Consider the following 54,621-nt stretch of genomic DNA (forward strand, 5'->3'; position numbering starts at 1 on the left):
GCGTGCGCGTACCGCAGCCATCGGCGCTCGCAGTGATAGCCCAGCAGCCCCGACAGCACCGCCAGTGTCACCAGTTCGGCATCACTCAACGTAGGCGCGAACCCCACTCGCGGCCGCCACGGAGCCAGCTCCGGCGCACTCTTCAGCAGATCATCGACCCTCACATAGAGTGCGGTTGCGAGGGTGTCCAGTTCGGTCGTCACAACCCGAGAGTGGACATCCTCGCCCTATCTCCGCAGCTATGCCTTGGACTCATTCATCTAGACGGCTCCCTGAAACTCGCGGACCTCGATGGGCAGCAGGGCCACGGCCCCGGCCAGCTTGCGGGCCCATTCCAGGGCCGCGTCCATGTCGGGCGCCTTGATGATCGTGAACCCGCCGATGTGCTCCTTGCCCTCCACGTAAGGGCCGTCGGTGGTGAGCGGCTCGCCGTCGCTGATCCGCACCACGCGGGCGTCGGAGGGTGACTGGAGCGCGCCCGAGAAGACCCAGACGCCCGCGTCCCGCATCTCCTGTTCGACGGCGCCGATGTCGCGCATGATCGGGTCCAGGACCTCGGGCGGGGGCGGGGGCCCGTCGGGCTGCTGCATGGTGAGCACGTACTGCTTCATGTGACTTTTCCTTTCCGTCACCTCTCACACGAACGCGGTGCGGCCGTATCGACATCCGGCGCCCAGAAATCTCACCGCAATCTCATCGCGTGCGTGTCGGCGTCCGGTCGAACACGATCTCCTGGAGCAGCCCGGCCTGGACCCGGTCGACGATGAACGCGCCGGTGGCGGGCCCGGGGTCGCCGGACTTCACCCTGGCCGACAGGCTCTCCCACCTGCGCCGATGGCGCGCGAACGTCCTGGGCGCGACCATCCGGCCCCTGGCCGCCTGCCCCGCCAGCGCCTCCTCCGGCGGCGCGTCGAGCAGGAGCAGGTGGAAGCTCGCCCGGTGCCTGCGGGCCAGCCAGGCGAAACCCCGCAGCACGTACGGCGCGCAGCCCCGGTTGTGGGCGATGATCGAGTGCCCCAGGACCAGGGCGCGGCGGATGCGGCTCAGGTGGGTGACGAAGACCACGGCGCGTCGTAACGGACCGGGGGCCCAGCCGAGCCGCTCGTGCCAGTGCCGCTTGGACTGGTAGGTGTCGATCACCACGACCGTGCCGACGGTGACGGGCAGGCTCTCCGCGCCGTGCAGTCCGTACAGGCGCCGCAGCAGCGTGGTCTTCCCCGCGCCCGGCAACCCCGTCAAGATGACCAGCGACCCCGGCGGAAACCGCAACCTCGCCGCCTGCACAGACCCACCCCCGCTTCTGTCGTGTTGCTTACAGCTTCTCCGAGGTTGGCCCCGGACGCGCACTTGGGATCGGCGGTTCTGTCACGGGCCATGGGAAACCCGGGATAGGGTAACGGGAACGCCTTGATCGGCCTCACATCGGGGAAGCCCGGAGTGGGGCCGATTTTCGTTGCTTCTAACCTCCGGGTCACATCCCGGCGATGTGTGGCGCATAGCGTGTCGGTGGGCGGGAAGTTTCGGGCCCCTTCGAGGCGTTATGTGGTGGTGTCGATCAGCCTCAGGACCCCCGAGATCTGGTGAAACCGGGCGTCCAGTAAAATCGGCCTGCTTCTATTGACATTTCTGGACTTGTCGCCGTATGTGGCGATATTGGAGGGTGTGGCATGACGACGTCTGCCCTGCAGACAGTGCTGACGGTTCCGGAGCGCTTCCGGGGCCCGGCGGGAGTCGCCAACGGCGGCTGGATCGCGGGCACCATGGCGGAGGCGCTGAACGGGGGCCGATCAGCGGTCGAGGTCACGTTGCATGCGCCGACCCCTTTGCGAACCGAGTTGCGCCTGGAGCACGTCGCCAACTCCGTCTCCCTCTACGACGGCGACAAGCTGCTGGTCGAGGCCATCCCCGTGGCCGAGGACCTGGAGGGCCCGGGGTTCGTGCCGTTCAACGACGCGGCCCGCGCCGAGGCGGGGTTCGTGGGACTGAAGGCGCACCCGTTCGCCGAGTGCTTCGCCTGCGGGCTGCGCGAGCCCGGTGACGGCCTGCGCATCTTCCCCGGCCCGGTGGAGGGCACGGACCTGGTGGCGGCCGGCTGGCGGGTGCCGTTCACGGTGACGGGCGAGGACGGCGTGCCCGCCTCGATCGTGGGCGCCGTGCTCGACTGCATCACCGGCTGGGCCCACTTCGGCCCGGGCGAGAGCGCGCTGCTCGGCCGCCTGGCCGTGCAGATCCACCGCCCGGTCCACCCCGGCGGCCGCTACTCCGTCGTGGCCCGCCCGACCGGCCGCGACGGCCGCAAGATGTACGGCCAGAGCGCCATCTACGAGGCGGACGGCACGCTGGTCGCCGCCGCCCGCGCCACCTGGATCGCTCCACGCTGACCTGCGGTCCCGGCGATCTCGGAGAACGGCCCCTGAGCACGGCTCGGGGGCCGTTCCGCGTTTTATCAGGCAGAGCCGGTGAGGTGGGTGACGACGGACGAGACGCAGCGGTCGTCGAACAGGATCGTGTAGTGGTTGCAGTCCGGGATCACCTCGTCCCGCAGCCCCGGGAGGCGGGCGGACCAGGGGCGGGCCAGTTCGTCGGGCAGCATGCCGACGTCCTGGTTGAGCAGGCCGCGCGGCGCCCTGAGCAGGGAGAGCGGTGACGTGATGGCGGTCAGGGCGGCGGCGATGGCCTCCGACTCCAGGCGCAGCCAGCGTCCGTCCTGCAGCACCGCCTCCGGGGCCACCCGCGACCTGAGCGCCCCGTCCGGGCCCGTCAGGTCATAGCGGACGTACGCGTCCACGTCGGCGTTCCAGTGGCCGGCGAAGGCCGGGTGCGCCTTGAAGAAGTCGACGTAGGCGTCCGCGGTGGGGAACGTCTGGCGCAGCCGGGCGAGCGCCGGCCCGAGCGTGGCCTCCATCGCCTCGTCGGCGTCCACCCCCTCGGGCAGCGGGGGGAAGGGCAGGCCGCCGTCCACCAGCACGACCCGCGCGAAGTCCCGCTCCGCGGCGGCCAGGGCGGCCACGTACGCGCCCATCGAGTGCCCCGTCAGCACCGCGTCTGGGCCCGCCCCCACGTGGTCGGCGACGCGCAGCACGTCCTCGGCGTGCCTCGGCAGCCCGTACGGCCCGGGCAGCGAGGCGCTGTGCCCGCGACCGCGCAGGTCCATGGCGACCATCGACCACTCCTCGGGCAGCCGCCGCGCCACCGCGCCCCAGGCCATCAGGGAGGCCGTGATCCCGTGGACCGCGATGATCGTGCGCGGTCCCGTGCCGAACCTGGCGATCCGCAGACCGCCGACATCGTCCAACTCGAAGCTCATGGTCGGAGCTTAGGCATCCGGGTGATCGGGCGGGCAGGGGGGCGGTGTGGGGAATTGTAGTGATATTCCGGATAATGCCCTGATATGCGTATCACCGTTGTTCAGCACGAGGACGAGGCCGGGCTCGGATACCTCGGTGACTGGCTGGGGCTGCCCTGCGACGTCGTCCGGCCGTACCTCGGCGAGGAGATCCCCGCGCGCCCGGCGGACGGGCTGATCGTGCTCGGCGGTGCGGCGGCCGCCTGGGAGGACGAGCGGAGCCCCTGGCAGCCCGCCACCCGCGACCTGCTGCGCCGGGCCGTGGAGGAGGGCACGCCCACGCTGGCCATCTGCCTGGGGGCGCAGTTATTGACCCTGGCCTGCGGCGGCACCGTCGAGCGGGGGACGAACGGGCTCGAAGTGGGCGCCTGCGAGGTGGTCGCGCTGCCCGCGGCCGCCGATGACCGGCTGCTGGCCGGGGTCGGGACGGCGGTGGCCGTCCAGTACCACCAGGACGCGATGACGCGGCTGCCCGACGGCGCGGTGCCGCTGATGACCGGGGTGCGGTACCCGAACCAGGCCTACCGGCTCGGGGAGGCCGCGTGGGCGATCCAGTTCCACCCCGAGGCCACGCCGGAGATCTTCACGTCCTGGACCGACGGGTCGGGGCTGGACGCGGCCGAGGAGCTCAACACCGCGGTCAAGACCGCCGAGAGCGCGCTCGTGGCCACCTGGCGGCCGGTGGCGGAGGCGTTCGCGGAGGTGGTCAGGACCGGCGGCCGCGCCTGAACCACCGCGTCCGCCCGGCCCCGGCCGTGTCCGGGCAACCGGCCCCATCCGGGCGGGCCCGGGTCAGGGCGTGGGCCGCGGCGTGCACGCCGGCCAGCACGACCGGGAGCGCGGCCAGGCCCGCCCAGCCCGCCGCCCCCGTCCGTACCGGCACCCCTTCGGCCCGCAGCCGCCGCCAGGCCCACACCGAGAACGGGATGACCACCACGGGCGCGGTCACCGCCCCCGGCGTGTACCCCCGCGTCACCGCGGCCTGCGCCAGGTGCATCACCCCGTGCGCCCCGAACCCCAGCAGCGCCGCCTGGAACACCGGGCTCCGCCCGCCCGTACGCGCCCCCAGCGCCGAGGCCCCCGCCATCACCCCGCCCATGAGGCCGATGGCCACGTTCACGTGCCGCTGCGAGACCTCCAGCCGCTCCCACGGCACCCACGGCAGCCGCTCCTCCAGCCGGGGCCGGGCCGAACGCGTCCAGCCCGCCATGGTCGCCAGCTCCTCCACGTCGTGCACCGCCCACGCGGCCAGCAGGCCCCACGTGACGGCAGAGGGAACCATCGCCGATCGCCTCCAAGAATGCAACGCAACGTTGCGTTTCTATGTTACGGCCGAAGTCCTGTCAAGATGGAGGGGTGCCCAGGATCGAATCCACCGCCGCGCGGCTGGCCAGGCTCGGCTTCGCCGATGGCGCCAGGGCCGCCCAGCTCGTCCGGCAGGCCGGAGCCGAAGTGGACGACCTCCTGGAGTTCCTGGTGGACGTGGCCGACCCCGACGAGGCGCTGGTCTCGCTGACCCGCCTGGCCGAGCGCGATCCCGCCGTGCTCGACGTCCTGCGCCGCGACGAGGGGCTGCGTACGAGGCTGCTGGCCGTTCTGGGCGTCAGCGCCGCGCTCGGCGACCATCTGGTGCGCCACCCCGGCCAGGTAGCGCTCCTGGCCGCGCCGCTGCCGGGCGACGCGCGGGCTGAGCTGCTCAAGGCGGTCGGCGCGCGGCCGGGGGAGGCCGCCACCGCCGAGCGGCCGCTGGAGGCGCTGCGCGTGGCCTACCGGGGCCGGCTGCTGCACCTGGCCGCCCGCGACCTCACGGGAGAGGCCACGCTGGCCGAGGTCATGGCGGAGCTGTCCGACCTCGCGGGCGCCGCGCTGGAGGCCGCGCTGGCCATCGCCCGGGCCGAGGTCGACGACGGCGAGGTACGCCTGGCGGTCATCGGCATGGGCAAATGCGGCGCCAGGGAGCTCAACTACATCAGCGACGTCGATGTGATCTTCGTGGCCGAGCCGCGCGAGGGCGCCGACGAGACCAAGGCGCTGCGCACCGCGACCCGGCTGGCCCAGGCCATGATGCGGGCCTGCTCCGCCACCACGTCCGAGGGCTCCCTGTGGGAGGTGGACGCGGGCCTGCGGCCGGAGGGCAGGTCGGGCCCGCTGGTGCGCACGCTCGGCAGCCACCTGGCCTACTACCGGCGCTGGGCCAAGACGTGGGAGTTCCAGGCGCTGCTCAAGGCCCGGCCGGTCGCGGGCGACATGGAGCTCGGCTCGGCCTACGTCGAGGCGGTCAACGACCTCGTGTGGACGGCGGCCACGCGCGAGCACTTCGTCGAGGACGTGCAGGCCATGCGGCGCCGGGTCGAGGCTCACGTGCGCGCCGAGGGCGACCGCCAGCTCAAGCTGGGGCCGGGCGGGCTGCGCGACATCGAGTTCGCGGTGCAGCTGCTCCAGCTCGTCCACGGCAGGCTCGATCCGCTGCTGCGCCGCAGGGCCACGCTGCCCGCGCTGGCGGCGCTGTCCAGGGGCGGCTACGTCGGCCGCGACGACTCGCGCGGGCTGGCGGAGGCGTACTCGTACCTTCGCCAGATCGAGCACCTCCTGCAGCTCCACCGGCTGCGGCGCACCCACATCGTGCCCACGGACGAGTCCGACCTGCGCAGGCTGGGCCGCTCGCTCGGCATGCAGACCGACCCGGTGGGGGAGTTCACGGCGCGGTGGCGGCGGCACGCCATGGAGGCGCGGCGGCTGCACGAGAAGCTGTTCTACCGGCCGCTGCTCCAGGCGGTGTCGCGGCTGCAGGAGTCGGAGGCGCGGCTGTCGACCACGGCGGCCATGGCCAGGCTCGAAGCGCTCGGCTACGTCGATCCCACCGGCGCGCTGCACCACATCGCCGCCCTCAGCGCGGGCGTGTCCAGGCGGGCGGCCATCCAGCGCACGCTGCTGCCCGTCATGCTGGGGTGGTTCGCCGACACGCCCGACCCGGACGCGGCGCTGCTCGGGTTCCGGCAGGTCAGCGACAAGCTGGGCAGCACCCCCTGGTATCTGCGGCTGCTGCGCGACGAGACCGCGGTGGCCTCCAGGATGTCGCGCGTGCTCGGCACCAGCCGCTACGCGACCGGCCTGATCATGAACGCGCCCGAGGCGGTCGCGATGCTGGGCTCGGACGACGAGCTCCCCGTGCGCTCCCGGGAGTCGCTGGCCGGCGAGGCCTCGGCGGCGGTCTCCAGGCACCAGGGCGACCCCGAGCCGGCCGTCGCGGCCGTGCGGGCGCTGCGGAGAAAAGAGCTGTTCCGGACGGCCGTGGCCGACATCTTCCGGCTCATCGACATCGAGACGGTCGGCGGCGCCCTGTCGTCCCTGACCGACGTGACCCTCCAGGCCACCCTCGACGTCGCCCTCGCCAAGGTTCCCCGCGTCACGAGGTTCGCCATCATCGCGATGGGCCGGCTCGGCGGCATGGAGAGCTCCTACGCGAGCGACGCCGACGTCATGTTCGTGCACTCGCCGCTGCCCGGCGTGGCGGAGCGCGAGGCCACCGACGCCGCCTTCGCCGTGGCCAACGAGGTGCGCCGGCTGCTCTCGCTGCCCGCCCCCGACCCGCCCCTGATCATCGACCCCGACCTGCGTCCCGAGGGGCGCCAGGGCCCGCTGGTGCGGACGATGGCCTCCTACCGCGCCTATTACGCGCGCTGGTCGTCGCCGTGGGAGTCGCAGGCGCTGCTGCGGGCCAGGTTCTCGGCGGGCGACGCGGAGCTGGGGCGGGAGTTCACCTCGATGGTCGACGAGCTGCGCTATCCGAAGGGCGGCCTGCACGACGACGCGGTCAGGGAGATCAGGCGGCTCAAGGCCCGCATGGAGGCCGAGCGCCTGCCGCGCGGCGCCGATCCCGGCCTGCACACCAAGCTGGGCCCCGGCGGGCTGTCCGACGTGGAGTGGGTGGCCCAGCTCCTGCAACTGCGGTACGCGGGCACGCTGGGGTCGCTGCGCACCACCCGCACGCTCGACGCCCTGCGCGCGGCCGTGACCGAGGGTCTGCTCGCCCCGGCCGACGAGGCCGTGCTGGTCGAGGCGTGGCGCTTCGCCTCCCGCATCCGCGACGCGATCATGCTGGTCAAGGGCCGCCCGGGCGACAGCGTCCCGCGCGACTCGGGCGAGCGGAAGCTGATCGCCCAGACGCTCGGCTACCCGCCGGACGGCTCGGAGGACTTCCTCGACGACTACCGCCGCGTCACCCGTCGCGCACGACAAGTGATGGACCGAGTTTTCTACGGGGCTTGATCGGCGGCGCGTACGGGTGTATCAAAGCCCGCGTGTTATCCGTTTACGTGGATTTGGCCCTGGGCCTGGTGGTGTCGTTCCTGCTGCTGTCGCTGCTGGTGAGCGGGCTCAACGAGGCGTTCGTGCGGATGCTCGCCATCCGCAGCAAGTTCCTGTGGGCCTACCTCAGGGACACCATGGACGGTTCCGACGCGCAGGGCAGGTCGTGGCTGCCCGCCAAGGTGCGTGACGTCTTCGCGGCGCTGCCCTTCGTGCGCGACCCCCGTCCCAAGCACAGCGACCAGCCCTCGCCCCCCGAGCCGGGGGCGCTGCCGGCGCAGGAGACCAAGGCCGAGGACGCCATGGTCAACCTGCTCTACCAGCGGGTCCAGGAGATCGACCATCCGAAGAAGGGCCGTACCAGCATCTCCAACATCCCTCCCGCGCGCTTCGCGGTGGCCCTGATGGAGCTGGCCGCGGGGGAGCCGGACGGGGTCGAGGGGTTCCTGGAGAAGCTCAAGGCCATGCGCAGCCCGCTCTACGGCCACCTCAAGGGCGTGTGGGAGACCGCGCAGCGCGACCTCGACCGGTTCCGGCAGGGGGTGGAGAGCTGGTTCGACGGGGAGATGCAGCGGCTGTCCATGCTCTACAAGCGCTACGTCAAGTGGGTCGTGGCCGTGCTCGGCGTGGTCGTGACGCTGGTGTTCACGATGGACGGGCTGGAGTACGCCAAGACGCTGCTGCGCGACAACGCCTTCCGCGCCTCGGTGACGGCCGTGGCGGGGTCGGGGCAGGACGCGTACAACGAGCTCAAGGCGCGCTGTACGGGCGGCGACCCGGTGCCGTGCGTCACCGAGACGCTGAGCCAGCCCGCGCTGGTCAAGATGCTCGACCATGCGCTGGTCAGCGTGTCGATCCCGGCGGAGGGCGACCCGTCCGTGCACTGGAACGGCGGCCTGTGGTGGCAGCGGATCACCACGCCAAGCCACTGGCCCGGCTTCCTGCTGACGTACGTGGCGCTGCTGTTCGGGGCCTCGTTCTGGTGGGACGTGCTGCGCCGCCTGACCGGGATCAAGAGCCGCCGCTGAGCCCGCCCCTGGCCGCCAGGGTGATCACGTCGGCCAGGGCCGCCAGCTCGCCGGGGTCGTCGGTGAGCCGGGCGGTGGCCAGGCGCAGGTGGTGCGTGGTCGGGGGGCCGATCACGTACCGGCTGCCGGCCGCCACGGAGATGCCGTGCGCGGCCAGCGTGACCAGCGCCGCCGACTCCTCGCGCACCGGCACCCACAGGACCAGCCCGTCGCCGCCGCCGGTGGGCACGCCGCGCTCGGCCAGCTCCGACTTCAGCCGCGCCCGCCGCCCGGCGTAGACCGTGCGGGCGTGCGCCACGCGCTCGCGCACCTCGTCGTCCCCGAGCAGGTGGGCCAGCGTGTCCTGCAGGATCCTGCTGGTCCAGCCGATGCCGAAGCTCCGCAGCACGCGCACCCGCTCGACCGCGTCCGCCGCCCCGCCGATGATCGCGATGCGCAGGTCGGGGCCGTGCGACTTGGAGTACGAGCGCACCAGCACGGTGCGGTCGGGGAAGCGCGTCCCCATGCTCACCATCGGCGAGATCGACAGCTCGCCGATCCCGTCGTCCTCCACGATGAGCGTCGAGGTCGGCTCCAGCAGCGCGGCCAGCTCGGCCGAGCGCTCGGCGGTCACGGCGTGGCCGCAGGGCGACTGGCCGCGCGGCTGGTACACGAACGCCACCGGCCTGGCCCGCAGCGCCTTGGCCAGCGACTCGGGGATGGGCCCCTGCTCGTCGCAGGCCACCGGCACGATCTGGACGCCGATCGTCTCCAGGATGTCCAGTAGCCGGGCGGCGGTCGGCTCCTCGATCGCGATCCGGTCGCCGGGCAGCGCGGTCGTCTGGCAGAGCAGCTGCACCCCCTCGTACCCGCCGCCGACCGCGAGCCAGCCCTGCGCGGGGAACGGCCAGTCCGGCTCCACGGCGGCGCGCAGCCGCGGCGTGATCGTCTCGCGGGCGTAGTCGTTGAGCCCCTCCGCGCCGGCCGCGGCGATCAGCGCGGCCTCCAGCGGCGGCAGCAGCGCCGGGTCGGGGGAGGCGATGGCCAGGTCGATCGCCAGCCGGTCACCCCAGTGGCCGATGCGCTCGTAACGGATGGGACGGGGCACGTCGGGCGGCCCGAGCACCACCGTGCCGCGGCGGCGATCGGTGTGGATCATCCCGTGCCGCCGCAGCTCCGACCAGGCCTCCGCGACGGTCCCCGAGCTCACGCCCAGCTCCCTGGCCAGGCTGCGCACGGTCGGCAGGCGCGTCTGCGCGGTGACCGTGCCCTGCCTGATCAGGTCGGTCAGGGCGGCGGCGATCCCGCGTGCGGTCGGCTCGCCGATGCGCTGCGCCAGCCAGGCGGATTCCACATGACCTCCTGTAAATCTTTGTTCAGCAACAAAGATCGTCTTGTGTGGGGCGTTGCCTGAACATAAGGTTTCCAGCAATTCAAAGCAAGGGAACTTTGGGGTGTTTGTGCATATTCGGTTGGGTCTGCGGGATTGGGACCATCTCGTACCGGTGGCGACGGGGGAGGTGCGGCCCGAGGGGTTCGAGCTGGACCTCGAGTCCCGCGCCGTCACCCCGGACGTCCTGAGCGAGCCGGGCCTGGACGGCGGTGAGACGTCCTTCAGCAGGTACGTGCTCGGCCGCGCCGCGGGCGACGACCGCCTGGTGGGCCTGCCGGTGTTCGTGATGCGCGGCTTCCGGCACCGGTGCGTCCTGGTCCGCCGCGACAGCGAGCTGACCTCGCTGGAAGAGCTCAAGGGCGCCCGCATCGGTCTGACCGGCTGGCCGGACTCCGGCAACACCTGGACGCGCGCCCTGCTCAGGGCCGCCGGCGTGGACATCAGGGGCATCGAGTGGACGGTCGGCCCGCTGGTCGCCGGGGAGACCGGCAAGGACCGCGTCGGCCCCGTACCGTTCCCCGACAACGTCTCGCTGACCGGCGACGGCCTCACCGAAGGGCTCGCCGAGGGCCGTTACGACGCGATCATGACCCCGTTCATGCCCGACGAGTTCTTCACCCCGGACAGCCGCTTCCGCCACCTGCTCGCCGACCACCGCGCCGCCGAGCTGGCCTACTACCGGGAGACCGGCTTCGTGCCCGGCATCCACCTCGTCACGCTGAAGCGCGAGGCCGTCGAGCGCGACCCGGGGCTGCCGCGGGCCGTTCAGGACCTGCTCGAACGCTCCAAGCGGCACTGGCTGGCCCGGCGGCGGCTGCTCACCGACACCACGCCCTGGCTGCTCGCCGACCTGACGGAGACGGCGCGGACCTTCGGCCCCGACTGGATGCCGTACGGCGTCGGGTCCAACGCCGCCATGGTCGCCGCCTTCTGCGAGGAACTGCACGCCCAGGGCATCTCGAACCGCCGCATCCGACCCGAGGAGGTCTTCGACATATGAGAATCGCCGTTGGACAGTTCGCGTCCTCGGAGGACTGGACGGACAACCTCAAGACCTGCCAGGACCTGATCGACCGGGCCACCGAGGGCGGCGCCGACCTGCTGGTCCTGCCCGAGGGCGCGATGGCCCTGTTCGTCGACGAGCCGACGCGCATCCGCGAGGCCGCCCAGCCGCTGGACGGGCCGTTCGTCAGCGGGCTGGTCGAGCGCACGCGCGGCTCGTCCACCACCGTGATCGTCGGCGTGCACACCCCGTCGGGCGACGGCCGCGTGTTCAACGTCCTGGTGGCCGCCAGGGACGGCGAGATCGTCGGGACGTACACCAAGCTGCACCTGTACGACGCCTTCGGACGGCGCGAGTCCGACAACGTCGTGCCCGGCACGAACGCGCCCGTGGTGATCGACGTGGCCGGCTGGAAGGTCGGCATGATGACCTGCTACGACGTGCGCTTCCCCGAGCTGGCCAGGCTCCTGGCCGACCAGGGCGCCCAGGTGATCGCGCTGCCCACCGCGTGGGTGCGCGGCCCGGCCAAGGAATGGCACTGGGAGGTCATGGTGACCGCCCGCGCCCTGGAGAACACCGTGTACCTGGCCGCCTCCGGCGAGTGCGGCCGCCGCAACATCGGCGCCAGCATGGTCGTCGACCCGCTCGGCATCACCCGGGCCCGCCTCGGCGACGCGCCGGGCCTGCTCTGGGCCGACGCCTCCATGGAAGAGCTCGAGCGAGCCCGCCTCAGCCTCCCCGTCCTCGAGAACCGGCGCTTCGCCGTCGACCCCCGATTGGAGCGACATGTCTAAGTACGCGACGGCTGCCCTGCTCGGCGCCGCCCTCCTAGTGGCCGGCTGCGGCGCGAACCCGGAGGAGGCCCAGGGCGCGTTGAGCTCCCAGTCCGCCCCCTCCGGCACCGTGGCCGCCCAGGGCAAGGACCAGGCCCTGTACGACAGGCTGCCCGACAAGGTGAAGACCGCCGGCAAGCTGGTCTCGGTGAACAACGGCTCGTTCCCCCCGTACGAGATCGCCGGGGCGGACGGCAAGTCCATGACCGGCGCCGCGGCCGACCTGTCGGAGGCCCTCGGCCAGGTGCTCGGCGTCAAGATCGAGCACGTCACCGTGGACGGCCTGCCCAGCCAGCTCACCGGCATCGCGTCGGGCCGCTACGACCTGGCCATCGGCCCGGTGGGCGACTTCCCCGACCGGCAGAAGTCCAACGACTTCGTGGACTGGGTCAAGGAGTTCGTGGTCTTCGCCGTGCCGAAGGGGAACCCCAAGAAGATCAACTCGGTGGCCGACACGTGCGGGCTGAAGATCTCGGTCATGGCCGGCGGCTCCGCCGAGGCCGTGATCAAGAACCAGTCCGAGACCTGCGCCAAGGACGGCAAGCCGAAGATCACCGTACAGTCGTACAAGGACCAGCCCACCTCGGTGCTGGCGGTCAGCTCGGGCCGGGCCGACGCGTTCTTCTCCTCGCAGGCGCCGCTCACGTACTTCGTGTCGCAGTCCGGCGGCAAGCTGGAGCTGGCGGGCAAGGGGCAGAGCAACGGCTTCGACGACCTCTTCCAGGGGGCCGTCGTCGGCAAGGACTCGCCGCTGCGTGACGTGGTCAAGGACGGCATCCAGAAGCTGATCGACAACGGCGCCTACGCCAAGATCATGGACAAGTGGGGCACCTCCGACAACAAGCTGGACAAGGCCGGCGTCAACCTGGCGGGGTCATGAGCGGACTGCCGGACGTCGACGTCGCGGGCGCGTCCCGCACGCGCCATCCGCTGCGCTGGGTGGCCTCGATCATCCTGCTGGTGCTGGCCGCCCAGCTCGTGAGCCTGCTGGTCACCAACCCCAACTTCCAGTGGGACGTGGTCTTCAAGTACGTCAACGCGCAGGTCATCGGCCAGGGCGTCTTCACCACGCTGCTGCTCACCGTGATCGCGATGTTCGTGGGCGTGGTGCTCGGGGTGCTGCTGGCCATCGGCCGGCTCTCCGAGAACCCCGTCGCCCGGGCGGCCTGCGGGCTCTACGTGTGGTTCTTCCGCGGCACGCCGGTGCTGGTGCAGCTCGTGCTCTGGTACAACCTGTCGTACCTGCTGCCCAAGATCTCCCTCGGCGTCCCGTTCGGGCCGGAGTTCATCAGCGCCGACACGAACCTGGTCATCACCCCGCTGCTCGCGGCCATCCTCGGGCTCGGGTTGAACGAGGGCGCGTACATGGCGGAGATCATCCGCGGCGGCCTCATGTCGGTGGACCCCGGGCAGACCGAGGCCGCCTCGGCGCTCGGCATGAGCAACGCGCGCACCTTCCGCAGGATCGTGCTGCCGCAGGCCATGCGGTTCATCATCCCGCCCACCGGCAGCCAGGTGATCAGCATGCTGAAGGCCACGTCGCTGGTGAGCGTCATCGCCCTGGCCGACCTGCTGTACACGGTGCAGTCGATCTACAACCGCACCTTCCAGACCATCCCGCTGCTGATCGTCGCCTGCGTCTGGTACCTGGTCATCACCTCGATCCTGTACGTCGGCCAGTCGTTCATCGAGCGGCACTACGCCCGCGGGGCCACCAGGCACGCGCCGCAGAGCTTCTGGGCCTTCCTGACCTTCCGCCGGCGCCGTCCCTCGGAGGTGACGTCATGACCGTCCCCATGGTCCACGCCCACGCCGTACGCAAGCACTTCGGCCACCTCGAGGTCCTCAAGGGCATCGACCTGGACGTCCAGGCGGGGGAGGTCGTGGTGATCCTCGGCCCCTCCGGGTCGGGCAAGTCGACGTTCCTGCGCTGCGTGAACCACCTGGAGACCATCGACGGCGGCTCCATCTTCGTGGACGGGGAGCTGATCGGGTTCCAGGCGTCCGGCGGCAAGGTGCGGCACCTGCGCAAGCGCGAGATCACCCGCCAGCGGCGGGAGATCGGCATGGTCTTCCAGCAGTTCAACCTGTTCCCGCACTTCACGGTGTTGCAGAACGTCATGGAGGCGCCGGTCGGCGTCCGCCGCGAGTCGCGCGAGCAGGCCAGGGAACGGGCGTCCGGCCTGCTGCGCCGCGTGGGGCTGGAGGACAAGGCGGGCAGCTATCCCAGGCAGCTGTCCGGCGGGCAGCAGCAGCGGGTGGCGATCGCCAGGGCGCTGGCGATGCGGCCCAAGCTGATGCTGTTCGACGAGCCGACCAGCGCGCTGGACCCGGAGCTGGTGGGTGAGGTGCTGGCCACCATGAAGAGCCTCGCGGAGGACGGGCTGACCATGATCGTGGTGACCCACGAGATCGGGTTCGCGCGGGAGGTGGCCGATCGGGTGGTGTTCATGGACGGTGGCGTCGTGGTCGAGTCGGGCACGCCGAAGGAGGTCCTCGACAACCCCACCAGCCCCCGCACCAAGGCCTTCCTCAGCCGCGTCCTGTAGCCCCCACGCCTCCTTGGCCCCTGGCCCTCGGTCCGCCACGACCGTCCCCCCTCGGACCGAAGGACAGAAGGGACGTTCCGTCCTCCCCGAGGGACGGATGAGACGTCGGTGGGGAAGGCGCGGGCGGGCCTATCGTGGGTGGGATGGAGACCCAGCGTTTGATCATGCGCAGATGGCGCGAAGAAGATCGGGAACCATTCGCCGCGATGAACGCCGACCTCGAGGTGATGGAGCACTTCCCCGCCCCGCTCACCCGCCCGGAGAGCGACCACTTCGTCGACAGGATCGAGGAGGAGTTCGACAAGCACGGCTACGGGCTGTGGGCGCTGGAGGTGCGCGGGAGCGGCGAGTTCATCGGCTTCGCCGGCCTGATCTGGCAGACGTTCGACGCGCCGTTCCTGCCCGCGTGGGAGATCGGATGGCGGCTGGCACGCCCCGCCTGGGGCCACGGGTACGCCACCGAGGCGGCCAGGGAGGTGCTCGGGCACGCGTTCGAGCAGGCCGGCCTGGACGAGATCGTCTCCATGACGGCCAAGAGCAACACTCGCTCCCAGGCCGTGATGAAGCGCCTGGGCATGACCCACCTGACCGACTTCGGCTACCCGCGGCTGGCGCCGGACCACCCCCTGTTCCCGCACGTGGCGTACCACATCAAGCGTTCGTAGGGGCGCTCATGGCGTAGAGGACGTCGCGCAGAGCGGGTTCACGGCCGCGTAGCCAGACCAGCCGCAGCGCCAGCGCGGGAGCCTCGAAGCCGAGCCGCACCAACGCGCCGGAGGCCAGGTCCGGCTCCAGCGCGAAGTCAGGCAGCAGCGCGCTGCCGAGCCCCTGCCTGGCCCATTCGCGGGCGGTGGCGATGCTGGTCAGCTCCCTGCGCGGCACCTCCGCGCCGAACGCCCGGTCGGCGGCCAGCCGGATCGAGCAGCCCGGCGGGCTGACCAGCAGCGGCTCCCGATCCCCGTCCGGCGCCGCGACCAGCGCCAGCCCGACCTCACCCACGTCCAGGAAGTCCAGATCGGGCGCCACCGGCCCGGAGCCGGGGTCGTGCGGCACGGTGAACCCGAGCCCGCCGATCCGCAGGCCCGTGTCCAGCAGGAGGACCGCGTCCAGCTCGCCGCCCGCCACCCCGGCCAGCAGCGACTGCCTGGTGTGCGAGCGCACGTCCACGTCCAGGTCGGGGCGGCGTTCCGACAGACGGCGGATCACGGCGGGCATCCTGGCTGCGGCGAGCATCTCCAGCGCGCCGATCCGCACCTTGCGCCGCTGCCCGGTGACGGCGCGGCGCACCTCGTCGGCGTGGTCGAGCAGGCCCTGCGCCCGCGCCAGCAGCGTGGCGCCCTGTTCGGTCAGCCGCATCCCCTGGGGCGTGCGGTCGAAGAGCGCGACGCCGAGGCTCCGCTCCAGCCGGCGCACCTGCTCCGACACCGACGCGGGGGCGAGGCCGAGGCTGTTCGCCGCCCCGGTGACGGTGCCGGTCCCCGCCACCGCGACGAACCCCCGCAACTGCCGCAAGTCCATGGCCGCCAGCATACGGTTTTCCCGAACGCCCCCTGAGGCCGCGCCTGTTGAGGGTGGAAGTGGCGTTTCAGCAGGCTGAGGCGCATGATGTTCGGATTCTCCCTCGCCTACTTCCTCGTGATCCTCGACACGACCGTGCTGACGATCGCGCTGCCCGATCTGCGGGCCTCGCTCGGCGGCTCGCTGGCCGGGCAGCAGTGGGCGGTGAACGCGTACACGGTCGCCTTCGCCGCCTCGCTGCTCGTCGGGGGAGCGGTGGCCGACCGGTACGGCGCGGCCCGGATCTTCAAGGCCGGCGTGGTGGCGTTCGGCGCGATCTCGCTGCTGAGCGCCGCGGCGCCGCACCTGGGCGTGCTGGTCGGGCTGCGGGCCCTGCTCGGTGTGGCGGGCGCGCTCTGCACGGGCGGCTCGCTCGGCCTGCTTCCGCAGCTCTTCCCCGACCCGGCCGCCCGCGCCCGCGCCACCGGCCTGTGGGCGGCCATCACCGGCACCGCGCTCGCCGCCGGCCCGCTGCTCGGCGGTCTCCTGGTGGACCTGTACGGCTGGCGCGCGGTCTTCCTGCTCAACCCGCCCCTCGCCCTGATCAGCCTGCTGGCCATGCGCCGGGTGAGCTCGCCGCGCGGCCACCGCGGGATCGACTGGCGGGTCCAGGCGCTGGCCTGCGCGTTCCTGGGCCTGGTGGCGCAGGCCCTGATCGGCCCCTCGGTCCTGGCGGGCGTCGCGGCCCTGGCCGTACTGGCCGTGCTGGTGCCGGTGGAGCGCCGCAGCCACGCCCCCGCGCTGCCCGGCGGCCTGCTCGCCGCCACCTGGCCCGAACTGCTCGCGGGCACGGTGGCCAACTTCGCCTTCTCCGGCGCCCTATTCGTCCTCACGCTCCTGCTGCAGGACACCCGCCACCTGGACCCGCTGGCCGCCGGGCTGGCCTTCCTGCCGCTCACCCTCCCCATGACCGTGAATCCGCTGCTCACCGGCCGCCTGGTGGCCCGCTATGGCCCGCGCCCGCCGATCCTGTGCGGCCTCACCCTGCTCGCGACCGGCCTGGCGGGGGTCGCCCTCACGGACGCGCTGGCGTTGTGGCTGGTGGTGATGGGGTTCGGGCTGTCGTTCGTGCTGCCCGCGCTGATGGCGGGCATGGTCAACAGCGCTCCACCGGGGACGGCGGGCACGGCGGGCGGCGTCCTGAACGCGTTCCGCCAGGCCGGCGCGACCCTCGGCGTGGCGGTCATGGGCGTCATCGGCCGGCCGCTGCTGGCGGCGGCCGTCCTGACGGCCCTGACCTGCCTGTGCTACGCGGCGGGCGCCTGGCGCGCCCGCACGGCCGCCCTGACCTGACGAGGCGGGTATCGTGATCGGCTGGTGGTTTGTCCGGGGATGGCGAGGTGGGCCGTGCGTTTCCAGCATTCGAGTGACATCTGGCGGGACTTCCCGGAGCTCGTCCCCGGCGTGCTCGTCGCGTCGGGCGTCTCGGCGGACGTCTCCGTCGACGACCAGCTCTTCGAGCTCGGCGAGCTCGCCGCGGAGCGGCTCGCCACCTCCTCGGAGGGCGAGTTGCCGGCGATCCAGGCGTGGCGGCGGGCGTTCTCGAAGATGGGCCTCAAACCGACCCAGTACCGCTGCGCCTCGGAGTCCCTGCTGCGCCGCTTCCGGAAGGAAGGCGCGCTGCCGCGCCTGCACCCGCTGATCGACCTCTGCAACGCGGTCTCCATCGCGTACGCGATCCCGGTGGCGGTGTTCGACGTCTCCAAGATCTCGCAGTACGTGGAGGTCAGGTACGCGGCGGGCGACGAGACGTACCTGACCTTCTCCGGCGAGACCGAGCACCCGCCGCCCGGCGAGGTGATCTTCGCCGACGCGGAGGGCCGGGCGCACGCCCGCCGCTGGACCAACCGCCAGAGCGGCCTCTCGGCCGTCCGCGACACGACCACCGACGTCCTGATCGTCGCCGAGGCGCTGCACGACACCGCCAGGAAGGACGTCGAGTCCCTCATGGCTGCGCTCTCGGACGAACTGGCCGCCGTCTGGCACATGACGCTGCCGGAATACACGATCCTCGGCCCGTCCGAGCCCCGGTTCGAGTTCCCGGCGTGACGTTTCGCGACGTGAAACGGCCCGGGACCGTGATCGGTCCCGGGCCGTTCGCCGTGTGCGGGTCGGCGAGCTTGAGGCCGCAGGTGTCATGTCGGTGGTTGGCCTCGACCGAACTCGGCGGACGGGCCGCCGGAAAGCGATGCCGTGCTCAAGCCGTCACTAGATCATTGGCCGATCCGTACTCAGAGGGTCCGTCAACAGAAGTTCAAGGAAGCCTGACTTCGCCCCGCTTTATTCTCCCGAGAAAGCTCTCGTATTCGGCCGGAGAGAGGGTGATTATTCCGTCCGATGGATTCTTGGAATCCCGCAGTCCGATGCGTCCGTCCCCGAAAACGCCGACCTCGACGCACGACCCGGTGGCTCCGCACTGGAGACTTCTGTGCCAGACCTTCGGTGAAGCAGGGGTGACCTGATTCATCGTGTCATCCTTTCTATGGTTAACAAGGTGTGGGCCGTTCTAGACCCACTTCTCTATTTGTGACTCGAGAAAGCGTATCGTGTCTTGCGGATTGAGCGCGACTTCACTTAGACGCTTGAAGGCCATGAACTGGCGATGAGTCCGCATTTCGTCCATGTCGACGTTTCCCCCGGACTCGTCCTCTACGTAGAGGACCTCGGGATGAATTTCGCCAAAGCCTTCAACGGTGGGAAATCTTAGTAAAATGAAATTTGGCATGTAGCCGCCTGGGAGGCCCTCGCGATTCAGTAGGACCTGGAGGGAGAGGTTGGGGGCTTCGGCCACATCCACAAGATGGCGTATTTGGGCTGCCATGATGGAGTTGTCGCCGACGCGTCGCATGAGCGTGGATTCATCCATGACCACGTTGAAGCTCGCCGAAGAGTTGCCGAGGACGCGCTCGATGCGTGCCATGCGAAGCTCGATTCGGCTTCGAATTTGACGTGGCGTCAGGAGGTCCTTATAAGGAGGGACATCGATGATCATGCGTGCATAGTCGGGGGTCTGGAGCAGCCCTGGAACGATTATGGCCTGCCATTCCCATGATTCCTCGGCACCGCTTTCGTAGCCGAGATAGTCGATGAATCCTGGCGGGATGGCATCAGAATACTTCTCCCACCATTCCGGAGCTGTGGACGGCGGCACCAGATCAAGGAGACGTGTGCGTTCTGGCTCCGGAATCTGGTAAAGAGTGAGCAGTGCTGCTACGTCGGTGGAGCGAGGTAGTGTCTGCCCGTTTTCCAGTCTGGAAATCTTAGACGTGGACCACTTGAGCTCCCTGGCAACTTGAGGGCCGCTGAGGCCGATCGCCTCGCGCCGTCGCCGGAGCTCGGCCACGAGTCGCCGGCGGAGGATCGTGGGGCTTCCTTGAGTCATCGATGCCTCCGCTTCTCTGCCTGGCTCTAACCATCCCGTACGTCCGGCAAAGCCACTGCAATCCTCACTGGGACGCTTGAGTTATGTATCGCAAGGATTCTCTCAAGGAATCTCAGCGGGAATCCCGCTAGGCTTTACTCTAGGAGACCCGATCAGTCTTCTCAAGAGGGAGGTGTGAAAGACGAGACCAATGTTGCCAGTGAATATCGCTTCCCGGCCGGCGTGCTGCGTTCTGCCGGAGACGTTCGATCCGGCACCCTCAGGGATAGCCTCACAGTCGGGCGGTTCGCCGGGTGTGCCCGCTTCATCAAGGTGAGCTGAGCTGAGCCACCGACTTCGTTCGGGAGCCTCGCCGCGCACGCCACAGCAGGAGGATGCAGGTCGTATGACGCAGGGCAACGACGCATGTGCGAACTGACGGCTGGCTTCTCGTGCCACTTCCGCACTCAGGTCTAACAAGATCAAGGAGGGCCTTCTTGATCATGGTCCACCGTATACGCGTCTTGCACTGGCTCGTCCATGCGATGCAGACGGCCGTTATCGCGGGACTCCTCGCATTCTGCGTTGCCAGGGAATTGGGCGCTCAGTCGCTGGCGGCGCTGGGCGCAGGAGGCAGCACCTTCGTCGCGGTCTCGATGGGCTTCGCCGCTTTCCTCACCGCCACGGGCACGTTAAAGGAGCCGGCTCTTCCGGCGACGAGCAGCGTCAGGCCGCCAACGGATCAAGACGTACAGTAATCGGGCCGCTGCTTCGTCACGCGCTGTGCTGGATCGCCCGGGGAATGAGAAAGGCCATCGACGATGCTCTCAGTGGTGGAGCGCCGATGGCCTTTCTCGGTGTGCAAGCGCCCTGGCTGTGCCTGTAGACAGCGCGTGAACCGCTACCGCTATCAACGTCTCCCGTCGACTTCCGGCGTTCTACGGCCTCGGACGGAACTGGGGAGGCCGCTCCGGCACAGTGGGTATGACGGCAAGCATGAGGAGGATGGACAAGGCGGCGGCTGAGAACGAGAACCAGAAGCAGGGGAGGACTCACCGTCAGAAGCGGTGATGCGGTCGGCTACCCCTCGCCGGCCGCTCCTTGAGCTGCTCTCTTCGCACGCCGCACCCAAGTTTCGGGGCTGGGGAGTCCCGATCTGACCCATGCCCGAGGTAGAAAAAGTCGCCGATGGACGACTCCTGCGTTGTGTGGCGGGCCCTTCCCGTGATCAATGCCGGCTGCGCCAGTCCAGGTTCGCTTGCCCGGCTTCCGCGACAGGGACGTAGAAAATACTCGGCATGAAGCCCGGCAGCACATAGCCGTCATATTCCGCGACGACGACGCCGGTTCCATTCCATGTCTCCGAATAGTCGTCGTTCATGGTCTGGAAAGACCTCATGGCCGGCACCACGAACACACCGGCAGGCTGATATTCCTTCGATGCTTCCTCCCGTGAGTGTACCGGCCTCCTGAGATCGATGAAGAAATATTCGTATTCACCCTCCCATGGGAGGGGTTCGTAAATCTCGAAATCTATGCCGCGCAGCGAGACCACCTGTTGCGGCTGGATGTTGTAGTCCATGGCAGCACGGACGAGGTTGAACAGGGTTTCGCTGTCCTCGGGAGTGAGCGTGTACCCCTCGGTGGCGGCCCAGATCCGGTAGAGATAATTACTGTTGTCATTAACATCATCGTCGTAGTCCATGCGGATGAGAGCTGCCCGCATTACCTCCGCCGGATAGTCCTCCCGCCCTTTGCTGATCAAGCCGTCCACAATGCTCTGCGGATCGTCCATGATTCAGGGCCCCTTCTCCTGTTGGAGCCCCGCACGCGCGGGGCGATCCAGTCGTTGCCATCGTCCAGCAGGGCGGGCGCGCGTTCAAGGGGTGAAAGACCGACGCGGCTACCGCGATCTGGCCGTCCATTCTGTCTGCCGTCGACCCACTGCGGAGCGACAGTGGGGGCGGGGGAGGGCCACTGCGTTTCCCCGGTCATCTGCTTCAGCCGCCGGCCACGAGCAGCCGGACCCGTGACCGCGTGCGCTGACCGGTTCGTCCCCGTGTCCGGAAATGAGCGCTCCCTGTGATCACTCTGTACCGTCGTGGCGGCCCATCCACTCGTCCGCGCCGGCCGTCCGGCGTTTTTGCGTGCCGTCCGCAGGGGGTGAAGCGGGAGGCGGCGGCGCGTGCGGCCCGGTGGGCCGCCTTGAAGCTTGAACGCGCCATGCGGAAAGCCCGTGGCAAGGTGCAGGACCTTCCCACGGGCTTTCGATTCCACGACTTGCGGCACTACCTCGCGTCGCTCCTGATCGCCTCGGGAGCTGACGTCAAGGTCGTCCAGGCCCGGAAACCGCGCGATGAACAGGCAGCTCGCCGCGCGGCAACCGGTCAGACGTCGTAGTACAGCTCGAACTCGTGCGGGTGCGGGCGCAGGCGGATCGGGTCGACCTCGTTCTCCCGCTTGTACGCGACCCACGTCTCGATCAGGTCAGGCGTGAAGACGCCGCCCTCGAGCAGGTAGTCGTGGTCCTCCTCCAGCGCGTTGAGCACGTCGGTGAGCGAGCCGGGCACCTGCGGGATGTTGCGGGCCTCCTCCGGCGGCAGCTCGTAGAGGTCCTTGTCGACCGGCTCCGGCGGCTCGATCTTGTTGCGGATGCCGTCGATGCCCGCCATCAGCATCGCCGCGAAGGCGAAGTACGGGTTGCAGGACGGGTCGGGCACCCGGAACTCGATGCGCTTGGCCTTCGGGTTGGAGCCCGTGATCGGGATCCGGACGCAGGCCGAACGGTTGCGCTGGGAGTAGACCAGGTTGACCGGGGCCTCGTAGCCGGGGACCAGGCGGTGATAGGAGTTGACCGTCGGGTTGGTGAAGGCCAGCAGTGACGGCGCGTGCTTGAGCAGGCCGCCGATGTAGTAGCGGGCCGTGTCGGACAGGCCCGCGTAGCCGACCTCGTCGTAGAAGAGCGGCGAGCCGTCCTTCCACAGCGACTGGTGGCAGTGCATGCCGGAGCCGTTGTCACCGAAGATCGGCTTGGGCATGAACGTGACCGTGTGGCCGTACTCGAGCGCCGTGCTCTTGATGATGTACTTGTACAGCATCAGGTTGTCGGCGGTCTTGAGCAGCGTGCCGAACTTGAAGTCGATCTCCGCCTGGCCCGCCGTGCCGACCTCGTGGTGCTGCATCTCGACGTCGATGCCGCACTCGATGAGGTTGCGCACCATCTCGGAGCGCAGGTCGGTGAAGTGGTCCATCGGCGGGACCGGGAAGTAGCCGCCCTTGTAGCGCGGCTTGTAACCGAGGTTGCCGCCCTCGGTGGCCTTGCCGGTGTTCCAGGCGCCCTCGATGGAGTCGATGTAGTAGTAGCCGGCGTTCTGCTTCGTCTCGAAGCGCACGTCGTCGAAGATGTAGAACTCGGCCTCAGGGCCGAAGTAGACCGTGTCGGCGATGCCCGTGCCCCGGAGGAACTCCTCGGCCTTGCGCGCGACGTTACGCGGGTCGCGGCTGTAGGCCTCGCCGGTCAGCGGGTCGTGCACGAAGAAGTTCAGGTTGAGCGTCTTGTGCTGGCGGAACGGGTCCACCACGGCGCTGGACGGATCGGGCAGCAGAAGCATGTCGGACTCGTGGATCGCCTGGAAACCGCGGATCGACGAGCCGTCGAACATGAGTCCGTCGGTGAAGACGCTCGCGCTGAAGTTTTCTACCGGGAAGGTGAAGTGGTGCGTCGTCCCCGGCAGGTCGGTGAACCTGACATCGACGAATTGCACCCCTTCGTCACTGATGAACTTCAGGACGTCGTCGGCGGAGTTGAACACTCTCGAACCTCCCTGGGGACTGGCCATCATGCCGACGCTAGGGCGTGGCCGTTTCCGTGTGGTGTCTCGATTGTTTCGCACATGTTACGCAGGTCAGGTGCCCTTCGAAGCCGCACAGCCCTTGGGTTCGTCCCGTTCCAGCTCATACGGATCGGTGGGCGGTCCCGTGGGCGCCACCGTACCCCGAGGCGAGTCCTCGTACTCGGGATGGATGAAGCCGTCGCGCGTGTCGCAGCTCGCCGGGGTGCTGCTCGCCCCCCAACGCAGCGGCCACGCGACCAGCCGCCCCTCCTCGCGGTACAGCAACACGCGGCCCTTGGGATGGGCGACGACCCGGATCGTGGTGTCCGGCCGGCCCGGGCGGTGCACGGCGTAGACGACGATGTGGTTCAGCTTGAGCTCGACGCCGCGCCGCCAGCGGTCCTTGAACGTGCCCAGCTTGACCCGGCCGCGCACCTTGATCACATCGGTGGAGAACTCGGCCGTGCCCTTGGCGAACTGGATGACGAAGGCCGCCGAGCCCTTGTGCTTCTTCATGTCCCGGAGGAACCAGTCGCGCTGGTCGGGGCTCAGGAGCTTGGTGAACGCCGACGGCTTGCCGCCCAGGAGCGCCTTCTCGTCGAGGAAGGCCGCCGCCATCAGCTCGCGGGTCAGCTTCAGGCCCTTCGCGACGTCCTTCTTCGACAGCCCGCCCAGCGCCTTCGCCTCCGGCATCACGAAGCCGGCGGCCCCCTCGGCGTACTTCTCGGCGGGAGATCCGGCGAACGGGCTCGTCGGCTCCTCGGCGGTTTGGTCCGCCGGGTCCTCGGCCGGTTCGACGGCCGGCTCGGCGATCGGCTCGGCGATCGGCGTCGGCGGTTCGTCCACGACGACGCCCGAGGTGAGCAGGTCGGGACGGAAGGTCACGATCACACCCGCGGCCGTGATCAGCGAGGTGATCACGGCCATCGCGATCCAGGCCCGCCCGATCCGCCGCCGCGGCTCGGACCCGTATCCCCCGGAATCCTCGGATAAGCGCGCCGACCTGCTCTCGCGCCTGGCTAAGCGGTCGGTACGCCGCTGTTCTTTCGCGCCTTTGACGGCCGCGGCGCGCATCCTGCGCTGTTGCTCCTCGTCTATCTGCGCGACCAGCTCGTTGAAGCGCGCGTCAAGGTCATCCCCGTGTGGCATGGCGTACATGATGGCCGTTCTGCGACGCGGTTGGGTCACGAAGCCGACCGGCCTACCGGGCGGATACCGTTGAGGGCATGAGCAGCAAGGAGCCTCGGTGGACGCAGACCTGGCTGGGCGGGGTCAGGTCCGCCGGGGTCGATCTCGGATACCCGGGGGAGCGCCTGGGGCTGCCCGAGGAGGGCAGCGGGTCGATCGCCGGCTGGGGGCGCAGGATCGCCGCGCTGGTCATCGACTGGATGATCTGCACGTGGGTCGTCGTGCAGCTGCTGCTCAGGATCAACCCGGCCGAGCAGCCGTGGGCGCCCGCGGCCGTCTTCGCCGTTCAATACCTGATCCTGGTCGGGTTCATGGGGCAGACGTTCGGCCACCGGCTGGCGGGCATCAGGGTGGCCGCGATGGACGGCGGCGACCCGCGCTGGCTGCCCGTGCTGGTGCGCTCGGTGCTCCTGTGCCTGGCCGTGCCCGCCCTGATCTGGGACCGCGACCACCGTGGGGTGCACGACCGCGTCTCCAACACGATGGTCGTCCGCATGTAGCCGAGTAAAAAGCCGTACCGGGTTCAAAAATGTACCCGGTACGGTTTATGCTGCCCTCATGGGGTTGAGGGAGCGGAAGAAGGAGCAGACGCGGCGGCGGATCGCCGAGGTGGCGTTGCGGCTGTTCGACGAGCGCGGTTACGACGCGGTGACCGTCAACGAGATCGCCGAGGCGGCCGGGGTCGCCAAGGTGACGCTGTTCAACTACTTCCCGACCAAGGACTGCCTCGTCACCGAAGGGGTCAAGGAGGACCTGGCGGCGATCGTGGCCGGGCGGGGCGAGGGGCGCTCGCCCCTTCAGGCGCTGCGCGAGCACTACCGCTCGATGGCCGCCCGGGGCGCGGGCGTGGTGGACGTCGAGGCGCTGCTGGCCAGGGTGCGGGTGATCGGGTCGAGCCCGGCCCTGATGGGCGCGCTGCACGCGATGCACATGAGCGAGCGCTACGAGCTGGCCGAGGCCCTCGGGGAGGTCTACCCCGGCGACGACCTGACCGCGCGGCTCATGGCCGGGCAGATCACCGCCGCCGTCACCACCATCCAGGAGGCATTCTTCCATCGCATCGCGACGGGCGAGCCGCTGGAGGAGGCGGGCCGGCGCCTGGCGGGTGACGTGGAGCTGGCCTTCGACCTCCTGGAGCACGGCCTCACATACGTAAAAGAGGGGATAAATCATGAAAAAGGGGATCAACTATGATGTCGGGTTCCTGCCGGGTGACAGCCTGAGCCGCAGGTCGTTCCACCTCGAGGACGTCCGGCGCGACATGCGGACGATCGCGGAAGACCTGCACTGCGCGTCCGTACGCATCTCCGGCCGCGACCCCGAGCGCCTCGAGGCGGCCGCCAGGGAGGCCGCGGCGGCCGGGCTGGAGATCTGGTTCACCCCGTTCCCCGTGGACCTCACGCAGGACGCGATGCTGGAGGTCTTCGCGGACGCGGCCCGGCGCGCCGAGTCGGTGCGCCGCGACGGAGCCGAGGTCGTGCTGGTCACCGGCTGCGAGATCACCGCCTTCGGCCACGGCTTCATCGACGGCGACGGGTACGGCGACCGGCTCGGCGCCATGATGGCCGGCGACATGGAGTGGTGGACGTCCCTCATGCACGTCATGCCGCGCTTCAACGCCTACCTGGCGAAGGTGGCCGAGACCGTGCGGCCGCTGTTCGGCGGCCGGCTGAGCTACGCCTCGGCGCCGTGGGAGCCGGTCGACTGGGCCCCGTTCGACGTGGCGGGCGTGGACGCCTACCGCGCCGCCTACAACGCCCACGACTTCGCGGACGAGCTACGCGCCCAGTTCAAGCACGGCAAACCGGTCGCCGTGACGGAGTTCGGCACCTGCGCGTACCGCGGCGCGGGCGAACAGGGCGGCTCGGCCTGGGTGGTGCCCGACGGCGCGGTGCGCGACGAGGGCGAGCAGGTGCGTTACTTCACCGAGCTGATGGACGTCTTCGAGCAGGAGGGGGTGGAGACCGCGCTGTGGTTCACGTTCGCCGCCTTCAACCGGCCCGGCGAGGCCGACCTGGGCTCCTACGGCGTGGTCAGGATGCTCGACGAGCGGCGCTGGGAGCCCAAGGAGGTCTTCCACACCATGGCCGCTAGGTACGCGCGCAGCTGAAAATGGCCGTGCCCGGGAGGTGACGGCCGCGCAGCGGGCTCCAGCCGCCCCACACCCGCTCGTGCCCCTCCGGCCACTCGGGCTCCAGCAGCCCCGTGACGGTCAGCCCGGAGGCGACCAGCAGATTCACCCAGTCACCCATGGTGCGGTGGTGTTCGGCGTACGTGACCGCGCCCCGTTCGTCGTGCTCCTCATAAGGGGAACGGTCGAAGTAGGACCGGTCGGACGTCAGCCCGCGCGGCCCCGGATCGTCCGGGAACGCCCACCGGATCGGATGGCTCACCGAGAACACGAACCGGCCGCCCGGCCTGAGCACCCGCCGCACCTCGCGGAAGACGGCGAGCGGGTCGGCCACGAACGGCAGCGCTCCGAACGCCGAGCAGGCCAGGTCGAAGGAGGCCGCGGCGAACGGCAGCGACTCGGCGTCGGCCTGGACCACGGGCACGCGCAGCCCCGTGTCGAGGTCGATGCGCTGGGAGTGGCGCAGCTGCCGGTGGGAGACGTCGAAGGCGGCCACCTGCGCGCCCTGCGTGACCAGCCAGCGGGCGCACTGCGCCGCCCCGCAGCCGATCTCGAGCACGCGCCGTCCGCGCACCTCGCCGAGGAGGTGCGCGTCGGCCTCGTCGACGCCCTCGGGACACCACACGAACCCGGTGTCCCGCAGGAACTCGCCGTGTTCGAGCTGGTAGTCGTCGGCGTTGCCGTCCCACCACCAGCGGTTGGCCCGTGCGGAGGAGGACAGCACTAGCGCATCTTGGGGCCGCGCGGCATGCGCGCGCCCTTGGGCATGGGGCCCTTGGGCAGCGGCATGTTCTTCGGCAGCGAGCGCAGCCGGTCCTTCACCTCGTTGACCGCGGGCTTCTTGAGGTTGCGCGGCAGCTTCATCAGGTGGCGCTGCAGCTTGCCGAGCGGCACCTGCCCCTCGCCGTCACCGCACTGGATGTCGTAGATCTCGATGCCCAGGACCACCCGCGCGACCCGCTTCTTCTCGGCCGCCAGCATCTTCGCCACCCGGTTGCCCGGCCCCTCGGACACCAGCACGACGCCCGGATAGCCGACCACGAGATGGATGAGGTCCTGGTCGCGGTTGACCGCGATGGCAGGGGTGACCTGCCAGTTGCCGCGCATGCCCTGCAGCACCGCCGCCGCGGCACCCGTCTGGCCGTGCAGGATCGAATATTGGGCCTTCTGGGCGAGCTGCCCGAAGACCACCAGACCAACCGTGAGCGCGGCCAGCACACCGATGAACACCGAATACCACAAGTAGTCCGTGACCAGGCCGATCACGACGACCACAGCCAGCGTGCCCACCGCCGAGAGGAAGACGATGGGCAACCCCTTGGGGTTGGCCTGCTTGATGATCTGCGCGATCATGCGGAGCTGCTTGATGCGCCCCGGCTTCTCTGGATCCTCGGACTTTGCCATGCTCTGAAGGATACAAACCAACAGGTGCGGTATGGAAAACGTGACCCCGCCATTTCGCGCACGGCTAGATCTTCACGGTCGCGGACAGGCGCGGATCGGCCGCGTGGCGGCCCGCCTCGACCGTGTGAACGCCCTCGACGGTCCGCCAGCCGCCCTCCTCCCAGACCTGGAAGGCCCGCTCGGGCAGGAACACGGTCGTGATCACGGTCTCCCCGGGCGCCGCCTCGACCACGTCGAACCCGGCCAGCGCCCTGTCGGCGTACACCTGCACGACCTCGCGGCCGGGGCGGTCGCCGGTGTTGGTGACCGCCACCGTCACGCTCGTGCCCTCGGCCGCGATCGAGTCGTAGGACCAGGTCGTGTAGCCCAGCCCGTGCCCGAACCAGAACGCCGGCGCGCGGCCCGTACGCTCCCACGCCCGGTAGCCGATCGACGTCCCCTCCTCATAGGCCACCACACCGTCCACCGGCGTCACGTCGACCACGGGAGCGTCCGCCAGCCGCCGCGGCCACGTCGTGGGCAGCCGCCCGCCCGGCTCGGCGTCCCCGAACAGCACGTCCGCCAGCGCCGCCCCCGCCTCCTGCCCCGGGAACCAGGTGAGCAGCACGGCCGCCACCTCCTCCGCCCACGGCAGCTCGACCGGCGAACCCGCGTTGACCACCACGACGGTGCGCGGGTTGGCCGCGGCCACCGCGCGGATCAGCTCGTCCTGCCGCCCCGGCAGCCTGAGGTCCGCGCGGTCGAAGCCCTCGCTCTCCACCTCGGGCGTGGTCGCGGCCACGACCACCGCCACGTCGCACTCCGCCGCCACCCGCACGGCCTCGGCCATGAGCTCGTCCTCGCCGGGGCCGGGGTTCGCGTGGCCGGCCGTGAAGGACACGAACGCCATCCCGCCGAACGCCCCGGCCGGGTGCGTCACGACCACCTCGTACGCCTGCCCGGCGGCCATCGGCCGGCTGATCCGCCGCTCGGGCGGCGACAGGAACGCCATGGCGGGGTCGTCGCCGTCCGGGCCGATGCTCTCGTCGAAGACGCTCTCGCCGTCGACGGCGACGGTGAAGGCGCCCACGCCTGCGACCGACAGCTGGTGCTCGCCCGAAACATCCGGTGTGTACGTGGTACGCAGCCGGACCGCCGCCAGCCGGTCGCCGTCCACACCCGGCGGCAACTGGCCGACCCACCGCGCCTCGGCCGTGGCCAGCGGCTGCTCCGACAGCACCGCGCCATCGGCGTCCAGGAAAGCGGCCGTGGCCGGGCCGGGGAGCGGGGACAGGCGGATCCGGGGGTCGGTGCCGAGCGCGTACCGGACCTCGGCCCGCTCGCCGAGCCCCTGCAGCGGCGAGACGATCCGGCCCGGGAAGACCTGCGCGCTCCCGCCGCCCATGACGCGCGCCTCGGCGGCGGCCGCCCCGATCAGGGCGATGGTCCTGACCTGCCGGAACGGCAGGATGCCGTCGTTGGTGAGCAGCGTGAAGCCGCGCGTGGCCACCTCACGCGCCAGCGCCACCCCGTCGACGGCGGGCTGCTCATCGGCGGCCGGCGTTTCCGCGGCGTCGGTGGCGGCTCGCTCCTCGGCGGGGGGCGGCTTCGAGCCGTGCAGGGCTCCGACGCGGTGGGCCAGGCGCAGGATGCGGCGCACCCGATCGTCCACGACCGACTCGGGCACCCGCCCCTCCCGCACGGCGGCCTCCAGCCTCTCACCCCACGGCCCGTGCGGGCCCGGCATCGCCACGTCGGTGCCGCCCAGCGCCGCGGCCTCGGTCGTCCGCACCGCCGTCCAGTCCGACACCACGAACCCGTCGAACCCCCACTCGCCCTTCAGCACCCCGTTCACCAGCTCGGCGTGCTCGGTCATGGTCGTGCCGTTGACCGAGTTGTAGGCGGTCATGAGGCCCCACGCCCCGGCTCGCACCACCCGCTCGAACGGCCGCAGATAGACCTCGCGCAGCGCCTTCTCGCTCACCCGGACGTCCGCGGTGAAGCGGTCGGTCTCGAAGTCGTTGGCCACGAAGTGCTTCGGGGTGGTGGCCACCCCGCCCTCCTGGACGCCCTCGACGTACGCGGCGCCGATCTCGCCCGTCAGGTACGCGTCCTCGGAGAAGCACTCGAAATGCCGGCCGCCGAGCGGGGAGCGGTGCAGGTTGATCGTGGGGGCGAGGAGCACGTGCACGCCCTTGCGCCGGGCCTCCTGGGCCAGCAGCCGGCCCGCCCGGCGGACCAGGTCCACGTCCCAGGTGGCGGCCAGCGCGGTCGGGCTGGGCAGCGCGATCGAGGGATCGACCGCGCTCCACTGCTCGCCGCGCACGCCGATCGGGCCGTCGCTCATGACGAGCCGATCGAGGCCGATCTCGGGCAGCGGCGGGAGCGACCACATGCCGGCCCCGGTGAGCAGGCGGACCTTGGCGCCGAGGTCGAGCCGGGCGATGAGTTCGTCGAAGTCCACGAGCCCAGTCTCCACCAGCTCGCGCGGGGCTCAAATGAGGCTCACACGAGGTCTCAGGCGGGGCTCGGGCGGGGCTCAGGGAGGCTCGGGCGGGGGCTCACGAAGGCTCACGGGGGCTCAGGTGGAGGGCTCAGGCGGAGGGCTCAGGCGGTGGCGAAGAACTCCAGGAGCTCGGGCACCAGCGCCTGCGGGGCCACGTTGTGCGCCTGGCCCTCCAGGACCCGCCGTACCGCGCCCGGCACGGCCGCCGCGACCGCCAGCCCCGCGTTCGACATCCACCCGGGGCTGTCCTCGCCGTTCAGCACCAGCGTCGGCTGCCCGACGGCGGCCAGCCTCCCGGCGGGCAGCGCGTTGCCCGGCCCCAGCACGGCGGCCTCGTAGGCGAGGGTGTGGGCCAGCGCCTCCACCTGCGCCCAGGACGGCTGCGCGCGCATCGCGGCCACCGCCTCCGGCGGCGCCTCGGCCGCCTCCACCATGAACCGCTCGACGGCCTCGCCCCGCCTGCCCGCCCTCACCAGCGCCTCCAGTCGCGCGGCGAAGTCGCCCGGGAGCGGGGGCGCGCTGTCGTCCACGTGGTACGGCGGCTCCCACAGGGCCAGCCTCGTGACGGCCGGATTCCGCACCGCGGCCTCCAGCGCCAGCGCGGCCCCCGACGAGCCCCCGAACACCATCGCCGACCCGCCCGCCGCCTCGATGACCGCCGCCAGATCCTCGATCTCCCGCTCGACCGCGTACGGCTGGGTGTCCCCGCTGTCGCCGCGCCCCCGGCGGTCGTAGTCGTACACCGTGAACCACGGCGCCAGGGCGGCCGCCACGCCGGCCAGCGTGACGTGGCCCCGCACCCCGAACGCGCCGTGGACCAGGACGACCGCGGGCCCCTCGCCGTGGCTGTCGAAGGCGATGACGGTCCCGTCCGGCGAGATCGCCTTGCCGCTCAGGCGGCCGGCTGCGCCAGGCACAGCGCCTCCCAGTGGTGTCCGTCGAGGTCGGCGAAGCCGCGCTGGTAGCGGATGCCGTCCTCCTGCTTCACGCCCGCCGGGGTGGCGCCGAGCGCCAGCGCCTTGTCGACCAGCTCGTCCACCTGGGCCGGGTTCTCCATGCCCAGCACCAGGATCGCCTCCGTGGCCGTGTCGGCGGCGGCGATCTCCTTGGTGATGTACGAGCCGAACGTCGGCTCGGTCAGCAGCATGACCTGGGTCTGCTCGCTGATGATCACCGACGCCATGCCCTCGGCCATGCCGAACAGGTTGAAGCCGAGTTCGGCGAAGAACTTCTTCGACCGCTCGAGATCCTTGACCGGCAGATTGACGAACAGCTGCATTTTCCTCATCCCTTCCTTCGATGTGCCTTCAGTCTGCCGATCGAAGGGGGTGCCGGTCTTGGATCTGGGCGCCAGGCGGATTGACGTTCAGCGCACGGTGTTCAGGCGCCGGTATTCGGCGGGCGGCGTCCCGTACGCGCTCTTGAAGAGCCTGCTGAAGTGGGCCGAGTCCGGCAGCCCCCACCGGGCCCCGATCTCGCTCACGGACCGGGTGCCGCCCGCGGCCAGGTCCGCGCGGCACCGCTCCAGCCGCCGCTGCCGGATCCAGGCGGCCACCGTGGTGTGCTCCGCCTCGAACAGGCGGTGCAGGTAGCGCACGGAGATGTGGTGCGCGGCGGCGACCGTGGCCGGGTCGAGGCCGATGTCGCCCAGCCGCTGCTCGATGAAGGCGTGGATCTCCATCAGCAGCACGCGCTGCCGGGAGTCCTCCGGTAATGCCCGCGTCAGCTCGACGTGTTCGGCGACGGCGGTGCTGACCAGGTCGGTCACGATGCCCGACAGCCTGGCGGCGCTGCCCGGCCGGTACGTCTCGATGTCCTCGGCCACCCGGCGCAGCAGCGGCACGGCCAGCGCGGCGGCGCCGGTCTCGGCGGTGATGGGGACGGCGGCGAGCGCGTCCACGGCGCCGGACGGCAGCGCGAGCAGGTCGCGCGGGAAGCTGAACAGCGCGAGCCGCACCGCCGAGTCGTAGGCCAGCTCGTAGGGCCTGGTGAAGTCGTAGATCGCGAAGTCGCCACGGCTGAGCTGCGCGTCCCGCCCGTCCTGGGAGAGCCGCGGGCTGCCCTCCAGGGCCAGCACGACGCGGTACATCTCGGGGCTGCCGCTGTCGATCATGCCCGGGGTGCGGTGCACGCTGTGGGGCGTGGACGTACGGATCCGGCCGACGGTGACCGAGCCCAGCCCGCCGGTCACGATCTCGCCCCGCAGCGGGGCGCCGGGGGCGATCCTGCAGTCGAGCGGGCCGAGCGTGTCACACACGATGCTCCGCCAGGCGTCGTGACGTCGCTTGGCGGGCAGGTCGCTCGTGCGGATCAGAACCGCCATGTCCGCTCCCGGGGGTCGGCTGCCCGCCATGCTAACGCGCCGCATGAAGCAGCAGCCGGGAGTCCGGTTACGGTGCCGGGTCGTTGACCGTGCGGAAGGTCACTGACACGCGCCGCGTGCGCGGGACGCGGCCTGCCGTGGTGGGGTCGCTCTTGCGTGCGGCGATGCTGTGGCGCCAGGTGTATCGGGCAGGTCCTGACATGACGCACAGGCTGCCGGGGGCGAGCGATATCGCCACCTTCGTACCGTCCGCAGGATGGGTGAAGTCCATGACGCAGGCGGAGCCCAGGGAGATCGCGGCGACGACCGGGCCGAAGCAGGGCACGCAGTCGACGTGTGGGCTGATGCCCTGACCCGGCTGGTACTCGTTGATGATCACTTGGTTCGCCTCGCTGTCCATGACTCCTTCGCGGACCAGGCGCACGGCCTGCTGTCGTGCCCATCCCGGGATCGGTGGAGCGGCGGCGACCAGGGGATCCGTCGCCACAGTTCGGCGGCCGTAGTCGTAGCGGTGGCCGTAGTGCTGCACTCGTCGTCGCAGTTGTGTGGACCACTCGGCGGCGTCGAGGGATGAGAGCAACGACGCGCAGGCGTCGGGAGCAAGCCAGCCGGCGATGTAGCGCAACCCCGGCGGAAGGCCGTCGAAGGACAGTTGATCGAAAGACTCCGGCATGCCGAGAACAGTAGCCAGCCGTCAAAGGACTTCGAACGATTTTGCGGTGGCGGTGTCACGAGCGTGGCCGGGTATGGAGCGGCCCCGGGACCGTACGGGTCCCGGGGCCGAAGGTTGGGAGGTCAGGCCGTCTGGCGAGCCTCGATGGCCTGCTTGTAGAGGCGGCCCGCCCGGTACGACGAGCGCACGAGCGGCCCCGAGAGCACACCGGCGAACCCGATGGCCTCGGCCTCCGCCTGCAGCTCCACGAACTCCTCGGGCTTCACCCACCGCTCCACCGGGTGGTGCCGGGGCGTGGGCCGCAGGTACTGGGTGATGGTCAGCAGGTCGGTGCCGGCCGCGTGCAGGTCGCGCATGGCCTCGACGACCTCCTCGCGCGTCTCGCCCATGCCCAGGATCAGGTTGGACTTGGTGACCAGCCCGGCCTCGCGGGCCGTCGTGATCACCGCGAGCGACCGCTCGTAGCGGAACGCGGGACGGATCCGCTTGAAGATCCGCGGCACCGTCTCGACGTTGTGCGCGAACACCTCGGGCCGGCTGGAGAAGACCTCCTCCAGCTGGTCGCGGTTGCCGTTGAAGTCGGGCACCAGCAGCTCGACGCCGCACCCGGGCAGCAGCCCGTGGATCTGGCGGGCCGTCTCGGCGTAGAGCCAGGCGCCGCCGTCGGGCAGGTCGTCGCGGGCGACGCCGGTCACGGTCGCGTACTTCAGGCCCATCTGCTGCACGGACTCGGCCACGCGGCGCGGCTCGTCGCGGTCGTACTCCTTCGGCTTGCCCGTGTCGATCTGGCAGAAGTCGCAGCGGCGCGTGCACTGGTCGCCGCCGATGAGGAAGGTCGCCTCGCGGTCTTCCCAGCACTCGTAGATATTGGGACAGCCCGCCTCTTCACAGACCGTGTGCAGGCCCTCCCGGCGCACGAGCGATTTCAGCTCGGTGTATTCGGGGCCCGTCTTCAGCTTGGTCTTGATCCACGGGGGCTTGCGCTCGATAGGGGTTTCGGCGTTACGCACCTCCAGGCGGAGGAGCTTTCGGCCTTCAGGGGCAACGGTCACGTCCCCAGCTTACGTCTCCTGGAAAAGCGGCCTGGCCGGGGGGTACGGAGCTGTTGGTGTTCGATGCGACGCTGGTTACGCCATCGCCACAGTGCGTGTCCACCGGCGCTTGCCGCGCATATGTTCTACCCGGCGGATTCAACTCTTGGTATCGTTGTGGCCACGCAACGTGAAAGCTGGAGAGGGGGCGAATGCTCGTCATGCGACCGTGCTTGTTCGGCCGCCGTCCAGCGGCATCGGCAGTGCGCCGCGCCTCCGCCCTCCCATCAGTCGCCGACTGCGCCGCACCGCAGACCCTCCGGCATGGCTGAGCTGCGCCCGATCGCCTCCTCCTTCGTGGTGCCCGGCCCGTCCGGTGTCGCCGTCCGTGACCGGCTCAAGCACCTCACCCCCGCAGACGAGCAGGTGCTGTGCCTGGTCGGCGCGCATCTGGGCGCGCTGGCCTCCGCCGATCTGAAGACCAGGTGCGCCGATGGGCTGGGGCACTGTTCCGATACCTGGGCGGCGCGCAAGCGTGAGCTGACGGTGCAGTCGTCGGCGCGCTGGGCCGGGGCCATCACCAAAACCTCCCACGATCAGTGGGCGCTGGCCCGCCGCGGCCAGGCCGACCACATCCGCGACCTTCAGGCCGCCATCGCCACGATCACCCGTCGGCTGTCCCTGCCCGTCGGAAGGAAAGGAACCCGCAAGGAGCCGGGCGGCTACCGCTCCAGACAGGAGTGGTTCGCCAAGTCCCGCCGCCTGCACCTCCTGCAAGACCGGCTCAAGCGGCGGAAGGCTGACCACCAAGCCGGGCGGGTCCGCGTGGTGCGGGGCGGCAAACGCCTGGCCCGCACCCGGCACCACCTGGACGCCGCCGGACTCACCGAGTCCGAGTGGCGGAACAGGTGGCAGGCCGAGCGCTGGTTCCTGGCCGCCGACGGCGAGTCCGGCAAACGTCACGGCAACCAGACCATCCGCATCACCCCCGACGGCCAGGTATCGATCAAGCTGCCCGTGCCGCTGGCACACCATGCGAACGCGCCGCACGGCCGCTACGTGCTCACCTGCCGGGTGACCTTCGCCCACCGCGGGGTGGAATGGCGGGATCGCATCGAGGCCAACCGGGCCGTGGCCTACCGCATCCACCTGGACGCGCAACGCGGACGCTGGTACATCACCGCCTCCTGGCAGATTCCTCAAGCCCCGACCGTGCCCATGGCTACCGCACTCGCCCACGGCGTAATCGGCGTGGACACCAACGCCGACCACCTGGCCGCCTGGCGCCTGGACACCCACGGCAACCCGATCGGCAACCCCCGCCGCTTCACCTACGACCTGTCCGGCAACGCCGAGCATCGCGACGCCCAGATCCGCCACGCCCTGACCCGGCTAATGCACTGGGCAAGGGCCTGCGGCGTGAACGCCATCGCCATCGAAGACCTCGACTTCGAAGCCGACAAGACCCGGGAGAAACACGGCCGCCGCAAACGCTTCCGCAAGCTCATCTCCGACATGCCCACGAGCAGGCTCCGGGCCCGGCTCACCTCGATGGCTGACCAGACGGGTATCGCGATCATCGCCGCCGACCCGGCCTACACCTCCCGATGGGGCGCCCAGCACTGGCAAAAGCCCCTCACCACCACAAAACGCACGACCACCCGCCACGACGCAGCTGCCGTGGCGATCGGCAGACGCGCCCAAGGGCACCCGATCCGGCGACGGACGGCACCGCCCCTTGCCCACCGGAGCGATGGACAGGGGCATCGGACCGTCCAGGCCGGACCGGAAGCCTGGGGGCGTGAGGGACCCCGCCCCCGCATCCCCGGACCACGGACACGATCCGTGCCGCCCGGACGCGGCGCGTACGCGGGCGACCAGAACGCTCATCACCGTCCGGAGCGTTCGGCTGAGCACGTGCCACTCACGCTCAGTCCATAGGAACGGTCAGGAGATGAGGCCGAAGCCGCGGATCGCGCGCGTGTAGTGGGCGAGCAACTCGTCGTCGACGCGTTCGGACTCACGCGTGCCGAGCAGCTCCGAGTGCGGGGGAGTGGTGAGCACGCCGTCGTCGGTGAGCCTGGAGCGGGCCAGCGCGCCCTGCCTGATGGCCGCCACGCTCTCGCCGCGCAGCGCCGCCGCCTGCATCGGCGCCAGGTAGCCGCCGCCGGCCAGCCCGTCGAGCTCGGCGAGGTCCTGTTCGGAGGCGGCCCGCCGGGCCAGCTGCCGCTGCCGGGCCAGGGTACGGCTCTCGCCGGCGCGGGCCAGCCGGGTCAGCGCGTACCGGGCCAGGAGCACGGGCCCGCCGAGCAGCCGCCCGAGCGCGCGGCCGAACATCCCCGCCACCTCGTACGTGGTCCCCGGCTGGTCCACCGCGCCCAGCGAGGAGGCCGCGATCTTGGTCTGCGCCTCCTGCCTGACCTGCAGTGGCTCGGCCCCCATCAGCGCGTCCCGCCACGCCTCCAGGGTGAACAGCGCCCCGCTCACGACGAGTTCGTCGCCGGTCGGCACCCGCGCGTACGCCGTGGCCAGCAGGGCGACCCGCTGCTTGGGCGGCAGCGCCAGCCACAGCGGCAGCCCGATCATCAAGATGGGGGTACGCAGCGGGCCCACGCGGTCGTAGCGCGTGTCGGGGTCCAGGTCCATGACGGCGACCTTGCGCGGCCGCCGGACGCCGACCCGGTCGGCCACGCGCTCCGCGGCGCCGTACAGCTCGGACGCCGACGAGCGGTCGAGCACCTCGGCGTCGGCGGGCAGGCCGCCCAGGCGTGGCCGCAGCGCCCACCCGATGGCCAGGCTCGCGCCGCCGAACAGCCACGCGAGCAGGGAGCCGGGGTGCCCCAGGATCACCCACGCGCCCAGCGCGACGAAGCCGAGCGTCAGCAGGTGGACCAGAAGGGCGAGTAAGAGAGCCAGGACGCGCTTCACACGGCCGATCGTAGGCCGTGGGTCATCTGCGGAGAAGGTCCTCTTCGTGGAGATCGTACGACTCCATGCCGAGAGCCTCCGCCAGTCGCTTCTCCGCGATCGGCATGACCTCCTCCACCACGATGCGGCGGCCGGTCTCCGCCGACAGCGAGGAGACGCCGACGCCGGGGATGCCGCACGGCGCGATGCGGTTGAACCACCGGGGGTCGTTGGCGCAGTTGAGCGAGAAGCCGTGCATGGTGACGCCGCGGGCGACGCGCAGCCCGACCGCGCCGAGCTGGCGGTCGGGCAGGCCCAGGCTGGGATCGCCGACCGCCCAGACACCCCCGCGCCCCTGCACCTGTCTCGCCGTAACGCCGAAGTCGGCGCAGATCTGGATCATGGCCTCCGCGAGGCGGCAGGCGTACGCGTTGACGTCGGTGATGCCGACGATCGGGTAGGCCACCAGCTGCCCGGGCCCGTGCCAGGTCAGCCGGCCGCCCCGGTCGACGTCGACGACCGGAGTGCCGTCGGCCGGACGCTCGTCCGGGGCGGTGCGCTTGCCCGCGGTGTAGACGGGCGCGTGCTCCAGGAACAGGACGGTGTCGCTCAGCTCTCCGGCGACCCGCTTGCCGTGCACCCAGCGCTGCAGCGACCAGGCCTGCTCGTAGGGGACGTCGACGCCGAGACGGACGATGGCGAGTGCGTGGGGATCGTCCCCGTCGATGGGGCGCATGAGCCTATTGTGCCGGTCCCGCCCCCGCGAAGGGTAATCAGGGGGTAAGGAGTCGAGGCTCGATCCTGAACTCCTTGACCCCGCCGGCCCCGTCGCTCTCCACCCGGTACGCGTAGCCGCCCGGCTCGACGGTCACCGCCTGGATGAACTCCGTGCCGACGTAGTGGAGCCCCACGCCCTCGTCGGCGGCGTATCCGGACGGCAGCTCGCCGCCGGCCACCGACTCCTGCAGCAGCGGGCGGCGCTGCGGGTCGGAGTCGTAGTGGACGCCGCACGAATAGGGGAGCAGCGCCATCCCCTCGGCCCACACGCGCAGGTCGGGCCCGAAGGAGTCGGTGTTGCCGCCGACATGCCAGCACAGCGCGCCCGCGCTCTGGCCGGAAAGCACCACCCCGGCCCGCCACGCCTCCTCGAACGCCTCGTCAAGACCGTGCAACCGCCACAGGGCCATCAGGTTGGCCACACTGCCGCCGCTCACGTAGATCATGTCCTGTTCGAGCATCCACGCCCGGGGATCCTCGACATTGGGCATCGGGAACACGGTGAGATGGCTCAACTCGACGTCCCACCCGGCGAAGGCGCCGTACATCTTCAGGATCCAGTCGTCCGAGTCGCCCACCGCGGTGGCGACCAGGCCCAGCTTCGGCCGGTCCTGCCCGGTCAGGTCGAGGCCGTACCGCAGCAGCGCGCTGGCCTCGAGGAAGCTGTAGCGCCTGCTCGGGCGGAAGGATCCGCCCCCGATGGCGAGGATGTGTGACTGTCCTGACCGGCTCATGTCAAGATTCTCCCACCTGTTGAAGACGGACGGTTCACTACAGTACGGCGCTCAGCGCCTCGTCGAGGCGGGTATGGGCGAACACATAGCCGCTGTCGAGCAGCTTCCTCGGCTCGACGCGGTGGCCGGGCAGCAGCGCCTCGCGGGCGAACTCGCCGAGCCCCGCGGACAGCGCGAAGCCGGGCACCGGGATCGGCACCGTGCCCCTGCGCAGGGCTTTTCCGAGGGTGCGGGTGAATTCGGCGTTGGTCACGGGCGAGGGCGAGGTGAAATTGACTGGTCCTGTAATGTCACGATTTTTCAAGACATGCACCGCGGCCCCGACCCAGTCGTCCACGGCGATCCACGACCAGTACTGCTTCCCCGACCCGAGCGGCGCCCCCAGCCCGATCCTGAAGATCGGCAGCATCCGGCCGAGCGCCCCGCCCTTCTCGCTGAGCACCAGCCCGGTCCGCATCTGCGCGGCCCTGACCCCGGCCTCGCCCGCCCGTCTGGCCTCGCCCTCCCAGCGCCCGCACAGATCCGCCAGGAAGCCGCTGCCCTTCCCCTGGCTCTCGTCGATCACCCGGTCGCCGGTGTCGCCGTAGAAGTCGACCCCGGAGGCGGACAGGAGCACCTCGGGCTTGCCGGACAGCGCGCCGATCGCGTCCACGAGCACCCTCGTGCCCTGGACCCGGCTGGCGACGAGCTCCCGCTTGTACGCCGGGGTCCACCGCCGGTCGCCCACGGACGCGCCCGCCAGGTGCACGACCGCCTGCGCCCCTTCGAGCGCGGCCTGGTCGATCTTCTGCTCGGCCGGATCCCAGAAGGCCTCGTCGGCTTCGCGCGGGCGGCGTCGTACGAGCCGGACGACCTCCCACCCCTCGGCCCGCAACGCCGGCACCAGCGCCGACCCGAGCAACCCCGACGCCCCCGTCACGATGATCGCCATAGCCCCACAGTACGCCCGCCCCACGTCACGGACGCGCCAGCCGCGCCAGGCCCGGGGCACGCAAACGGCCGGGCGGCCCCGGAGGGGAGCCGCCCGGCCGCGAACGCCAGGATCAGGCCCAGGGTCAGGCCCAGGATCAGGCGAGGCCGAGCTGGGCCTCGAAGCGGCCCTCCTCGAGACGGCGCTTGACCGTCGTGAGGAAGCGGGCCGCGTCCGCGCCGTCCACCAGACGGTGGTCGTACGTCAGCGCCAGGTAGACCATCGACCGGACCGCGATGACCTCGCCCTCAGACGTGTCGATCACGACGGGCCGCTTGACGACGGCGCCGGTGCCCAGCATGCCGACCTGCGGCTGGTTGAGGATCGGCGTGTCGAACAGGGCCCCACGGCTGCCGGTGTTGGTCAGCGTGAAGGTGCCGCCGGTGATCTCGTCCGGGGTCACCTTGTTGGCGCGCGTGCGCTCGGCCAGGTCGGCCGTCTTGCGGGCGAGCCCGGCGAGGTTGAGGTCGCCGGCGTTCTTGATGACCGCCGCGATCAGCCCGCGCTCGGTGTCGACCGCGATGCCCAGGTGCTCGACGTCGAAGTACGTGACCTCCATGGTCTCGTTGTTGATCGTCGCGTTGAGCTTCGGGTGCTGCTTGAGCGCCTCGATGGCGGCCAGCTCGAAGAACGGCATGAACGACAGCTTCACGCCCTCGCGGCGCAGGAAGTCGGCCTTCGCCTGGTCGCGCAGCCGCGCGATCTTGGTGACGTCGACCTCGACCACCGTGGTGAGCTGCGCGGCCGTCTGCAGCGACTCGACCAGCCGCTTCGACATCGTCTGGCGCAGCCGCGTCATCTTCTCTGTGCGGCCCCGCAGCGTCGTGTCGACCTCCACGGGCTCGGGACCCGCGGTGATCGGCGCCTGCGCGGCGGGAGCGGCGGCGGGCGCCGGCTGGGCGGCGGCCGGAGCCGGAGCCGCGACGGGGGCGGCCTGGGCCGCGGCGGCCTTCTCGCGCTGGGCCTTGGCGGCCTCGAGCACGTCCTGCTTGCGGATGCGGCCGCCGACGCCGGTGCCGTTGATCGCGTCGAGGTTGACACCGTGCTCGTTGGCCAGCTTGCGCACCAGCGGCGTCACGTACGGGCTCTCACCCGACGGCAGCGGCGCGGGCTCCGCGACCGGGGGAGCGGCCTGCGCGACGGGAGCGGGGGCCGCGACCGGGGCGGGCGCCGGAGCGGGCTGCGGGGGAGCCGGCTGCGGGATCGAGGAGACCGGCGGAGCCGGGGCGGGCTCGGGCTCGGGCTGCGGAGCCGGCGCGGGGGGCGCCGCCGCCTCGGGCGCCGGGGCGGCGGCGGCCGCCTGGCCCTTCTCGTCGATGACGGCGAGCTCGGCCCCGACCTCGACCGTCTCGTCCTCAGCCACGACGATCTTCGTGAGGACACCCGCGGCCGGCGACGGGATCTCGGTGTCGACCTTGTCGGTCGACACTTCGAGGAGCGGCTCGTCGGCCTCGACGCGCTCGCCCTCCTTCTTCAGCCAACGGGTTACGGTGCCCTCGGTCACGCTCTCGCCGAGCTGGGGCATTTGTACGGAGACCGGCATCGTTATTCTTCTCTCGCGTTCTGATCTCGAGGGCTTGGACTAGTTGTGTACGTGCAGCGGCTTGCCGGCCAGGGCCAGCATCGCCTCACCCATGGCCTCGGACTGGGTCGGGTGTGCGTGGATGAGCTGGGCGACCTCTGCGGGCAGCGCCTCCCAGTTGTAGATCAGCTGCCCCTCCGTGACGAGCTCGCCGATGCGCCGGCCCACCATGTGGACACCGACGACCGGGCCGTCCTTCTGGGCGATGACCTTCACGGCGCCCGAGGTGCCGAGGATCTGGCTCTTGGGGTTTCCCGCGAGGTCGTAGACCTGCTCGACGATCTCGATGCCGCGCTCGGCCGCCTGCGCCGACGTGATCCCCACCGAGGCCACCTCGGGGTCGGAGTAGGTGATGCGCGGCACGCCCGCGTAGTCGATGGGCGGCGGGTTGAGGCCGGCGATGTGCTCGGCCACCATGATCCCCTCCGCGAACCCGGCGTGGGCGAGCTGCAGGGTCGGGATGAGGTCGCCGATGGCGTAGACGCCGGGCACGGAGGTCCGGCAGTGCTCGTCGACCACGACCGCGCCGCGCTCGATGGCGATGCCCTGCTCCTCGAAGCCCATGCCCGCCGACACCGCGCCGCGGCCGACCGCGACGAGCAGCAGCTCGGCGTCGAGGGTCTTGCCGTTGGCCAGCGTGACGACCACACCCGTCTCGGTGGTCTTGGCGGTGTCGAAGAAGACGCCCAGCTCGTACTTGATGCCGCGGCGGCGGAAGGCCCGCTCCAGCAGCTTGGAGCTGGACTCCTCCTCGGTCGGCAGCAGGTGCGGCAGCGCCTCGACGATCGTGACCTCGGCCCCGAACGAGCGGTAGACGCTCGCCAGCTCGACGCCGATCACGCCGCCGCCCAGCACGATGACGGACGTGGGCACGCGGCCCATCTTCAGGGTGTGCTCGCTGGTGATGACGCGCTCGCCGTCGATCTCCAGGCCCGGCAGCGACTTGGGCGCCGAGCCGGTGGCCAGGACGAGGTTGCGGCCCTCGACGACCTCCGAGCCCACCTGGATCCGGTTGGGGCCGACCAGGCGGCCCTCGCCCTCGACGATCGTCACGCCCGCGGACTTCAGCAGGCCCTGCACGCCCTTCCAGGCCCGCGTCACGATCTTGTCCTTGAACGCGTGCACGCCCTGCACGTCGATGCCGTCGAAGCGCGCCTTGACGCCGTAGGACTCGCTCTCGCGGGTCTCGTCGGCGACCTCGGCGGAGTGCAGCAGGGCCTTCGTGGGGATGCATCCCCTGTGGAGGCAGGTGCCGCCGATCTTGTCCTTTTCGATCAGCGCGACCGACTTGCCCAGCTCAGCCGCCCGAAGCGCGCAGGCGTAACCGCCGCTGCCGCCACCTAGGACGACGATGTCATAGGCCACAGGAAGGCTCCTTGTCGGGGTGTTCGTGATGCCGTCATCTTTTCATTTGTTTCAGATGCTCGCGTGCCGCTCTGCGAGTCCGATGAGGGTACGGGTGATGGCACCCGTACCGCCCTTCGGGGTGTAACCGTACGGCTCGCCCTTGTTGAAGGCGGGGCCGGCCATGTCGATGTGGGCCCAGCGCACGCCGTCGGGCACGAATTCCTTCAGGAAGATGCCCGCCGCCAGCATGCTGCCCCATCGCTCCGGCTGGAGGTTGGCGATGTCGGCGATCGGCGAGTCGAGGCCCTTGCGCAGCTCCTCCGGGAGCGGCATGCCCCACGCGCCCTCGCCCGCCGCCTTCGCGGACTCGACGACCAGCTCCCTGGCGGCGTCGTCGTTGGCCATGACGCCGGCCGTGCGCCAGCCGAGCGCGACGATCTGCGCGCCGGTGAGCGTGGCCACGTCGACGATCAGGTCGGGCTCGTCCTGCGCGGCCCTGGCGATGCCGTCCATGAGCACCAGGCGGCCCTCGGCGTCGGTGTCGAGCACCTCGACGGTCTTGCCGCTGTAGCTGTGGATGACGTCGGAGGGGCGCTGGGCGGTGCCGCTCGGCAGGTTCTCGGCCAGGCAGAGGTAGCCGACGGCGTTGACCGGCAGGCCGAGCCGGGCGATGCCGATCATGGCGCCGAGCACCGCGCCCGCGCCGCCCATGTCGGACTTCATCCAGTCCATCGAGGCCGACGGCTTGAGCGACAGGCCGCCGGAGTCGAACGTGATGCCCTTGCCCACGAACGCCAGCCGCTTGCGGGCCTCGGGGTGGGTGTAGGAGAGGCGGACCAGGCGCGGCGGGTTGGCCGAGCCCTGGCCGACGCCGATGAGGCCGCCGTAGCCGCCGTCCTTGAGCTGCTTGTCGTCGAGCACCTCGACGCTCAGCCCGGCCTTGTTGCCCTCCTGCTCGGCGATCTCGGCGAACTTGGCCGGCCACAGGTCGGACGGAGGCGTGTTGACCAGGTCGCGGACCAGGGCGACCGAGTCGGCCAGCACGCCCGCGCGCTCGGCGAGGCCGTCGGGCTGGCCCGAGACCACGGTGAGCTCGGCGACCGGGGCCTTCTGCTCGCCGTTCGTGCGGTAACGGGCGAAGGCGTACGCGCCGAGCAGGCCGCCGAGCGCGACGGCCTCGGCCTCCTCGGGCGTGCCGGTGGGCAGGGCGAGCGCGGCGCTGGAGGTGCCGGCGAGCGACCGTACGGCGGCGCCGGCGGCGCGGCGCAGGCCTTCGGCGTCGGGCGAGTCGCCCAGACCCACCGCGACCAGCAGCGGGGCGGCGATGGCGCCGAACGTGGGAAGCTTGGCCACCTCGCCGGCCTTGCCGGTGAAGGCGACGGCGCGGAGGGAGTCGGCGAGCTTGCCGCCGAAGGCGGCCTCGAGCGACTCGGCGCCCGTGGCGGCGCGCGGGCCGTCCTGTCCTGACCTGAAGCCGACGATCAAGGCGTCGGTGGCGATGGAGACTGGATCTGCTGAGTTCAGCCGCACAGTGGTCACGTAAACCGATGCTATCCAGGTCTTCTGCGTACTCACAAACAGGGGTTCATCCTACCAATCGCGCGTCATGCGGAATGGTGCTAGTGTCATTAGCATCATGCTGCTGACGCTCGATCTCAACGACGCCCGGCCCCTGCACGAGCAGGTGGCGAGCGCCATCCGCCGCGCCATCGGAGAAGGCTCCTACCGGCCCGGCGACCGCCTGCCGCCGGCCCGCGACCTGGCCCAGGTGCTCGGCATCAACCCCAACACCGTGCTGCGCGCGCTGCGCGACCTGCGGGACGAGGGGCTGCTGGAGTTCAGGCGGGGCCGGGGGGTCAGCGTCGCGGGGCGCGCCGACGGTCGCGCCCTGCTCGCGCAGCGGGCGCGCGAGCTGCTGGACGAGGCCCGCAAGTACGGCTACGGCCGCGACGACCTCATCGCCATACTGGAGGACCTGCCGTGAATCCCCGAATCACCGCCGTCATATGGGGGCTGTTCATCCTCGCCGCGCAGATCGGGCTGCCGCTGGCGCTGCGCGACCGGCTGCCCGACCCCCTGGCCACGCGCTGGGGCCTGGGCGGCCTGGCCTCCCGCTCGATGTCCTTGACCACGTACATCGTGGTCACGTTCCTGCTCTGGGCGGTGCTCTGGCTGGTCGCGCTGGCCGCGGCCGAGCGGGCCACGGTCCGCAGGCCGAGCCGGACGGTGTGGTGGGGCGGGCTGTTCGGCCTGGGCGCGCTCGCGCTCGGCGTCAACGTCACGACCGTGCTCGCCAACCTCGACGCGCCCGACTGGGCCGCGGCCCGGCTGCCGGGCTGGCAGGTCCTCGCGGTCATCGCGGCCGGGACCGGCGTCGCCGTCCTCGCGGGATATCTGCGCAGGGGCGCGCCCGACCAGGATTCCGCCCACCGGGTCCCGCCCCTCCTGCGGCTCAGGCCCGGCCGGCGCACCGTGTGGGTCGGCCACGCCGCCAACCGGTGGCTGACGCTGCTCCCGGTCGCCGCCCTGGCCGCCGCCCTGGTGCTGGGCCTGCTCTACGTCACCGGTCTGGTGTCCGGCGGGCCGGCGGCGGCGGTCCTGCCCGGGCTCGTCCTCGTGCTGGCGGCCGGGTTGCTGACCTCGTCCGTGTCCGTGCAGGTCGGCGACGGCCGGGTCGCCGTCCGGTTCGGGCCGCTCGGCTGGCCGGCGCGCAGGATCCCCCTGTCGCTGATCGAGTCGGCCTGGTCGGAGACGCGCCATCCGGCCGAGGTCGGAGGCTGGGGCATCCGCGGGCTGCCCGGCAGCTCGACCATCATGCTGCGGGGCGGCGAGTGCCTGGTCATCCGCTACCGCTCCGGCGGCCGGCTCGCGATCAGCATCGACGACGCCGAACGCGGCGCATCCCTCATCAACGCCCTCATCGCAGAGCGAGTGGAGCTATGAAACGACCTCTCCTCATCTTCGTCGTCCTGGCCTTCGGGCTGTCGTGGGCGGCGGCGCTGCCCCTCTGGTTCGCCGGCGGGATCGGCTCGCCACTGCTGCGGCCGCTGGCCACGCTGATGATGTTCACCCCGTCGGTGGGGGTGCTCGGCGTCTGGGCGGTCACGCGCACGCCGTTCCGCGAATGGGCCAGGCAGACCGGGCTCACGCTGGGCGAGCGCAAGGGGCGCACCGGCGTTCTCATCCTGACGGCCTGGCTCGGGGTGCCGCTGCTGCTGCTCCTGGCGGCGGTCCTCAGCGCCGCCCTCGGGCTGTTCTCGCTGGACCTCGACCAGTTCAGCCTGTTCAGGGCGGCGCTGCGGGCCCAGGGCGTGGGCGTGCCCGAGAGCCTCACCACGGCGGTCGTGCTGCAGCTCGTGGTCGCTGTGGTCGCCGGGCCCGTGCTGAACGCGATCCCCGCGCTCGGGGAGGAGTGGGGCTGGCGGGGCTGGCTGCTGCCCCGGCTCGTCTCCACCAACGGCATGCTCCTCGGGCTGGTCTACACCGGCGTCATCTGGGGCCTCTGGCACGCCCCCCTCACCCTCCTGGGCTACAACTACGCGCGGCTCAGCTCCTGGGCGGCGCTGTTCTTCGTGGGGTTCTGCGTCCTGTTCGGGGTGCTGATCGGGTGGCTGCGGCTGCGCACGGGCAGCGTGTGGCCGGCCGTCGTGGCCCACGGCTCGCTGAACGCCGTCGCCCAGTCCGTCCTGCTGCTCGGCGACGCCGCCGCGCCGCCCAACGAGGTCCTGGTCGGCCTGACCGGCCTGGTGGGCTGGGCCCTCATGGCGGTCGTCGGCGCGGCCCTGCTCCGCTTCTATCCGGTACGCGTGCCGCAGCCGGTCTCCTCACCCTCCTGATCTCTGGCCTGATCTCTGGCCTGATCTCGGGGGCGCTCAGCCGAGGATCGCGCACACCGCCAACGTGGTGGCCGTGGCCGTCTCGACCAGCGCCCCCAGCACGTCACCGGTGATCCCGCCGAGGCGCCGCCGCGCGTGCCCGAGCAGCAGCAGGGCGGCGCCGAGCCCGGCGACCAGGCCGAGCGGCAACACGGGCTCCCCGGCGAGGCCCAGGCAGACGGCGGCGGTGCCGAGGAGGGCGGCCAGGGTGACGAGCAAAGAGGCGGGGCGGCGTACCGTGCCCGCGACCATCGCGCCGAGCCCGTCGGGTCTGGCGGCCGGGACACCCTCCCGGCAGGCCCAGGTCAGCGCCAGCCGCCCGGCCACGCAGGCCGTCACCAGCGCCGCGTACCCGGCTCCGGCCGCGGCGGCGACCTGGACGATCAGCGTCAGCACCAGCGTCATCACGCCGAACGGCCCAATGTCCGACTTTTTCATGATGTCGAGCGCCTGAGCGGCCGGCTTGCCGCTGCCCAGCCCGTCCGCCAGGTCGGCGAGCCCGTCCAGGTGCAGCCCCCGGCTCAGCACGGCCAGCAGCCCGACCGCCAGCGCCGCCCCCAGCAGCGGCGGCCCGGGCAGGAACAACGGCAGCCCGGCGACCAGCCCGAGCGCGAGCCCGACCAGCGGGGCCAGCGTCATCGCCCGCCCCGCGACCTCCCGATCCACCCGCTCGACCCGTACCGGGAAGACGCTGAGAGTGCCGATCGCCAATGACAGGCCATGCGGAAGGCGCATATCGGACGATCGTAGGCCCACTAGTGTGGCGGGATGCACGTGGTTGAACTCGAAGGCGTAGGTGTCCGAGTTGTCGGCAAGGCGCTGCTGGACGGCGTCGATTGGCAGGTGGACTACGGCGATCACTGGGTGATCCTCGGCCCCAACGGCGCGGGCAAGACGACGCTGCTCTCCCTGGCGGGCGCCGTCCGGCATCCCAGCGAGGGCGCGGTCAAGGTGCTCGGCCACAAGCTCGGCCGGGTGGACGTGCGGGAGCTGCGCCGCCACATCGGCCTGGTCGCGGCCAGCCAGCGGCTGATCGACGAGGAGCTGATGGAGGAGGAGGGCGCGACCGCACACACCGTGGTGCTCACCGGGCACACGGGGACGAGCGTTCCTCTGTGGGACAGGTACGGCGAAGGCGAGCGCGACCGGGCCCACCGGCTGCTGGCCGACCTGGGGTGCAAGGACCTGGCGGACCGGCCGTTCCGCGTGTGCTCGCAGGGGGAGCGGGCCAGGATCAGGGTGGCCAGGGCGCTCATGGCGGACCCGGCGGTGCTGTTGCTCGACGAGCCGTTCGCGGGGCTCGACCTGCCGGCCAGGGAGGACCTCATCACCGCCGTCGAGGACCTGGCCACGACCCGGCCCGTCCTGACCACCGTGACGGTGACGCACCACCTGGAGGAGGTGCCGGCGACGACCTCCCACGCGATGCTCATGCGCGACGCCCGGGTGCTGGCCGCGGGGCCGGTGGAGGAGGTGCTCACCCCGGACAACCTCTCGGAGTGCTTCGGCCGCCCCCTCCACGTGGACCGGCTCGACGGCCGCTGGTACGCCCGCGCCGTCCGCCCGTAGCGGTCACAGCTCCAGCAGGCGCCCCGCCACCACCAGGGCCACGTACTCGGACTCGGCGGCGAGGCGTTCGTTGAGACGGCCGAGCGCGTCCCGGAAGGCCCGCCCGCTGGGCGTGGCGGGCACCACACCCATCCCCACCTCGTCGGAGACCGCCACGAGGCGCGCGGGCGTCTGCCGCCAGGCGGCCACGAGCTCGTCGCAGCGTTCGCGGACGGGCGCGCGGTCGCCCTCCCAGGCCCCGTGCTCGTCGAACACCGCCGTCAGCCACGTCCCGAGCCCGTCGATCAGCAGCGGCGCGGTGGCCCGCCCGATGGCCGAGACGAGGTCCGCGGTCTCGACGGTGGCCCAGTGCGCGGGCCGCCGCTCCCGGTGCGCCCGCACGCGGGCCGCCCACTCGCCGTCCCCCGCGCCGCTCGGGCCGGTGGCCACATAGGTGACGTACGGCTCGGCGGCCAGCCGCAGCTCGGCCTCGGCCGACTTCCCCGACCGCGACCCGCCCAGCAGCAGCGTCCGCCACGGCGCCGTCACGCCACCGTCGCCGGGTCGCATCCCGATGGCCGTCCCGGGGAGCGCCCGGCCGGTCTCCAGCACCGTCCCGTCGGGAACGGCCGACGCGCCCCACAGCCGCAGGCGCCCGGCCAGCTCCTCCTCCGAGCGGACCCGGTGGTCCAGCCCGACGGCCACCACCGCGGTCCGGTCGTCCGCCAGCCCCGCCCGCCGCAGCTCCCCGAGCCGCTCGGGCCGGTCGAGCAGGTCGATCAGCACCACGTCGTACCTGGCGGGCCCGTCCACCGGCACCGGCCGGCCCCGTGGGAGGCAGAGCAGCCGGGAGCCGTCGGGGCCGGCCAGCCCCAGCCCGCCCGCGCAGGCCCGGTAGCCGCTCGGCGGATCGTCGAAGGGGAAGCGGGCCACGCCGTCCACGACCAGCTCGAACGGGCGTCGGCGGCCGGACGGGAGCCCGGCGCAGGAGGCGCACCGGCAGCCGGGTTCCGGCCATCCCGCGCCGCCCGCCGTACCGGAGACAAGGATTTTCACCGCGCCGAGCGTAGCGTCCTGGGCCGGCCGGGCGGATGGAACGTTCCAGGTCAGACGCGGGTCCTGGAGCGGCGGCGGGTGGCCGCCACGGCGCCGCCCGCCAGCAGGGCGACCGCGCCCGCGCCGGCCGCGACCAGCGTGATCGGCAGGCCGCTCCCGGACGGCGCGGCGGACGCGGCGGCGGCCGCCAGCTCGGTGCCGCCCCTCTCCCTGAACGGATAGTCCGCGACCGCCACGACGGCCCCCCGGGCGTTCACCCGGACCTTGGCGGTGGAGGCGAGCAGCTGGGCGGCGGTGGCGTCCTCGGCGCCCGCGACGCACTTCGGCGCGCTCTGGCCGGGCGTCCGCTCGCCGGGATAGGCGTCGGCCTCCCCGTCGCCGAAGTCCACCGCGACCACCACGCGCTTGTGCCCGGACCCGGCCGCGTCCCGGCCGCACACCGCCTCGAACGACGGCAGGTCCCCGCCGGGCGACTCGCCCCTGGCCCCGTCCGGGGCCACGGAGAAGCGCCATCCGATGACGGAGCCGTCCGGCGGGGCGACGTCGGCCGTCACGGCCAGCCAGGCCGTCCCGTCGCTCTGCCACGCGCTCCACGTCCGCGGGACCCCGGGGTCGGCGAGAGCGGAGGAGGGGAGCGAGAGGAAGGCGGCCGCCCCGAGAGCGACCCCGGCCGCAACACGATACGCGCGCAGCATCGATTGACCTCCAAGCTCGGGAGTAGGGTTCCAGTGCCTGCGGAGGGTGCGCCGGCGAACCCGCGGAAAAGGAGCGTATGGCATGACATGGCGGTGGCGTTATGAAAATGCAAATGGTGGTGAGGTAACGGATCGCCCTTTGCCGCGAGAAGTTTTTCCGAGTCAGGCGGACGCGGAGTCCTGGCTTGGCGAGAACTGGCGTGACCTGCTCGAATCGGGAGTTGAGCAGGTGGCCTTGCTCGAAGAGGACCGCGTGGAGTACACGGGTTTGTCATTGCGCCAGGAGTGATCTGCGGTAAATGAAAAGCCCCTTGAGCGCCATTGTGGCTCAAGGGGCTGTTTCTCGGGTGGGGACGGGTTACGGGCGGGTGCGCGGGCTCTGCGTCTTGGCCGGGTCGCGCTCCACGACCGGGTCCAGAACGTCGTCGATCCGCTTGAGCACGTCGGCGTCCAGTTTCACGCCCGCGGCCTTGACGTTGTCACGCACCTGCTCGGGGCGGCTGGCCCCGACGATGGCGCTGGAGACGTTCGGGTTCTGCAGCACCCACGCGACGGCCAGCTGCGCCATGCTCAGCCCGAGGTCGGCGGCGATCGGCTTGAGCTCCTGGACGCGGGTCAGCACGTCGTCGTTCATGAACCGGGCGATCATGGCGCTGCCGCTGCCGTCGGTGGCCCGGGAGCCCTCCGGCGGCTGCTGCCCGGGCAGGTACTTGCCCGTGAGCACGCCCTGGCCGATGGGGGACCAGACGATCTGGCCGATGCCCTCCTTCTCGCTCAGCGGCACGATCTCGCCCTCGATGATCCGCCACAGCATCGAGTACTGGGGCTGGTTCGAGACGATCCGGTCGAAGCCCATCTCGTCGGCGATCTTCAGCGCCTGGGCGATCTGGTCGGCGCTCCACTCGCTGACGCCGATGTAGAGGACCTTGCCCTGGCGTACGAGGTCGTCGAACGTCTTGAGCGTCTCCTCCAGCGGCGTCTCGTAGTCGAACCGGTGCGCCTGGTACAGGTCGACGTAGTCGGTCTGCAGGCGGCGCAGCGAGCCGTTGATGGACTCGGTGATGTGCTTGCGTGACAGGCCGCGGTCGTTCTGGCCGGGGCCGGTCGGCCAGTAGACCTTGGTGAAGATCTCCAGCGACTCCCTTCGCACGCCCTTCAGCGCGCGGCCGAGCACCTCCTCGGCCTTCGTCGCCGCATAGACGTCCGCGGTGTCGAACGTGGTGATGCCCTCGTCGAGCGCCGCCTGCACGCACTGCTTGGCGGCGTCCTCCTCGACCTGGGAGCCGTGGGTGAGCCAGTTTCCGTAGCTGATCTCGCTGACTTTGAGACCGCTACGACCGAGGTGTCGGAATTCCATAGGTCCGACCTTAATCCCGGTCCATGGGGTGATTGGTTTCGGGATAGGGTGCGCGACGTGCTGAAGCTCGTACGGCTGGCGCTGACGGCGGCCATCCTGACCGCGATCGGGGTACGGCTGCGCCGCCGCGCCCGGATGCCCGTCAAGCCGCCCGCGCCCCCGGCCCCGCAGGCTGTCGCACACACGCGGATGGGCCTGGCGTGGGCCGCCATCGCGGGGGTGGTGGCGCTGGCACTGGGCGCCGCCCTCATCCCCACGGGGCCGCAGACGGTGGCCGAGGTGCGGTGGGCCGTGTACCAGGCTGAGCAGTCGGCCATGACCGTGGCGATGGGCGCCGACGAAAAGAGCCCGGCGCCCACACCGACGCCCGTCACGCCCACGTCGGCGCCCGTCATGCCGACACCGACGCCCGTCGTGCCCACGCCGGCCACCACGGCCTCGGCGCCCCCTCCGGGCATCCCGGCCGCGTGCATGTTGAGCGGTCAGGCGACCGTACGCCCGATCAGCCCCCGCGTACGGGCGGCGGTGAATCGGCAGTGGCGGCGCATCGAGCGGTGGCTGCGGGAGCACGCGCCCCGGACGTACGCCTCGCTGGGCGCCCCCGGCAGGGCCGGCACCGTCGCGCTCGCCGAGGCCCAGACGGGCCTGGAGTTCCCCGACGACCTGAGGGCCTCGCTGCTGCGCCACAACGGCATGTCCGGCCCGCCCGCGGCCCGCTTCAGCTTCGGCGAGGAGCCCGTGCTCGGCGTGCGCGAGATCCGCGACCAGTGGCGGGAGAGTTGCGCCGCGCGGGTCGGCAGGGGCGACCCGATCGGCCGGCTGATCCGCGTCGGCACCCTGATCGAGGTCGACGCGGACAGCGGCCACGTGGTGGCGTCGATGGTGGGGCCGGAACCGATCTGGCCCTCGTATCACGCGATGCTGCGCGACATGGCGGACGCGCTGGAGAAGGGCCGCCCCATGTTCGGGGCGCGGGCCACGGTCAAGGGCGGCCTGCTCCGCTGGTCCAGCACTCTGTGAGCGAGCCGTCCCGGGAAACCGGGGGCGGCTACTTCTTGGGCACCGGCTTGCCGCCCGGCAGCACCGCGGGCGGCGGGAAGCGCAGCTTGCGGATCTGCAGCGCCCGCATCGCCGCGTAGAAGCCCACGCCCCGGGTGCTCTCCTGGGGCAGCTTCTCCGCCACCAGGCGCTTCACCTTCCACGCCACGTAGACGGAGGTGAACAGCACGCCGATCATCATGATCGGCCAGCCGATGGTGACCGTGTATCCCAGCACCGCGGTGCGGATCGACATGGGCCACGGGATCCACGTCGCCAGCAGGATCAGTAGCGAGAACGGCAGGAAATACTGGCTCGGCAGCCGCCGGGAATCGACCCACTCACGCGCGAACTTGCGCGCTGCGCCCTTGTCACGAGCAGGAAAATACCGCTCGTCACCTGCGAGCATGCCCTGGCGGGCCCGGTCGCGCTCGGCGGCCTGCTTGGTCCGCATCTGCCGATAGGCCTCTTTGCGGTCTTTCGGTGCATGGACCGGCTGGCGCCGTTTGCTCTCCTGATCACGGCGCTTGGGAGTGGGACGACCTTTACCCTGGGGCTTAGGATCGTCATCGGGGACGGGGGTGTCGTCCACGGAGGTTTGGGAACGGCGTCGCAACACGACGTCAACCCTACCTGGACTGCAACTTAGTGACGCCCTCGTGCGTTATGCGTAGGGTAATCCCAAGGCGGCTGCGCTGCATTGGGTGAACACCAGCACGACCTAGAAGGGGACGGCCGACGCGCATGAGCGTGATGAAGAGACTTTCGATGATCTTCAAGTCCAAGGCCAACAAGGCCTTGGACAAGATGGAGGATCCGCGCGAGACCCTTGACTACTCCTATCAGCGGCAGCTCGAGCTGCTGCAGAAGGTGCGCCGGGGTGTGGCCGACGTCGCCACGTCGCGTAAGCGGGTCGAGCTCCAGGTAACCGGCCTCGAGAAGCAGGCCCAGCGCCTTGAGGAGCAGGGCCGCAAGGCGCTGTCCGTCGGGCGCGAGGACCTCGCCCGCGAGGCGCTGCAGCGTCGCTCCAATCTGCAGACGCAGATGGCCGACCTGAAGCTGCAGCACGACAACCTGCAGGCCGAGGAGGAGAAGCTCACCACGGCTTCCCAGCGGCTGCAGGCCAAGGTCGACGCCTTCCGTACGAAGAAGGAGACGATCAAGGCCACCTACACCGCCGCCGAGGCGCAGACCCGGATCAACGAGGCCTTCTCCGGCATCTCCGAGGAGATGGGCGACGTCGGCCTGGCGATCCAGCGCGCCGAGGACAAGACGGCGCAGATGCAGGCCCGCGCCGGCGCGATCGACGAGCTGCTGGCCAGCGGCGCGCTCGACGACTACACCGGCAGCCGCGGCGACGACATCCAGGCCGAGCTCGACCGCATGGGCGGCGGCATGGACGTCGAGCTGGAGCTGGCCAGGATGAAGGCCGAGCTGGGCCAGGGCCCCGCGCCCAAGAGCGCCATCGAGCAGGGCCAGCCGCAGCAGCAGCCCCAGCCTCAGGCGCAGCCGCAGCAGCACGGCGGGACCCAGCAGCTCCGTCAGCCTGGGGAGCCGGCATGATTGTCAGGATCATGGGCGAAGGCCAGGTACAGATCTCCGCCGACGACATCGCGGTGCTCAACGAGCTCGACACCGAGCTCGAGGCGGCCATCGAGGTCGGCGACGAGCCGATCTTCCGTACGAAGCTGCACGCGTTGCTCGACAAGGTGCGCCAGGTGGGCAAGGCGCTTCCCGACGACAGCCTTGAGCCGTCAGAGCTGATCCTTCCCCCCGCGGACGCCTCGATCGAGGAGGTCCGGGAGATGCTGGGCGACCAGGGCCTCATCCCGGGCTGAGCCGTGGGTACGCGGTTCGCGTCCGACCGCGGGCTGACCACCCGCATGGTCGTGACGATGTTCCTGCTCGGGCTGCTCTATGTCGTGTTCATCGGCGTCCTGATCGTCCTGGGCGTCCGGGCGCTGAGCGTGCTGGTGATAGCCGGGGGCCTGCTGTTCGTGCAGTACTTCCTGTCCGACCGCATCGCGCTGTTCGCGATGCACGGGCGGGAGGTCTCGCCACAGGAGGCCCCCGAGCTGCACGGCATGATCGACCGGCTGTGCGCGCTCGCGGACATGCCCAAGCCTCGGGTGGCGATCGCGGATTCCGACGTCCCCAACGCGTTCGCCACCGGCCGCAACCAGAAGAAGGCTGTCGTCTGCGTGACGACCGGCATTCTGCGCCGCCTGGAGCCCCAGGAGCTCGAAGGGGTTCTCTCGCACGAGTTGTCGCACGTCGCCCACCGCGACGTCGCCGTCATGACGATCGCCT

General features: G+C 71.0%; 60 protein-coding genes (2 of these 60 running past the window's edge). 28 read left to right on the forward strand and 32 right to left on the reverse strand.

Annotated features, from left to right (window positions below; translation table 11 throughout):
• The 3 genes from AB0L65_RS37855 to AB0L65_RS37865 form a co-directional block, all read right to left on the reverse strand.
• Positions 1–89 carry the 5' portion of an IS982 family transposase gene (locus tag AB0L65_RS37855; protein ID WP_364255701.1) on the reverse strand. It extends 712 nt beyond the left edge of the window, so 89 of the gene's 801 nt are visible here — the first part of the coding sequence; it begins with the start codon at positions 87–89; its stop codon lies beyond the left edge, outside the window.
• A 171-nt stretch (positions 90–260) separates the two neighbouring features.
• Positions 261–611, reverse strand: a complete 351-nt coding sequence (locus tag AB0L65_RS37860) for a YciI family protein (RefSeq protein ID WP_364255704.1) — start codon at positions 609–611, stop codon at positions 261–263.
• A gap of 82 nt (positions 612–693) precedes the next feature.
• Positions 694–1,284 carry an AAA family ATPase gene (locus tag AB0L65_RS37865; protein ID WP_364255707.1) on the reverse strand — a complete coding sequence of 197 codons (591 nt, stop codon included), beginning with the start codon at positions 1,282–1,284 and terminating at the stop codon, positions 694–696.
• A gap of 383 nt (positions 1,285–1,667) precedes the next feature.
• Between AB0L65_RS37865 and AB0L65_RS37870 the strand changes: the two genes are divergently transcribed.
• Positions 1,668–2,381 (forward strand): hypothetical protein, encoded by a 714-nt coding sequence (locus tag AB0L65_RS37870; protein WP_350728782.1) that lies wholly within the window; start codon positions 1,668–1,670, stop codon positions 2,379–2,381.
• A gap of 65 nt (positions 2,382–2,446) precedes the next feature.
• Here the strand turns inward: AB0L65_RS37870 and AB0L65_RS37875 are convergent, their stop codons facing one another.
• Positions 2,447–3,307 carry an alpha/beta hydrolase gene (locus AB0L65_RS37875; protein ID WP_364255710.1) on the reverse strand — a complete coding sequence of 287 codons (861 nt, stop codon included), beginning with the start codon at positions 3,305–3,307 and terminating at the stop codon, positions 2,447–2,449.
• Between the two features lie 84 nt (positions 3,308–3,391).
• Between AB0L65_RS37875 and AB0L65_RS37880 the strand changes: the two genes are divergently transcribed.
• The gene (locus AB0L65_RS37880) at positions 3,392–4,075 is read left to right on the forward strand and encodes a type 1 glutamine amidotransferase (protein ID WP_364255713.1); all 684 of its coding nucleotides are present in this window, start codon (positions 3,392–3,394) and stop codon (positions 4,073–4,075) included.
• On the opposite strand, the gene AB0L65_RS37885 is transcribed toward AB0L65_RS37880, so the two are convergent.
• Positions 4,053–4,628, reverse strand: a complete 576-nt coding sequence (locus AB0L65_RS37885; protein ID WP_364255716.1) for an HXXEE domain-containing protein — start codon at positions 4,626–4,628, stop codon at positions 4,053–4,055. The genes AB0L65_RS37880 and AB0L65_RS37885 overlap by 23 nt on opposite strands.
• Before the next feature lie 74 nt (positions 4,629–4,702).
• Between AB0L65_RS37885 and AB0L65_RS37890 the strand changes: the two genes are divergently transcribed.
• Entirely contained in the window at positions 4,703–7,615 is a 2,913-nt protein-coding gene (locus tag AB0L65_RS37890; protein ID WP_364255719.1) for a bifunctional [glutamine synthetase] adenylyltransferase/[glutamine synthetase]-adenylyl-L-tyrosine phosphorylase, read from the forward strand.
• Positions 7,616–7,662: 47 nt separating this feature from the next.
• Entirely contained in the window at positions 7,663–8,682 is a 1,020-nt protein-coding gene (locus AB0L65_RS37895; RefSeq protein WP_364255722.1) for a hypothetical protein, read from the forward strand.
• Here AB0L65_RS37895 and AB0L65_RS37900 read toward each other — a convergent pair.
• The gene (locus AB0L65_RS37900) at positions 8,666–10,015 is read right to left on the reverse strand and encodes a PLP-dependent aminotransferase family protein (protein ID WP_364255725.1); all 1,350 of its coding nucleotides are present in this window, start codon (positions 10,013–10,015) and stop codon (positions 8,666–8,668) included. The genes AB0L65_RS37895 and AB0L65_RS37900 overlap by 17 nt on opposite strands.
• A gap of 151 nt (positions 10,016–10,166) precedes the next feature.
• On the opposite strand from AB0L65_RS37900, the gene AB0L65_RS37905 reads away from it, so the two are divergent.
• The 6 genes from AB0L65_RS37905 (at position 10,167) to AB0L65_RS37930 (ending at position 15,104) form a co-directional block, all read left to right on the forward strand.
• On the forward strand, positions 10,167–11,054 hold the full coding sequence (locus tag AB0L65_RS37905; protein WP_364255728.1) for a hypothetical protein: 888 nt from the start codon (positions 10,167–10,169) through the stop codon (positions 11,052–11,054).
• On the forward strand, positions 11,051–11,851 hold the full coding sequence (locus tag AB0L65_RS37910) for a deaminated glutathione amidase (protein ID WP_357729342.1): 801 nt from the start codon (positions 11,051–11,053) through the stop codon (positions 11,849–11,851). Before AB0L65_RS37905 ends, AB0L65_RS37910 begins: the two co-directional genes overlap by 4 nt.
• Positions 11,844–12,770, forward strand: a complete 927-nt coding sequence (locus AB0L65_RS37915) for an ABC transporter substrate-binding protein (protein ID WP_364255732.1) — start codon at positions 11,844–11,846, stop codon at positions 12,768–12,770. The genes AB0L65_RS37910 and AB0L65_RS37915 overlap by 8 nt, the downstream gene beginning before the upstream one ends.
• Entirely contained in the window at positions 12,767–13,678 is a 912-nt protein-coding gene (locus AB0L65_RS37920) for an amino acid ABC transporter permease (protein WP_364255735.1), read from the forward strand. Before AB0L65_RS37915 ends, AB0L65_RS37920 begins: the two co-directional genes overlap by 4 nt.
• Positions 13,675–14,439, forward strand: a complete 765-nt coding sequence (locus tag AB0L65_RS37925) for an amino acid ABC transporter ATP-binding protein (RefSeq protein WP_364255738.1) — start codon at positions 13,675–13,677, stop codon at positions 14,437–14,439. Before AB0L65_RS37920 ends, AB0L65_RS37925 begins: the two co-directional genes overlap by 4 nt.
• 143 nt (positions 14,440–14,582) lie before the next feature.
• The gene (locus AB0L65_RS37930) at positions 14,583–15,104 is read left to right on the forward strand and encodes a GNAT family N-acetyltransferase (RefSeq protein WP_364255741.1); all 522 of its coding nucleotides are present in this window, start codon (positions 14,583–14,585) and stop codon (positions 15,102–15,104) included.
• Here AB0L65_RS37930 and AB0L65_RS37935 read toward each other — a convergent pair.
• Complete coding sequence (locus tag AB0L65_RS37935) at positions 15,091–15,957, reverse strand: LysR family transcriptional regulator (protein ID WP_364255744.1); 867 nt, start codon at positions 15,955–15,957, stop codon at positions 15,091–15,093. The two genes, AB0L65_RS37930 and AB0L65_RS37935, sit on opposite strands and share 14 nt — an antisense overlap.
• Before the next feature lie 84 nt (positions 15,958–16,041).
• On the opposite strand from AB0L65_RS37935, the gene AB0L65_RS37940 reads away from it, so the two are divergent.
• Together AB0L65_RS37940 and AB0L65_RS37945 are read left to right on the forward strand one after the other, a co-directional pair.
• Positions 16,042–17,289: an MFS transporter gene (locus AB0L65_RS37940; RefSeq protein ID WP_364255747.1), complete on the forward strand. Its 1,248-nt coding sequence runs from the start codon at positions 16,042–16,044 to the stop codon at positions 17,287–17,289.
• Positions 17,290–17,343: 54 nt separating this feature from the next.
• On the forward strand, positions 17,344–18,045 hold the full coding sequence (locus AB0L65_RS37945; RefSeq protein WP_364255750.1) for a phenylalanine--tRNA ligase beta subunit-related protein: 702 nt from the start codon (positions 17,344–17,346) through the stop codon (positions 18,043–18,045).
• 205 nt (positions 18,046–18,250) lie between these two features.
• Here the strand turns inward: AB0L65_RS37945 and AB0L65_RS37950 are convergent, their stop codons facing one another.
• Positions 18,251–18,463 carry a DUF397 domain-containing protein gene (locus tag AB0L65_RS37950; RefSeq protein ID WP_364255753.1) on the reverse strand — a complete coding sequence of 71 codons (213 nt, stop codon included), beginning with the start codon at positions 18,461–18,463 and terminating at the stop codon, positions 18,251–18,253.
• A 39-nt stretch (positions 18,464–18,502) separates the two neighbouring features.
• Positions 18,503–19,378, reverse strand: a complete 876-nt coding sequence (locus AB0L65_RS37955; protein WP_364255756.1) for a helix-turn-helix transcriptional regulator — start codon at positions 19,376–19,378, stop codon at positions 18,503–18,505.
• 174 nt (positions 19,379–19,552) lie between these two features.
• Here AB0L65_RS37955 and AB0L65_RS37960 point away from each other — a divergent pair, with 174 nt between their 5' ends.
• Both AB0L65_RS37960 and AB0L65_RS37965 read left to right on the forward strand, forming a co-directional pair.
• The gene (locus tag AB0L65_RS37960) at positions 19,553–19,699 is read left to right on the forward strand and encodes a hypothetical protein (RefSeq protein ID WP_364255759.1); all 147 of its coding nucleotides are present in this window, start codon (positions 19,553–19,555) and stop codon (positions 19,697–19,699) included.
• Between the two features lie 155 nt (positions 19,700–19,854).
• A complete protein-coding gene (locus AB0L65_RS37965; protein WP_364255762.1) occupies positions 19,855–20,115 on the forward strand; it encodes a hypothetical protein in 261 nt (86 codons plus the stop codon).
• Positions 20,116–20,585: 470 nt separating this feature from the next.
• On the opposite strand, the gene AB0L65_RS37970 is transcribed toward AB0L65_RS37965, so the two are convergent.
• Positions 20,586–21,152: a hypothetical protein gene (locus tag AB0L65_RS37970; RefSeq protein ID WP_364255765.1), complete on the reverse strand. Its 567-nt coding sequence runs from the start codon at positions 21,150–21,152 to the stop codon at positions 20,586–20,588.
• 368 nt (positions 21,153–21,520) lie between these two features.
• Between AB0L65_RS37970 and AB0L65_RS37975 the strand changes: the two genes are divergently transcribed.
• On the forward strand, positions 21,521–21,757 hold the full coding sequence (locus AB0L65_RS37975) for a tyrosine-type recombinase/integrase (protein WP_364255863.1): 237 nt from the start codon (positions 21,521–21,523) through the stop codon (positions 21,755–21,757).
• On the opposite strand, the gene glnA is transcribed toward AB0L65_RS37975, so the two are convergent.
• Both glnA and AB0L65_RS37985 read right to left on the reverse strand, forming a co-directional pair.
• A complete protein-coding gene (glnA, locus tag AB0L65_RS37980; protein ID WP_350728806.1) occupies positions 21,745–23,169 on the reverse strand; it encodes a type I glutamate--ammonia ligase in 1,425 nt (474 codons plus the stop codon). The two genes, AB0L65_RS37975 and glnA, sit on opposite strands and share 13 nt — an antisense overlap.
• A gap of 93 nt (positions 23,170–23,262) precedes the next feature.
• A complete protein-coding gene (locus AB0L65_RS37985) occupies positions 23,263–24,339 on the reverse strand; it encodes a hypothetical protein (RefSeq protein ID WP_364255768.1) in 1,077 nt (358 codons plus the stop codon).
• A gap of 77 nt (positions 24,340–24,416) precedes the next feature.
• Here AB0L65_RS37985 and AB0L65_RS37990 point away from each other — a divergent pair, with 77 nt between their 5' ends.
• From AB0L65_RS37990 to AB0L65_RS38000, 3 genes are read left to right on the forward strand one after another with little or no spacing between them, the layout of a single operon-like run.
• On the forward strand, positions 24,417–24,878 hold the full coding sequence (locus tag AB0L65_RS37990; RefSeq protein WP_350728810.1) for an RDD family protein: 462 nt from the start codon (positions 24,417–24,419) through the stop codon (positions 24,876–24,878).
• A 58-nt stretch (positions 24,879–24,936) separates the two neighbouring features.
• Positions 24,937–25,572 carry a TetR family transcriptional regulator gene (locus tag AB0L65_RS37995; protein WP_364255771.1) on the forward strand — a complete coding sequence of 212 codons (636 nt, stop codon included), beginning with the start codon at positions 24,937–24,939 and terminating at the stop codon, positions 25,570–25,572.
• Positions 25,550–26,488 (forward strand): hypothetical protein, encoded by a 939-nt coding sequence (locus tag AB0L65_RS38000; RefSeq protein WP_364255774.1) that lies wholly within the window; start codon positions 25,550–25,552, stop codon positions 26,486–26,488. The genes AB0L65_RS37995 and AB0L65_RS38000 overlap by 23 nt, the downstream gene beginning before the upstream one ends.
• Here AB0L65_RS38000 and AB0L65_RS38005 read toward each other — a convergent pair.
• From AB0L65_RS38005 to lipA, 8 genes are all read right to left on the reverse strand, one after another.
• Positions 26,469–27,233 (reverse strand): class I SAM-dependent methyltransferase, encoded by a 765-nt coding sequence (locus tag AB0L65_RS38005; RefSeq protein WP_364255777.1) that lies wholly within the window; start codon positions 27,231–27,233, stop codon positions 26,469–26,471. The genes AB0L65_RS38000 and AB0L65_RS38005 overlap by 20 nt on opposite strands.
• On the reverse strand, positions 27,233–27,913 hold the full coding sequence (locus AB0L65_RS38010; protein WP_350728818.1) for a DUF4191 domain-containing protein: 681 nt from the start codon (positions 27,911–27,913) through the stop codon (positions 27,233–27,235). Before AB0L65_RS38010 ends, AB0L65_RS38005 begins: the two co-directional genes overlap by 1 nt.
• Before the next feature lie 64 nt (positions 27,914–27,977).
• A complete protein-coding gene (locus AB0L65_RS38015; protein WP_364255780.1) occupies positions 27,978–30,356 on the reverse strand; it encodes a glycoside hydrolase family 3 C-terminal domain-containing protein in 2,379 nt (792 codons plus the stop codon).
• Positions 30,357–30,499: 143 nt separating this feature from the next.
• A complete protein-coding gene (locus tag AB0L65_RS38020) occupies positions 30,500–31,315 on the reverse strand; it encodes an alpha/beta hydrolase (RefSeq protein WP_364255783.1) in 816 nt (271 codons plus the stop codon).
• Positions 31,291–31,677, reverse strand: coding sequence for a VOC family protein (locus AB0L65_RS38025; protein WP_364255786.1), 387 nt, complete (start codon positions 31,675–31,677; stop codon positions 31,291–31,293). Before AB0L65_RS38025 ends, AB0L65_RS38020 begins: the two co-directional genes overlap by 25 nt.
• An 87-nt stretch (positions 31,678–31,764) precedes the next feature.
• Entirely contained in the window at positions 31,765–32,721 is a 957-nt protein-coding gene (locus tag AB0L65_RS38030; RefSeq protein WP_364255789.1) for a helix-turn-helix domain-containing protein, read from the reverse strand.
• A 67-nt stretch (positions 32,722–32,788) separates the two neighbouring features.
• Positions 32,789–33,394 (reverse strand): alpha-ketoglutarate-dependent dioxygenase AlkB, encoded by a 606-nt coding sequence (locus tag AB0L65_RS38035; RefSeq protein WP_364255792.1) that lies wholly within the window; start codon positions 33,392–33,394, stop codon positions 32,789–32,791.
• A gap of 122 nt (positions 33,395–33,516) precedes the next feature.
• Positions 33,517–34,446 (reverse strand): lipoyl synthase, encoded by a 930-nt coding sequence (gene lipA / locus AB0L65_RS38040; protein WP_350728831.1) that lies wholly within the window; start codon positions 34,444–34,446, stop codon positions 33,517–33,519.
• 303 nt (positions 34,447–34,749) lie between these two features.
• Here lipA and AB0L65_RS38045 point away from each other — a divergent pair, with 303 nt between their 5' ends.
• Entirely contained in the window at positions 34,750–36,366 is a 1,617-nt protein-coding gene (locus tag AB0L65_RS38045) for an IS200/IS605 family accessory protein TnpB-related protein (protein ID WP_364255795.1), read from the forward strand.
• A gap of 6 nt (positions 36,367–36,372) precedes the next feature.
• Here the strand turns inward: AB0L65_RS38045 and AB0L65_RS38050 are convergent, their stop codons facing one another.
• The 7 genes from AB0L65_RS38050 to AB0L65_RS38080 all read right to left on the reverse strand — a co-directional run bounded on the left by AB0L65_RS38050 (position 36,373) and on the right by AB0L65_RS38080 (position 44,281).
• Entirely contained in the window at positions 36,373–37,353 is a 981-nt protein-coding gene (locus tag AB0L65_RS38050) for a hypothetical protein (protein WP_364255798.1), read from the reverse strand.
• Between the two features lie 22 nt (positions 37,354–37,375).
• Positions 37,376–38,068, reverse strand: coding sequence for a lipoyl(octanoyl) transferase LipB (lipB, locus tag AB0L65_RS38055; protein WP_364255801.1), 693 nt, complete (start codon positions 38,066–38,068; stop codon positions 37,376–37,378).
• 37 nt (positions 38,069–38,105) lie between these two features.
• A complete protein-coding gene (locus tag AB0L65_RS38060; RefSeq protein WP_350728838.1) occupies positions 38,106–38,843 on the reverse strand; it encodes a peptidase E in 738 nt (245 codons plus the stop codon).
• Positions 38,844–38,880: 37 nt separating this feature from the next.
• Positions 38,881–39,774, reverse strand: coding sequence for a TIGR01777 family oxidoreductase (locus AB0L65_RS38065; protein WP_364255804.1), 894 nt, complete (start codon positions 39,772–39,774; stop codon positions 38,881–38,883).
• A 136-nt stretch (positions 39,775–39,910) separates the two neighbouring features.
• Entirely contained in the window at positions 39,911–41,356 is a 1,446-nt protein-coding gene (gene sucB, locus AB0L65_RS38070) for a 2-oxoglutarate dehydrogenase, E2 component, dihydrolipoamide succinyltransferase (protein WP_364255807.1), read from the reverse strand.
• A 39-nt stretch (positions 41,357–41,395) separates the two neighbouring features.
• Complete coding sequence (gene lpdA / locus AB0L65_RS38075) at positions 41,396–42,760, reverse strand: dihydrolipoyl dehydrogenase (protein WP_364255809.1); 1,365 nt, start codon at positions 42,758–42,760, stop codon at positions 41,396–41,398.
• 51 nt (positions 42,761–42,811) lie between these two features.
• The gene (locus AB0L65_RS38080; protein WP_364255812.1) at positions 42,812–44,281 is read right to left on the reverse strand and encodes a leucyl aminopeptidase; all 1,470 of its coding nucleotides are present in this window, start codon (positions 44,279–44,281) and stop codon (positions 42,812–42,814) included.
• 97 nt (positions 44,282–44,378) lie between these two features.
• On the opposite strand from AB0L65_RS38080, the gene AB0L65_RS38085 reads away from it, so the two are divergent.
• From AB0L65_RS38085 to AB0L65_RS38095, 3 genes are read left to right on the forward strand one after another with little or no spacing between them, the layout of a single operon-like run.
• The gene (locus tag AB0L65_RS38085; protein ID WP_355206098.1) at positions 44,379–44,726 is read left to right on the forward strand and encodes a GntR family transcriptional regulator; all 348 of its coding nucleotides are present in this window, start codon (positions 44,379–44,381) and stop codon (positions 44,724–44,726) included.
• Positions 44,723–45,685 (forward strand): hypothetical protein, encoded by a 963-nt coding sequence (locus AB0L65_RS38090; protein ID WP_364255816.1) that lies wholly within the window; start codon positions 44,723–44,725, stop codon positions 45,683–45,685. The genes AB0L65_RS38085 and AB0L65_RS38090 overlap by 4 nt, the downstream gene beginning before the upstream one ends.
• Positions 45,682–46,578, forward strand: a complete 897-nt coding sequence (locus AB0L65_RS38095; protein WP_364255819.1) for a CPBP family intramembrane glutamic endopeptidase — start codon at positions 45,682–45,684, stop codon at positions 46,576–46,578. Before AB0L65_RS38090 ends, AB0L65_RS38095 begins: the two co-directional genes overlap by 4 nt.
• A gap of 36 nt (positions 46,579–46,614) precedes the next feature.
• On the opposite strand, the gene AB0L65_RS38100 is transcribed toward AB0L65_RS38095, so the two are convergent.
• The gene (locus tag AB0L65_RS38100; RefSeq protein WP_364255821.1) at positions 46,615–47,352 is read right to left on the reverse strand and encodes an adenosylcobinamide-GDP ribazoletransferase; all 738 of its coding nucleotides are present in this window, start codon (positions 47,350–47,352) and stop codon (positions 46,615–46,617) included.
• Positions 47,353–47,385: 33 nt separating this feature from the next.
• Between AB0L65_RS38100 and AB0L65_RS38105 the strand changes: the two genes are divergently transcribed.
• On the forward strand, positions 47,386–48,186 hold the full coding sequence (locus tag AB0L65_RS38105) for an ATP-binding cassette domain-containing protein (RefSeq protein WP_364255824.1): 801 nt from the start codon (positions 47,386–47,388) through the stop codon (positions 48,184–48,186).
• Positions 48,187–48,189: 3 nt separating this feature from the next.
• Here the strand turns inward: AB0L65_RS38105 and AB0L65_RS38110 are convergent, their stop codons facing one another.
• Positions 48,190–49,221, reverse strand: a complete 1,032-nt coding sequence (locus AB0L65_RS38110) for a bifunctional adenosylcobinamide kinase/adenosylcobinamide-phosphate guanylyltransferase (protein WP_364255827.1) — start codon at positions 49,219–49,221, stop codon at positions 48,190–48,192.
• Positions 49,222–49,271: 50 nt separating this feature from the next.
• Positions 49,272–49,916, reverse strand: a complete 645-nt coding sequence (locus AB0L65_RS38115) for an SCO2322 family protein (protein ID WP_364255830.1) — start codon at positions 49,914–49,916, stop codon at positions 49,272–49,274.
• 82 nt (positions 49,917–49,998) lie between these two features.
• Here AB0L65_RS38115 and AB0L65_RS38120 point away from each other — a divergent pair, with 82 nt between their 5' ends.
• Positions 49,999–50,205 carry a hypothetical protein gene (locus AB0L65_RS38120; RefSeq protein ID WP_185072832.1) on the forward strand — a complete coding sequence of 69 codons (207 nt, stop codon included), beginning with the start codon at positions 49,999–50,001 and terminating at the stop codon, positions 50,203–50,205.
• Between the two features lie 69 nt (positions 50,206–50,274).
• Here AB0L65_RS38120 and AB0L65_RS38125 read toward each other — a convergent pair whose 3' ends face one another.
• Positions 50,275–51,273, reverse strand: coding sequence for an aldo/keto reductase family protein (locus AB0L65_RS38125; protein WP_350728858.1), 999 nt, complete (start codon positions 51,271–51,273; stop codon positions 50,275–50,277).
• 57 nt (positions 51,274–51,330) lie between these two features.
• On the opposite strand from AB0L65_RS38125, the gene AB0L65_RS38130 reads away from it, so the two are divergent.
• A complete protein-coding gene (locus AB0L65_RS38130) occupies positions 51,331–52,293 on the forward strand; it encodes a hypothetical protein (RefSeq protein ID WP_364255833.1) in 963 nt (320 codons plus the stop codon).
• Between the two features lie 28 nt (positions 52,294–52,321).
• On the opposite strand, the gene AB0L65_RS38135 is transcribed toward AB0L65_RS38130, so the two are convergent.
• Positions 52,322–52,930, reverse strand: coding sequence for a DUF3043 domain-containing protein (locus AB0L65_RS38135; RefSeq protein ID WP_364255836.1), 609 nt, complete (start codon positions 52,928–52,930; stop codon positions 52,322–52,324).
• Between the two features lie 125 nt (positions 52,931–53,055).
• On the opposite strand from AB0L65_RS38135, the gene AB0L65_RS38140 reads away from it, so the two are divergent.
• The 3 genes in view from AB0L65_RS38140 to htpX are tightly spaced (at most 3 nt apart) and all read left to right on the forward strand, a layout consistent with a single transcriptional unit that may run on beyond the window.
• Positions 53,056–53,874, forward strand: a complete 819-nt coding sequence (locus AB0L65_RS38140; protein ID WP_350728863.1) for a PspA/IM30 family protein — start codon at positions 53,056–53,058, stop codon at positions 53,872–53,874.
• A complete protein-coding gene (locus AB0L65_RS38145) occupies positions 53,871–54,149 on the forward strand; it encodes a hypothetical protein (RefSeq protein ID WP_185072836.1) in 279 nt (92 codons plus the stop codon). Before AB0L65_RS38140 ends, AB0L65_RS38145 begins: the two co-directional genes overlap by 4 nt.
• Before the next feature lie 3 nt (positions 54,150–54,152).
• Positions 54,153–54,621, forward strand: the 5' portion of a protein-coding gene (htpX, locus tag AB0L65_RS38150; RefSeq protein ID WP_364255839.1) for a zinc metalloprotease HtpX. The gene runs 431 nt beyond the window's last position; the window shows 469 of its 900 coding nt (coding positions 1–469); the start codon lies at positions 54,153–54,155; its stop codon lies beyond the right edge, outside the window.

The organism is Nonomuraea sp. NPDC052116 (assembly GCF_040680035.1).
GTDB classification, from domain to species: Bacteria; Actinomycetota; Actinomycetes; order Streptosporangiales; family Streptosporangiaceae; genus Nonomuraea; species Nonomuraea angiospora_A.

Bases quoted from the DNA above. Each gene is read 5' to 3' on its own strand.
- AB0L65_RS38010 (WP_350728818.1), bottom strand. From the start codon at position 27,913: ATGGCAAAGTCCGAGGATCCAGAGAAGCCGGGGCGCATCAAGCAGCTC.
- AB0L65_RS37885 (WP_364255716.1), bottom strand. From the start codon at position 4,628: ATGGTTCCCTCTGCCGTCACGTGGGGCCTGCTGGCCGCGTGGGCGGTG.
- AB0L65_RS37970 (WP_364255765.1), bottom strand. From the start codon at position 21,152: ATGGACGATCCGCAGAGCATTGTGGACGGCTTGATCAGCAAAGGGCGG.
- sucB (WP_364255807.1), bottom strand. From the start codon at position 41,356: ATGCCGGTCTCCGTACAAATGCCCCAGCTCGGCGAGAGCGTGACCGAG.
- AB0L65_RS37955 (WP_364255756.1), bottom strand. From the start codon at position 19,378: ATGACTCAAGGAAGCCCCACGATCCTCCGCCGGCGACTCGTGGCCGAG.
- AB0L65_RS37860 (WP_364255704.1), bottom strand. From the start codon at position 611: ATGAAGCAGTACGTGCTCACCATGCAGCAGCCCGACGGGCCCCCGCCC.
- AB0L65_RS38100 (WP_364255821.1), bottom strand. From the start codon at position 47,352: ATGCGCCTTCCGCATGGCCTGTCATTGGCGATCGGCACTCTCAGCGTC.
- AB0L65_RS37995 (WP_364255771.1), top strand. From the start codon at position 24,937: ATGGGGTTGAGGGAGCGGAAGAAGGAGCAGACGCGGCGGCGGATCGCC.
- AB0L65_RS37935 (WP_364255744.1), bottom strand. From the start codon at position 15,957: ATGGACTTGCGGCAGTTGCGGGGGTTCGTCGCGGTGGCGGGGACCGGC.
- AB0L65_RS37910 (WP_357729342.1), top strand. From the start codon at position 11,051: ATGAGAATCGCCGTTGGACAGTTCGCGTCCTCGGAGGACTGGACGGAC.
- AB0L65_RS38000 (WP_364255774.1), top strand. From the start codon at position 25,550: ATGAAAAAGGGGATCAACTATGATGTCGGGTTCCTGCCGGGTGACAGC.
- AB0L65_RS37930 (WP_364255741.1), top strand. From the start codon at position 14,583: ATGGAGACCCAGCGTTTGATCATGCGCAGATGGCGCGAAGAAGATCGG.
- AB0L65_RS38115 (WP_364255830.1), bottom strand. From the start codon at position 49,916: ATGCTGCGCGCGTATCGTGTTGCGGCCGGGGTCGCTCTCGGGGCGGCC.
- AB0L65_RS37990 (WP_350728810.1), top strand. From the start codon at position 24,417: ATGAGCAGCAAGGAGCCTCGGTGGACGCAGACCTGGCTGGGCGGGGTC.
- AB0L65_RS38065 (WP_364255804.1), bottom strand. From the start codon at position 39,774: ATGGCGATCATCGTGACGGGGGCGTCGGGGTTGCTCGGGTCGGCGCTG.
- AB0L65_RS38025 (WP_364255786.1), bottom strand. From the start codon at position 31,677: ATGCAGCTGTTCGTCAATCTGCCGGTCAAGGATCTCGAGCGGTCGAAG.
- AB0L65_RS38030 (WP_364255789.1), bottom strand. From the start codon at position 32,721: ATGGCGGTTCTGATCCGCACGAGCGACCTGCCCGCCAAGCGACGTCAC.
- AB0L65_RS37915 (WP_364255732.1), top strand. From the start codon at position 11,844: ATGTCTAAGTACGCGACGGCTGCCCTGCTCGGCGCCGCCCTCCTAGTG.
- AB0L65_RS38145 (WP_185072836.1), top strand. From the start codon at position 53,871: ATGATTGTCAGGATCATGGGCGAAGGCCAGGTACAGATCTCCGCCGAC.
- AB0L65_RS37920 (WP_364255735.1), top strand. From the start codon at position 12,767: ATGAGCGGACTGCCGGACGTCGACGTCGCGGGCGCGTCCCGCACGCGC.
- AB0L65_RS38125 (WP_350728858.1), bottom strand. From the start codon at position 51,273: ATGGAATTCCGACACCTCGGTCGTAGCGGTCTCAAAGTCAGCGAGATC.
- AB0L65_RS38140 (WP_350728863.1), top strand. From the start codon at position 53,056: ATGAGCGTGATGAAGAGACTTTCGATGATCTTCAAGTCCAAGGCCAAC.
- AB0L65_RS37870 (WP_350728782.1), top strand. From the start codon at position 1,668: ATGACGACGTCTGCCCTGCAGACAGTGCTGACGGTTCCGGAGCGCTTC.
- AB0L65_RS37940 (WP_364255747.1), top strand. From the start codon at position 16,042: ATGATGTTCGGATTCTCCCTCGCCTACTTCCTCGTGATCCTCGACACG.
- AB0L65_RS38105 (WP_364255824.1), top strand. From the start codon at position 47,386: ATGCACGTGGTTGAACTCGAAGGCGTAGGTGTCCGAGTTGTCGGCAAG.
- AB0L65_RS38085 (WP_355206098.1), top strand. From the start codon at position 44,379: ATGCTGCTGACGCTCGATCTCAACGACGCCCGGCCCCTGCACGAGCAG.
- AB0L65_RS38060 (WP_350728838.1), bottom strand. From the start codon at position 38,843: ATGAGCCGGTCAGGACAGTCACACATCCTCGCCATCGGGGGCGGATCC.
- AB0L65_RS37875 (WP_364255710.1), bottom strand. From the start codon at position 3,307: ATGAGCTTCGAGTTGGACGATGTCGGCGGTCTGCGGATCGCCAGGTTC.
- AB0L65_RS38120 (WP_185072832.1), top strand. From the start codon at position 49,999: ATGACATGGCGGTGGCGTTATGAAAATGCAAATGGTGGTGAGGTAACG.
- lipB (WP_364255801.1), bottom strand. From the start codon at position 38,068: ATGCGCCCCATCGACGGGGACGATCCCCACGCACTCGCCATCGTCCGT.
- AB0L65_RS38095 (WP_364255819.1), top strand. From the start codon at position 45,682: ATGAAACGACCTCTCCTCATCTTCGTCGTCCTGGCCTTCGGGCTGTCG.
- AB0L65_RS38045 (WP_364255795.1), top strand. From the start codon at position 34,750: ATGGCTGAGCTGCGCCCGATCGCCTCCTCCTTCGTGGTGCCCGGCCCG.
- AB0L65_RS37880 (WP_364255713.1), top strand. From the start codon at position 3,392: ATGCGTATCACCGTTGTTCAGCACGAGGACGAGGCCGGGCTCGGATAC.
- AB0L65_RS38035 (WP_364255792.1), bottom strand. From the start codon at position 33,394: ATGCCGGAGTCTTTCGATCAACTGTCCTTCGACGGCCTTCCGCCGGGG.
- AB0L65_RS37985 (WP_364255768.1), bottom strand. From the start codon at position 24,339: ATGCCACACGGGGATGACCTTGACGCGCGCTTCAACGAGCTGGTCGCG.
- AB0L65_RS37925 (WP_364255738.1), top strand. From the start codon at position 13,675: ATGACCGTCCCCATGGTCCACGCCCACGCCGTACGCAAGCACTTCGGC.
- AB0L65_RS37950 (WP_364255753.1), bottom strand. From the start codon at position 18,463: ATGAATCAGGTCACCCCTGCTTCACCGAAGGTCTGGCACAGAAGTCTC.